This is a genomic window from Actinoplanes sp. NPDC049681 (assembly GCF_044465265.1).
In the GTDB taxonomy this organism is placed as follows: Bacteria; Actinomycetota; Actinomycetes; order Mycobacteriales; family Micromonosporaceae; genus Actinoplanes.
Genome location: NZ_JBITLP010000010.1, coordinates 1 through 56,856, shown reverse-complemented (window position 1 = coordinate 56,856; position 56,856 = coordinate 1). Strand labels below are relative to the sequence as shown.

General features: G+C 71.9%; 51 protein-coding genes and 2 pseudogenes (1 of these 53 only partly in view). 30 read left to right on the top strand and 23 right to left on the bottom strand.

Translation table 11 applies throughout. The features are described from left to right. The 3 genes from ACIBO8_RS32505 to crcB form a co-directional block, all read left to right on the top strand. Window positions 1-655 carry the 3' portion of an ABC transporter permease gene (locus tag ACIBO8_RS32505; protein ID WP_396119241.1) on the top strand. 149 nt of this gene lie to the left of the window's left edge, so the window shows 655 of its 804 coding nt (coding positions 150-804); its start codon lies off the left edge, out of view; the stop codon is at window positions 653-655. A gap of 261 nt (window positions 656-916) precedes the next feature. Continuing rightward, the gene (locus tag ACIBO8_RS32500; protein WP_396119569.1) at window positions 917-1,339 is read left to right on the top strand and encodes a fluoride efflux transporter FluC; all 423 of its coding nucleotides are present in this window, start codon (window positions 917-919) and stop codon (window positions 1,337-1,339) included. Then, window positions 1,336-1,695, top strand: coding sequence for a fluoride efflux transporter CrcB (gene crcB / locus ACIBO8_RS32495; RefSeq protein WP_396119240.1), 360 nt, complete (start codon window positions 1,336-1,338; stop codon window positions 1,693-1,695). The genes ACIBO8_RS32500 and crcB overlap by 4 nt, the downstream gene beginning before the upstream one ends. A gap of 87 nt (window positions 1,696-1,782) precedes the next feature. On the opposite strand, the gene ACIBO8_RS32490 is transcribed toward crcB, so the two are convergent. Beyond that, complete coding sequence (locus ACIBO8_RS32490) at window positions 1,783-4,026, bottom strand: putative bifunctional diguanylate cyclase/phosphodiesterase (protein WP_396119239.1); 2,244 nt, start codon at window positions 4,024-4,026, stop codon at window positions 1,783-1,785. A 341-nt stretch (window positions 4,027-4,367) separates the two neighbouring features. Between ACIBO8_RS32490 and ACIBO8_RS32485 the strand changes: the two genes are divergently transcribed. The 6 genes from ACIBO8_RS32485 (at window position 4,368) to ACIBO8_RS32460 (ending at window position 10,840) form a co-directional block, all read left to right on the top strand. Then, window positions 4,368-5,129, top strand: a complete 762-nt coding sequence (locus ACIBO8_RS32485; protein WP_396119238.1) for a DeoR/GlpR family DNA-binding transcription regulator — start codon at window positions 4,368-4,370, stop codon at window positions 5,127-5,129. 105 nt (window positions 5,130-5,234) lie between these two features. Beyond that, a complete protein-coding gene (locus tag ACIBO8_RS32480; protein ID WP_396119237.1) occupies window positions 5,235-6,566 on the top strand; it encodes an ABC transporter substrate-binding protein in 1,332 nt (443 codons plus the stop codon). Further along, window positions 6,567-7,508 carry a carbohydrate ABC transporter permease gene (locus tag ACIBO8_RS32475; RefSeq protein ID WP_396119236.1) on the top strand — a complete coding sequence of 314 codons (942 nt, stop codon included), beginning with the start codon at window positions 6,567-6,569 and terminating at the stop codon, window positions 7,506-7,508. Then, on the top strand, window positions 7,505-8,320 hold the full coding sequence (locus ACIBO8_RS32470; RefSeq protein WP_396119235.1) for a carbohydrate ABC transporter permease: 816 nt from the start codon (window positions 7,505-7,507) through the stop codon (window positions 8,318-8,320). The genes ACIBO8_RS32475 and ACIBO8_RS32470 overlap by 4 nt, the downstream gene beginning before the upstream one ends. After that, window positions 8,317-9,306 carry a zinc-dependent alcohol dehydrogenase family protein gene (locus tag ACIBO8_RS32465; protein WP_396119234.1) on the top strand — a complete coding sequence of 330 codons (990 nt, stop codon included), beginning with the start codon at window positions 8,317-8,319 and terminating at the stop codon, window positions 9,304-9,306. The genes ACIBO8_RS32470 and ACIBO8_RS32465 overlap by 4 nt, the downstream gene beginning before the upstream one ends. An 85-nt stretch (window positions 9,307-9,391) precedes the next feature. Continuing rightward, window positions 9,392-10,840: an APC family permease gene (locus tag ACIBO8_RS32460; RefSeq protein WP_396119233.1), complete on the top strand. Its 1,449-nt coding sequence runs from the start codon at window positions 9,392-9,394 to the stop codon at window positions 10,838-10,840. Here the strand turns inward: ACIBO8_RS32460 and ACIBO8_RS32455 are convergent. Together ACIBO8_RS32455 and ACIBO8_RS32450 are read right to left on the bottom strand one after the other, a co-directional pair. After that, complete coding sequence (locus ACIBO8_RS32455; RefSeq protein ID WP_396119232.1) at window positions 10,821-11,327, bottom strand: hypothetical protein; 507 nt, start codon at window positions 11,325-11,327, stop codon at window positions 10,821-10,823. The two genes, ACIBO8_RS32460 and ACIBO8_RS32455, sit on opposite strands and share 20 nt — an antisense overlap. Window positions 11,328-11,368: 41 nt before the next feature. Continuing rightward, window positions 11,369-12,031, bottom strand: coding sequence for a TetR/AcrR family transcriptional regulator (locus ACIBO8_RS32450; RefSeq protein ID WP_396119231.1), 663 nt, complete (start codon window positions 12,029-12,031; stop codon window positions 11,369-11,371). 77 nt (window positions 12,032-12,108) lie between these two features. Between ACIBO8_RS32450 and ACIBO8_RS32445 the strand changes: the two genes are divergently transcribed. The 5 genes from ACIBO8_RS32445 to ACIBO8_RS32425 all read left to right on the top strand — a co-directional run bounded on the left by ACIBO8_RS32445 (window position 12,109) and on the right by ACIBO8_RS32425 (window position 17,650). Beyond that, window positions 12,109-13,314 carry an MFS transporter gene (locus ACIBO8_RS32445; protein WP_396119230.1) on the top strand — a complete coding sequence of 402 codons (1,206 nt, stop codon included), beginning with the start codon at window positions 12,109-12,111 and terminating at the stop codon, window positions 13,312-13,314. Between the two features lie 100 nt (window positions 13,315-13,414). Continuing rightward, complete coding sequence (locus ACIBO8_RS32440; RefSeq protein ID WP_396119229.1) at window positions 13,415-15,028, top strand: alpha/beta hydrolase; 1,614 nt, start codon at window positions 13,415-13,417, stop codon at window positions 15,026-15,028. Window positions 15,029-15,308: 280 nt separating this feature from the next. Continuing rightward, window positions 15,309-15,896, top strand: coding sequence for a TMEM165/GDT1 family protein (locus tag ACIBO8_RS32435; RefSeq protein WP_396119228.1), 588 nt, complete (start codon window positions 15,309-15,311; stop codon window positions 15,894-15,896). A 14-nt stretch (window positions 15,897-15,910) separates the two neighbouring features. Continuing rightward, window positions 15,911-16,882: a cyclase family protein gene (locus ACIBO8_RS32430; protein WP_396119227.1), complete on the top strand. Its 972-nt coding sequence runs from the start codon at window positions 15,911-15,913 to the stop codon at window positions 16,880-16,882. A gap of 42 nt (window positions 16,883-16,924) precedes the next feature. Next, window positions 16,925-17,650: a tetratricopeptide repeat protein gene (locus tag ACIBO8_RS32425; protein ID WP_396119226.1), complete on the top strand. Its 726-nt coding sequence runs from the start codon at window positions 16,925-16,927 to the stop codon at window positions 17,648-17,650. Here ACIBO8_RS32425 and ACIBO8_RS32420 read toward each other — a convergent pair. From ACIBO8_RS32420 to ACIBO8_RS32410, 3 genes are read right to left on the bottom strand one after another with little or no spacing between them, the layout of a single operon-like run. Then, window positions 17,613-18,635 (bottom strand): YbhN family protein, encoded by a 1,023-nt coding sequence (locus ACIBO8_RS32420; protein ID WP_396119225.1) that lies wholly within the window; start codon window positions 18,633-18,635, stop codon window positions 17,613-17,615. The genes ACIBO8_RS32425 and ACIBO8_RS32420 overlap by 38 nt on opposite strands. 19 nt (window positions 18,636-18,654) lie before the next feature. Continuing rightward, window positions 18,655-19,797, bottom strand: coding sequence for a TolB family protein (locus ACIBO8_RS32415; RefSeq protein WP_396119224.1), 1,143 nt, complete (start codon window positions 19,795-19,797; stop codon window positions 18,655-18,657). After that, window positions 19,794-20,324: a SigE family RNA polymerase sigma factor gene (locus ACIBO8_RS32410; protein ID WP_396119223.1), complete on the bottom strand. Its 531-nt coding sequence runs from the start codon at window positions 20,322-20,324 to the stop codon at window positions 19,794-19,796. The genes ACIBO8_RS32415 and ACIBO8_RS32410 overlap by 4 nt, the downstream gene beginning before the upstream one ends. A gap of 420 nt (window positions 20,325-20,744) precedes the next feature. Between ACIBO8_RS32410 and ACIBO8_RS32405 the strand changes: the two genes are divergently transcribed. Genes ACIBO8_RS32405 through ptsP form a run of 6 tightly spaced genes read left to right on the top strand, consistent with a single transcriptional unit; the run spans window position 20,745 to window position 25,236 of the window. Next, the gene (locus ACIBO8_RS32405) at window positions 20,745-21,812 is read left to right on the top strand and encodes a PTS transporter subunit EIIC (RefSeq protein ID WP_396119222.1); all 1,068 of its coding nucleotides are present in this window, start codon (window positions 20,745-20,747) and stop codon (window positions 21,810-21,812) included. A 1-nt stretch (window position 21,813) separates the two neighbouring features. Then, complete coding sequence (locus ACIBO8_RS32400) at window positions 21,814-22,134, top strand: PTS lactose transporter subunit IIB (RefSeq protein ID WP_396119221.1); 321 nt, start codon at window positions 21,814-21,816, stop codon at window positions 22,132-22,134. Between the two features lie 13 nt (window positions 22,135-22,147). Then, window positions 22,148-22,900: a magnesium transporter MgtE N-terminal domain-containing protein gene (locus tag ACIBO8_RS32395; protein WP_396119220.1), complete on the top strand. Its 753-nt coding sequence runs from the start codon at window positions 22,148-22,150 to the stop codon at window positions 22,898-22,900. Next, on the top strand, window positions 22,897-23,349 hold the full coding sequence (locus ACIBO8_RS32390; protein WP_396119219.1) for a PTS sugar transporter subunit IIA: 453 nt from the start codon (window positions 22,897-22,899) through the stop codon (window positions 23,347-23,349). The genes ACIBO8_RS32395 and ACIBO8_RS32390 overlap by 4 nt, the downstream gene beginning before the upstream one ends. Next, a complete protein-coding gene (locus ACIBO8_RS32385) occupies window positions 23,346-23,618 on the top strand; it encodes an HPr family phosphocarrier protein (RefSeq protein WP_396119218.1) in 273 nt (90 codons plus the stop codon). The genes ACIBO8_RS32390 and ACIBO8_RS32385 overlap by 4 nt, the downstream gene beginning before the upstream one ends. Further along, complete coding sequence (gene ptsP, locus ACIBO8_RS32380) at window positions 23,611-25,236, top strand: phosphoenolpyruvate--protein phosphotransferase (RefSeq protein WP_396119217.1); 1,626 nt, start codon at window positions 23,611-23,613, stop codon at window positions 25,234-25,236. The genes ACIBO8_RS32385 and ptsP overlap by 8 nt, the downstream gene beginning before the upstream one ends. Here ptsP and ACIBO8_RS32375 read toward each other — a convergent pair. The 4 genes and pseudogenes from ACIBO8_RS32375 to ACIBO8_RS32360 all read right to left on the bottom strand — a co-directional run. Further along, complete coding sequence (locus ACIBO8_RS32375; RefSeq protein WP_396119216.1) at window positions 25,220-25,627, bottom strand: arsenate reductase ArsC; 408 nt, start codon at window positions 25,625-25,627, stop codon at window positions 25,220-25,222. The genes ptsP and ACIBO8_RS32375 overlap by 17 nt on opposite strands. Beyond that, window positions 25,624-26,361: an aquaporin gene (locus ACIBO8_RS32370; protein WP_396119215.1), complete on the bottom strand. Its 738-nt coding sequence runs from the start codon at window positions 26,359-26,361 to the stop codon at window positions 25,624-25,626. The genes ACIBO8_RS32375 and ACIBO8_RS32370 overlap by 4 nt, the downstream gene beginning before the upstream one ends. Beyond that, window positions 26,348-26,638 (bottom strand): ArsR/SmtB family transcription factor, encoded by a 291-nt coding sequence (locus ACIBO8_RS32365; protein ID WP_396119568.1) that lies wholly within the window; start codon window positions 26,636-26,638, stop codon window positions 26,348-26,350. Before ACIBO8_RS32365 ends, ACIBO8_RS32370 begins: the two co-directional genes overlap by 14 nt. A 63-nt stretch (window positions 26,639-26,701) precedes the next feature. Next, window positions 26,702-27,001 (bottom strand): annotated as a pseudogene (locus ACIBO8_RS32360) (ArsR/SmtB family transcription factor); the annotation flags it as partial. 115 nt (window positions 27,002-27,116) lie between these two features. Here ACIBO8_RS32360 and ACIBO8_RS32355 point away from each other — a divergent pair. The 3 genes and pseudogenes from ACIBO8_RS32355 to ACIBO8_RS32345 all read left to right on the top strand — a co-directional run. After that, window positions 27,117-28,475 (top strand): annotated as a pseudogene (locus ACIBO8_RS32355) (NAD(P)-binding domain-containing protein); the annotation flags it as partial. A gap of 257 nt (window positions 28,476-28,732) precedes the next feature. Further along, window positions 28,733-29,935, top strand: a complete 1,203-nt coding sequence (locus tag ACIBO8_RS32350; protein WP_396119214.1) for an MFS transporter — start codon at window positions 28,733-28,735, stop codon at window positions 29,933-29,935. Between the two features lie 653 nt (window positions 29,936-30,588). After that, window positions 30,589-31,863 carry a hemolysin family protein gene (locus tag ACIBO8_RS32345; RefSeq protein ID WP_396119213.1) on the top strand — a complete coding sequence of 425 codons (1,275 nt, stop codon included), beginning with the start codon at window positions 30,589-30,591 and terminating at the stop codon, window positions 31,861-31,863. Window positions 31,864-31,866: 3 nt separating this feature from the next. Here the strand turns inward: ACIBO8_RS32345 and ACIBO8_RS32340 are convergent, their stop codons facing one another. Then, on the bottom strand, window positions 31,867-33,669 hold the full coding sequence (locus tag ACIBO8_RS32340) for a glycoside hydrolase family 15 protein (protein ID WP_396119212.1): 1,803 nt from the start codon (window positions 33,667-33,669) through the stop codon (window positions 31,867-31,869). Between the two features lie 63 nt (window positions 33,670-33,732). Between ACIBO8_RS32340 and ACIBO8_RS32335 the strand changes: the two genes are divergently transcribed. Both ACIBO8_RS32335 and ACIBO8_RS32330 read left to right on the top strand, forming a co-directional pair. Continuing rightward, window positions 33,733-35,058 (top strand): NAD(P)/FAD-dependent oxidoreductase, encoded by a 1,326-nt coding sequence (locus ACIBO8_RS32335; protein WP_396119211.1) that lies wholly within the window; start codon window positions 33,733-33,735, stop codon window positions 35,056-35,058. Between the two features lie 43 nt (window positions 35,059-35,101). After that, the gene (locus tag ACIBO8_RS32330; protein WP_396119210.1) at window positions 35,102-35,884 is read left to right on the top strand and encodes a LamG-like jellyroll fold domain-containing protein; all 783 of its coding nucleotides are present in this window, start codon (window positions 35,102-35,104) and stop codon (window positions 35,882-35,884) included. On the opposite strand, the gene ACIBO8_RS32325 is transcribed toward ACIBO8_RS32330, so the two are convergent. Beyond that, on the bottom strand, window positions 35,881-37,077 hold the full coding sequence (locus tag ACIBO8_RS32325) for a glycoside hydrolase family 18 protein (protein WP_396119209.1): 1,197 nt from the start codon (window positions 37,075-37,077) through the stop codon (window positions 35,881-35,883). The two genes, ACIBO8_RS32330 and ACIBO8_RS32325, sit on opposite strands and share 4 nt — an antisense overlap. Window positions 37,078-37,111: 34 nt before the next feature. Further along, a complete protein-coding gene (locus ACIBO8_RS32320; RefSeq protein ID WP_396119208.1) occupies window positions 37,112-37,579 on the bottom strand; it encodes a DUF6174 domain-containing protein in 468 nt (155 codons plus the stop codon). 127 nt (window positions 37,580-37,706) lie between these two features. Between ACIBO8_RS32320 and ACIBO8_RS32315 the strand changes: the two genes are divergently transcribed. The 3 genes from ACIBO8_RS32315 to ACIBO8_RS32305 are packed head-to-tail and all read left to right on the top strand — an operon-like array spanning window position 37,707 to window position 44,153. Next, window positions 37,707-39,803 carry an alkaline phosphatase family protein gene (locus ACIBO8_RS32315; protein ID WP_396119207.1) on the top strand — a complete coding sequence of 699 codons (2,097 nt, stop codon included), beginning with the start codon at window positions 37,707-37,709 and terminating at the stop codon, window positions 39,801-39,803. Window positions 39,804-39,828: 25 nt separating this feature from the next. Further along, complete coding sequence (locus tag ACIBO8_RS32310; protein WP_396119206.1) at window positions 39,829-40,956, top strand: hypothetical protein; 1,128 nt, start codon at window positions 39,829-39,831, stop codon at window positions 40,954-40,956. Between the two features lie 44 nt (window positions 40,957-41,000). Next, window positions 41,001-44,153, top strand: a complete 3,153-nt coding sequence (locus ACIBO8_RS32305; RefSeq protein WP_396119205.1) for a BTAD domain-containing putative transcriptional regulator — start codon at window positions 41,001-41,003, stop codon at window positions 44,151-44,153. Window positions 44,154-44,168: 15 nt separating this feature from the next. Here ACIBO8_RS32305 and ACIBO8_RS32300 read toward each other — a convergent pair whose 3' ends face one another. From ACIBO8_RS32300 to ACIBO8_RS32285, 4 genes are all read right to left on the bottom strand, one after another. Then, window positions 44,169-44,753 (bottom strand): hypothetical protein, encoded by a 585-nt coding sequence (locus ACIBO8_RS32300; RefSeq protein ID WP_396119204.1) that lies wholly within the window; start codon window positions 44,751-44,753, stop codon window positions 44,169-44,171. 295 nt (window positions 44,754-45,048) lie between these two features. Continuing rightward, on the bottom strand, window positions 45,049-45,879 hold the full coding sequence (locus tag ACIBO8_RS32295; RefSeq protein WP_396119203.1) for an ABC transporter permease: 831 nt from the start codon (window positions 45,877-45,879) through the stop codon (window positions 45,049-45,051). Next, complete coding sequence (locus tag ACIBO8_RS32290; RefSeq protein WP_396119202.1) at window positions 45,876-46,823, bottom strand: ATP-binding cassette domain-containing protein; 948 nt, start codon at window positions 46,821-46,823, stop codon at window positions 45,876-45,878. Before ACIBO8_RS32290 ends, ACIBO8_RS32295 begins: the two co-directional genes overlap by 4 nt. Before the next feature lie 57 nt (window positions 46,824-46,880). After that, window positions 46,881-47,717, bottom strand: a complete 837-nt coding sequence (locus ACIBO8_RS32285) for an SDR family NAD(P)-dependent oxidoreductase (protein WP_396119201.1) — start codon at window positions 47,715-47,717, stop codon at window positions 46,881-46,883. A gap of 653 nt (window positions 47,718-48,370) precedes the next feature. Here ACIBO8_RS32285 and ACIBO8_RS32280 point away from each other — a divergent pair. Continuing rightward, window positions 48,371-48,991: a hypothetical protein gene (locus tag ACIBO8_RS32280; RefSeq protein WP_396119200.1), complete on the top strand. Its 621-nt coding sequence runs from the start codon at window positions 48,371-48,373 to the stop codon at window positions 48,989-48,991. A gap of 85 nt (window positions 48,992-49,076) precedes the next feature. On the opposite strand, the gene ACIBO8_RS32275 is transcribed toward ACIBO8_RS32280, so the two are convergent. From ACIBO8_RS32275 to ACIBO8_RS32265, 3 genes are all read right to left on the bottom strand, one after another. Beyond that, entirely contained in the window at window positions 49,077-49,523 is a 447-nt protein-coding gene (locus ACIBO8_RS32275; RefSeq protein ID WP_396119199.1) for a hypothetical protein, read from the bottom strand. 51 nt (window positions 49,524-49,574) lie between these two features. After that, window positions 49,575-50,240, bottom strand: a complete 666-nt coding sequence (locus ACIBO8_RS32270; RefSeq protein ID WP_396119198.1) for a DedA family protein — start codon at window positions 50,238-50,240, stop codon at window positions 49,575-49,577. A 143-nt stretch (window positions 50,241-50,383) separates the two neighbouring features. Next, window positions 50,384-53,242, bottom strand: coding sequence for a GH92 family glycosyl hydrolase (locus ACIBO8_RS32265; RefSeq protein ID WP_396119197.1), 2,859 nt, complete (start codon window positions 53,240-53,242; stop codon window positions 50,384-50,386). A gap of 156 nt (window positions 53,243-53,398) precedes the next feature. Here ACIBO8_RS32265 and ACIBO8_RS32260 point away from each other — a divergent pair, with 156 nt between their 5' ends. Continuing rightward, window positions 53,399-55,270, top strand: coding sequence for a sulfatase-like hydrolase/transferase (locus tag ACIBO8_RS32260; RefSeq protein WP_396119196.1), 1,872 nt, complete (start codon window positions 53,399-53,401; stop codon window positions 55,268-55,270). On the opposite strand, the gene ACIBO8_RS32255 is transcribed toward ACIBO8_RS32260, so the two are convergent. The 3 genes from ACIBO8_RS32255 to ACIBO8_RS32245 form a co-directional block, all read right to left on the bottom strand. Further along, complete coding sequence (locus ACIBO8_RS32255; protein WP_396119194.1) at window positions 55,267-56,508, bottom strand: alpha-amylase family protein; 1,242 nt, start codon at window positions 56,506-56,508, stop codon at window positions 55,267-55,269. The genes ACIBO8_RS32260 and ACIBO8_RS32255 overlap by 4 nt on opposite strands. 26 nt (window positions 56,509-56,534) lie before the next feature. Further along, window positions 56,535-56,687 (bottom strand): hypothetical protein, encoded by a 153-nt coding sequence (locus ACIBO8_RS32250; protein ID WP_396119193.1) that lies wholly within the window; start codon window positions 56,685-56,687, stop codon window positions 56,535-56,537. Window positions 56,688-56,736: 49 nt separating this feature from the next. Continuing rightward, on the bottom strand, window positions 56,737-56,856 hold a 120-nt coding region (locus ACIBO8_RS32245; protein ID WP_396119567.1), incomplete at its 5' end, for a sigma factor-like helix-turn-helix DNA-binding protein.

The window sequence follows — 56,856 nt, the reverse complement described above, 5'->3', positions numbered from 1 at the left end:
GATCCAGGTGCCGGGGGTCAACTACCGCGAGTTCCTCATGGCCGGCATCTTCGTCCAGACGGTGGTCTTCGGCGCCACCTGGACCGGTGCCAGCCTCGCCGAGGACCTCCAGAAGGGCATCATCGACCGTTTCCGCACGCTGCCGATGTCCGGCTCGGCGGTGCTCCTCGGCCGCACGGCCGCGGACGTGGGCATCAACCTCGTCACGTTCGTGGTCATGGCGGCGACGGGCCTGCTCGTCGGCTGGCGGATCCGCTCCTCGCCGGCCGAGGCGATCCTGGCGGTGCTCCTGCTGCTGACCTTCGCGTACGCCATCTCCTGGATCATGGCGGTAGTCGGCCTGTCGGTGCGCACCCCCGAGGTGGTGAACAACGCCAGCTTCATCGTGATCTTCCCACTGACGTTCATCGCCAACACGTTCGTGCCGACCGGCAACCTCCCGACCGTGGTCAAGGCGATCGCGGAGTGGAACCCGGTGTCGGCGGTGACCCAGGCCGCGCGCGAACTCTTCGGCAACACCAACCCGGCCGTCCCGGTTCCGGACACGTGGGCCCTCCGACATCCGGTGATCTACAGCCTCATCTGGAGCGGCGCGGCTCTGGCGGTCTTCATGCCGCTGGCCATCCATCAATACCGGCGCGCCGCCTCCCGGTGAACCTCGCCCGCGCGTCCGCGCACAGCCTCCCGGTGACCTTCGCGGGCGTCCGCGCCGCCTGCCCGGGGCCTTTCGCTGGGGGCGTCCGCGCCGCCTGCGCGGGCCCTTCGTCAGGGGCCTCCGCGTCGCCTGTCCTGGGGCCCATCGCGGGCCGTCCGCGCGCGGGCGGGCGGTGGCCTGAGCTAGCGTGATCGCGTGGATTCGGAAGCCGTCCTGCCTGCGGAAGCCGCCCCATCGCACGCCGCAGAGCCGGCGCGCGGCGTGGATTCGCCCGACGCCGAGGTTCCGGACACCGACGTCCCGGGCCATGGCCGGTGGCAGGTGCTCGCGGCGATCTCGGCCGGTGGCATGCTCGGTGCCCTGGCCCGCTACGGCATCTCCATCGCCTGGCCGCACGACCCGGCCGGATTCCCGTGGTCCACCTGGACGATCAACGTCAGCGGCTGTCTGCTCATCGGCATGCTCATGGTCCTGATCGGACACCTCGGGCTGCAGCACCGCCTGGTCCGCCCGTTCTGGGGCATCGGCTTCCTCGGCGGCTACACCACGTTCTCCACCGCAACCGTCGACGTGCTGCAGGCCGCGCCCGGCGTCGCGCTGGTCTACCTCGCTGCGACGCTGACCGGGGCGCTCACGGCGGTCTGGCTCGGCACCGCTCTCACCGAGGCCGTGGTGAGCCGGTGACCGTGCTGCTGGTCGCGCTCGGCGCGGCGATCGGTGCCCCGCTCCGCTACCTCACGGACCGGTACGTGCAGTCGAGGCACGAGTCCCGGTTCCCGTGGGGCACGCTGACCGTCAACGTGGCCGGCTCGGCGCTGCTCGGCTTCCTCGTCGGCCTCCCGGTGGCCCCCGCAGTGGCCGCGCTGCTGGGCACGGGCTTGTGCGGTGCGCTCACCACGTATTCGACGTTCGGCTACGAGACGCTAGGGCTCGCGCGCTCCGGGGAACGGTTCCACGCGCTCGCGTACGCGCTCGGCAGCGTGCTGGCCGGCCTCGGCGCGGCCTCGCTCGGCTTCCTGCTCGCCCGCGCGGTCGGGTGACCCGGGCGCCGCTGTCCGGAAAGCAGCGCGGCCCGTGTGACCTCGCGCCGCTGTCCGGGAAGCAGCGCGGCCGGCTGCCCGCCCGCCTTAGCGGGAGAGCAGCTCGCCCATCGCTGTCTCGTTGAGCGGCTCGGCGAAGTAGTAGCCCTGCCCCAGCTCGCAATTGCCGTCCGCGAGCTCGGACAGCTGCCCCGCGTCCTCGATGCCCTCGGCGATCGTCGACAGGCTGAGGGCCTGGCCGAGCTGGATGATCCCCAGCGTCAGCGCGGCCGCGGCCGGTACGTCGCCGACGTCGTCGACGAAGCTCTTGTCGATCTTGATGATGTCGACCGGGAAGCGGCGCAGGTACGCCAGCGACGAATAGCCCGTACCGAAGTCGTCGATCGCGAGCCGGATGCCCAGCTCCTTGATCCGCTCGAGCTGGCGCAGGGTCGTCGGCCGGTGGTCGACGAGCAGGGATTCGGTCAGTTCGATCACCAGGCAGGCCGCCGGGAGGCCGCTCTTCTCCAGGGCGGAGGCCACCACCTCGGGCAGCTCCGGCTGGTCGAGCTGAACCGCCGACATGTTGACGCTGACGCTCAGCGGGCGCTTGCCCTCGCGGTCGGCGTTCCACGCGGCGGCCTGGCGGCAGGCCTCCCGCAGCACCCATTCGCCGATCGGCACGATCATGCCGGTTTCCTCGGCGAGCGGAATGAAGTCCAGCGGCGGGATCAGCCCGCGCTCGGGGTGCTGCCAGCGGACCAGCGCCTCCAGGCCGGTGATCTCTCCGGTACGCAGGTGCACGATCGGCTGGTAGCGCAGCTCGAACTCGTGGCGCATGACCGCGCGGCGCAAGTCGGCCTCGAGCTGGAGGCCGGCCTGGAAGGAGGCCTGCATCGCGGGTTCGAACATCTCCAGGCGGTCCTTGCCCTGCTTCTTCGCCTGGTACATGGCGAGGTCGGCGCGGACCATCAGGTCGTGGGCGTCCTCCAGCTCGCCGGGAGCGCTGTACGCGATGCCGATGCTGCAGCTGACGAACGTCTCCTTGCCGGCCAGCACGAACGGCTCGCGAAGCGCCTCGAGGATGCGCTGGGCCACAGGTACGGCCTCCTCGGCGTCGTACGCCATCGGCAGCAACACCGCGAACTCGTCGCCGCCGAGGCGGGCCGCCGTGTCGCCCGGGCGCAGGCACGCGCGGATCCGTTCGGCGACCCCGACCAGCAGGACGTCGCCGGCGGCGTGGCCGAGGGAGTCGTTGACCACCTTGAAGCGGTCCAGGTCGACGAAGAGGACGCCGGTGCCCGTGCGCGCCTCGCCGGCGGCGGTGAACGCCCGTTCCATCCGGGTCAGGAACAGCGCCCGGCTGGCCAGGCCGGTCAGCGAGTCGTGGAACGCCTGGTTCATGGCCGCCAGCGTCTGCGCGTCGGTGAGGGCGAGGCTCACGTGCTCGGCGAAGGCCCGCAGGATCTCCTGCGACGACTTGTCCCACTTGCGCGGGCCGGTGTACGTGCCGACGGTGAGGCAGCCGACCACCTCGCCGTTCTCGTGCACCGGCACCGCCATGACGGCCTTGAGGGCGGACCGTATGGCCGGGATGGCGATCGGGCAGTTCTCGTAGTCCTCGACCATGACCATCTCGTCGGCCATGACCGCCAGGCCCGCGACGCCCGCCGAGGGCAGCGGGACGCGCTTCATCTTGGCCAGGATGGCTTCGCCGAAACCGACGTGGGACACCATGCTGCCGACCGACGGGTCGTCCTTCTCCAGCAGGTTGAGCGAGGCCATCTCCAGGCCCAGGAGCTCGGCCGCGGCCGAGGTGATCTGGTCGAGGATCTGCTGCAAAGGGGCGCGGCGGGCGATGAGCCGCTGGATGCCGCTGAGGTGTTCGAAGAGCCGCTGGCGTTCCTGCAGCGAGTCGACGAGGCGCCCGTTCTCCAGGGCCTGCCGGCGTTCCGCCTCGATGACGTGCAGGGCCTGCAGGCTCAGCTCGAGGACCCGCGCCATCCCGCGCAGCAGGCAGATCTCCTCGTCGGAGAACGATCCCTGGCGGCGGCCGAGGATGAGCAGGCCGCTCGGCGGGCCGGAGATGTGCGCGTGGGTGAGCGCGTACGGCAAGCCGGCGAGCTCGATGCTCTCGGCCCGCTCGGCCGCGGCCTCCTGGAGCGCGGTGAGCGGCACCTGCTCGGCGGGCAGCCCGACGGAGGCGACCACGCCGGAGTCGATGATCAGCACCGCGACGTCCGCCTCGAGGGCACGCGCGGCACACTCGACGGCCGCGTACTGTGCCGCCGGTCCGTCCGGCCGGTCGGCGACGGCGGAGAGGAACTCCGTGAGTTGCTGCGTTGCGAGCATGCCCATGACCTCGTCTGTCGGTTCGGGGCCGGGCGAGCTGAGCCTTTTCCCCGAGGTTTTGGCCGGCGGGCCCGGTGAGCGGGCCCGGTGCGGCTCCGCGCCCGAGCTCACACCCTCGGGCATGATCCGGGCAGCATCGCCGGGTAAACGGGCACGACGTTCGTCCCGATTCGTGGGCCGCTGGGCCGGTATCCGACGTGCCGAGGCGCTCGTCAAACGGGCAGAGACACACCGAATCCACCTGGCTTGTGATGGGGGCCACACGTTTCTCCGGTGTTACAAATGGTCCACGGTAAACGCGGTCACGGCGACCGCCTCGACGGGCGGCCGGAGGTGCGGAATTGAATGCGGAAGAGCGGCAGCATCAGATCGTCGCCCTCGCCCGGCGGCAAGGGGAGGTGGACGTCGCAAAACTGTCCGCCGAGCTGAGCGTTTCCGCGGAAACCATCCGGCGTGATCTGCGACTGCTGGAAAAGCACGGTCTGCTGCGGCGTACGCACGGCGGCGCGTACCCGGTGGAGACCGCGAAATTCGAGACCGACCTCGCGATGCGAACCACCCGCGGGGTCCCGGAGAAGCGCAGGATCGCCGCCGCGGCTGCCGGGCTCATCGGCGACGCGGAGACGATCTTCATCGACGAGGGCTTCACCCCCCAGCTCATCGCCGAGGCGCTGCCCGCCGACCGGCCCCTGACCGTCGTGACCGCCTCGCTGAACACCGCGGCCTGGCTGTCCACGAACTCGCCGGTCACCGTGCTCCTGCTCGGCGGCCGGGTGCGCGGCCGCACGCTGGCCACGGTCGACCACTGGGCCAGCGGCATGCTGGCCGGCTTCGTCATCGATCTCGCCTTCGTCGGCGCCAACGGCATCTCCCGTGAGGCGGGGCTGACCACTCCGGACCCCGCCGTGGCGGACGTGAAGGCGCACGCGGTGCGCGCGGCCCGCCGGCGGATATTCGCCGGCATACACACGAAATTCGGCGTACGCACGTTCTGCCGATTCGCCGAGATATCCGATTTCGAATCCCTGGTCACGGACACCGGACTGCCGGCGTCCGAGGCGCAGCGCTATTCCCGGCTCGGCCCTCAGGTCGTCCGCGTCTGAATCCCCTCGTCGCAGTTCTTCTCCGCCGGCGCCTGCCCGGCGCGGTGGTGCATGTCTTCAATCGGAGGATCCGTCGTGCACAGAACAGGAAAGAAATTCTCATTGTTGATTGCGGGTGCGACCGCCGGCGCGCTCGTCCTCTCCGGATGCTCCGGCGCCGGCTCGACCGGTGGGGGAGACTCCTCGGACAACACCATCACCGCGCTGATGGTGGGCAACCCGCAGATGGAGGACATCCAGAAGCTGACCGCCGACAACTTCACCAAGCAGACCGGCATCACGGTCAAGTTCACGATCCTCCCCGAGAACGAGCTGCGCGACAAGGTGACGCAGGACGTCGCCAACCAGGGCGGGCAGTACGACGTCGCCACCGTGGGCGCGTACGAGGTGCCCATCTGGGCGAAGAACGGCTGGCTGCACGAGGTGTCGAGCTACGCCGGCAGGGACAGCGCCTACGACCAGGCCGACCTCATCAAGCCGATGGTGCAGTCGCTGACCGGCGACGACGGCAAGATGTACGCGGCGCCGTTCTACGGCGAGTCCTCCTTCCTCATGTACAACAAGGAGATGTTCGAGGCCAAGGGCCTCACGATGCCGGAGAAGCCGACCTGGGCGCAGGTGGCGGACATGGCGCAGAAGCTCAACGACAAGCAGAAGGGTGTGGCCGGCATCTGCCTGCGCGGGCTGCCGGGATGGGGTGAGCTCTTCGCCCCGCTCACGACGGTCGTCAACACGTACGGCGGCACCTGGTTCGAGAAGGACTGGACCGCGAAGGTCAACTCGCCCGAGTTCACCGAGGCCACGAAGTTCTACGTCGACCTGCTCAAGAACTACGGCGAGTCCGGTGCGCCGCAGGCCGGGTTCACCGAGTGCCTCAACACCTTCGGCCAGGGCAAGGCCGCCATGTGGTACGACGCCACGTCGGCCGCCGGCACCCTGGAGGACCCGAAGGCCTCGAAGGTCGCGGGCAAGGTCGGCTACGCGTACGCCCCGGTGAACAAGACCCAGTACTCGGGCTGGCTGTGGACGTGGGCGTGGGCCATGCCGAAGACGACCAAGAAGGCCGATGCCGCCTGGAAGTTCATCTCCTGGGCCACCAGCAAGGACTACGAGCAGCTGGTGGGCAAGAACCTCGGCTGGTCGCGGGTGCCGTCCGGCAAGCGCACGTCGACGTACTCGATCCCGGAGTACAAGGAGTCCGCGAAGGCCTTCGCCGACATCACGCTCGGCTCCATCGAGAATGCCAACCCGCAGAACCCGGGCGTGCAGCCGCGGCCCGCGCTCGGCGTGCAGTTCGTCGGCATCCCCGAGTTCGCGGACCTCGGCACCAAGGTGTCGCAGGAGGTCAGCGCCGCCGTCGCCGGCAGCACCACGGTCGACAAGGCGTTGGCCGACGGCCAGAAGCTCGCCGAAGACGTCGCGAAGAAATACAAGTAGATGACCGACGTCATCGCCCGGGCGAAGCACAGGTCGGACACGCCTCCGCCGCGCACGCCCGCATCCACCAAGGGGGGCGCCCGCGAGCGCTGGGTCCGCCGCGCCCCCCTCCTGCCCGCCCTCGTCTTCGCGATCATCGTGACCCAGGTGCCGTTCCTGGTCACCATCTATTTGTCCACGCAGAGCTGGAACGCGCTGCGCCCGGGCGCCCGCGACTTCGTCGGCGTCGACAACTACGTCACCGTGCTGACCGACTCGCGCCTGCGGGCCGCGCTGGCCAACACCGTTCTGCTGACCGCGGGGGCGGTCATCTTCTCGATGATCCTGGGCCTGGCGCTCGCCGTCCTGCTGGACCGCAAGTTCGTCGGCCGGTCGGTGGTACGGACCCTGCTCATCACCCCGTTCCTGGTGATGCCGATCGCAGCGGCGCTGCTGTGGAAGCACGCGATCTACAACCCGGCGTACGGGCTCATCAACGGCCTGTTCGGTGGCTCGACGGACTGGATCTCGTCGTACCCGAAGGCGGCGGTCATCACCACGCTGGTCTGGCAGTGGACGCCGTTCATGATGCTCATCCTGCTGGCGGGCCTGCAGTCGCAGAGCGAGGAGGTGCTCGAGGCGGCACGCGTCGACGGCGCCAACGGGTGGCAGATCTTCACCCGGATGACGATCCCGCACCTGCGCCAGTACCTGGAGCTGGGTGCCTTGCTGGGCTCGATCTACCTGGTCAACACGTTCGACTCGGTCTTCAGCATCACGCAGGGAGGTCCCGGTACGGCGACCACGAACCTCCCGTACGAGATCTACCTGACCACGTTCCGCAAGTTCGAGTACGGCGAGGCATCGGCCGCCGGCGTCATCGTGGTGATCCTGACGATCATCGTGGCGACGTTCGCGCTGCGCGTCATCTCGAGCCTGTTCCGGATGGAGGAGGGCCGATGAGGACCCGGTGGAGCACCACCGTCTGGGGCACGGTCGCCTGGGTCGCCGGGATCGTCTTCGTCTTCCCGGTCATCTGGATGGTGCTGACCAGCTTCAAGCAGGAGCAGGCGGCGGCCAGCAACCCGCCGTCCTGGGTCTTCACGCCGACCCTCGACCAGTACGCGCAGGTCTTCGACCGCAACATCACGCCGTTCCTGCTGAACTCCCTGATGGCGAGCCTCTTCTCCACCCTGTTCGTGGTTCTGCTCGCCACGCCGGCCGCGTACGCGTTGTCGCTGCGCCCGGTGGCGAAGTGGACGGACGCGCTGTTCTTCTTCATCTCGACGAAGATGATGCCCGCGGTTGCCGCCCTGCTCCCGGTCTACCTGCTGGTCAAGAACCTCGGCATGCTCGACAACGTCTGGACGATGGTGGTTCTCTACACCTCGATGAACCTGCCGCTGGCGGTCTGGATGATGCGCTCGTTCCTGCTGGAAGTGCCGCGCGAGGTGCTCGAGGCGGGCGAGGTGGACGGGGCCGGCCTGCTCACGTCGATCCGGAAGATCATCCTGCCGATCGTCTCACCCGGCCTGGCCGCCACGGCGCTGATCTGCTTCATCTTCGCCTGGAACGAGTTCTTCCTCGCGGTGAACCTGACCGCGACGAACGCCGGCACGGCGCCGATCTTCCTGGTCGGCTTCATCTCCTCGGAGGGCCTGTTCCTCGCCCGGCTCTGCGCCGCGGCGACGCTGGTCTCGCTGCCGGTGCTGATCGCCGGCTGGCTGGCGCAGAACAAGCTGGTCCGCGGCCTGTCGATGGGAGCGGTCAAGTGAAGGCAGCGGTGGTCGTCACGCCCGGCACGATCGAGATCACGGAGGTGCCCGACCCGGCTCCCGGCCCCACCGACGTGGTGGTCCGGCCCGCCGCGGTCGGCATCTGCGGCACTGATCTGCACATCATGGACGGCGAGTTCGCGCCCGCCTTCCCGATCATCCCGGGGCACGAGTTCGCGGGGGAGATCGTCGAGATCGGCGACGCGGTCACCGGGTACGCGGTGGGCGACCAGGTGGCCGTCGACCCCTCGCTGTACTGCGGCCACTGCTACCAGTGCAAACGCGCACGAGGCAACCAGTGCGAGAACTGGAACGCGATCGGTGTCTCGAGGAGCGGAGCGGCGGCGGAGTTCGTGTCGGCGCCCATGGCCAACCTGTTCAAGCTGCCCCCGCATCTCGTCGCCCGGGACGCCGCACTGATCGAGCCGCTCTCCTGCGCGGTCCGCGGGTTCGACGTCCTGCCCCGGCGGATGGCGGACACCTTTCTCATCTACGGCTCGGGGACGATGGGCCTGATGATGCTGGAGCTCGCCAAGCGCGCGGGTGCGGCGAGCGTCTCCATGGTGGACCTCAATCCGGAGCGGCTCGAGACGGCGAAGCAGCTCGGTTGCTCGGCCGCGGTCACCGACGCCGCGGAGCTGGACGCACCGCGCGGCTGGGACGTGGTCGTCGACTGCACCGGGGCGGCCGCCGCGATCCGCGACGGGTTGCGGCGCGTCGGCCGGGGCGGGACGTTCCTGCAGTTCGGGGTCTCGGCGTACGACGCGCGGGTGGAGATCGAACCGTACGAGATCTACCGGCGCGAGATCACGATCACCGGCTCGATGGCCGTGCTGCACAGCTTCGACCGGGCCGGTGAGCTGATGGCCGCGGGCGTGCTCGACCCGCGGATCTTCGTCAGCCACCGGTTTCCGCTGGCCCGTTACGCCGAGGCGCTCGACCAGTTCCGCGCGGGCGTCGGCAGGAAGACCCTCATCGAGCCGTAGTGGCCGAGTGCCAATCTTCTCACTATCGGTTATTTGATGGTCACATCATGTTGTTCGACCGCCGCCGGGGGTCTCCAATGGAGCGGTGCCTTCGCCACCTACCCCGGCGGCGAGACGCCTCGGTGGCGCGTCCGTCGTCTTCCTCGCGCTGGCCGCGGCCACCCCGCTGACGGTCGTCACCGCCGTCGTGCCGGGGGCGTACGCCGACAGCGGCCTGCTCGCCCTCCCCGTGCTCTTCGCCGGCTTGGGCCTGCTCATGCTGGTGTTCACGGCGGGATACACCGGGATGATCCGTCGCGGGGCCGGGCCGGGCGCGCTGTACACGTTCATCGCGCGGGGACTGGGCCGCCCGGCCGGCGTCGGGGCGGCCTGGCTCGCCCTGCTGTCGTACAACGCCCTGCAGATCGGCCTGTACGGCGTCGTCGGGGCGGCCGCCGCGCCGCTGGCCGATGTGGAGTGGTGGGTGGCCGCCGGGGCGTGCTGGCTGGTCGTCGCGGTGTGCGGGATGCTCGGTCTGACGCGTACTGCCTGGTTGCCGGCGGTGCTGGTGGTCGCGGGACTCGGTGTGGCCGTGGCGTACGCCGTCGCGAACCTGCTCGATCCGGCCGGCGGGCGGCTCGCGTGGACGGCGCTGGACCCCGCCCGCCTCGCGGACGTCTCCCGGCCGGTGCTCGGCCTGCTGCTGCTGGTGGGCGCGTTCGCCTTCGTGGGCATCGAGACGACGGCCGCGTACGCCGAAGACGTCCACGCCCCCCGCCGCGCGACCTCCCGCGCGGCCGTCCTGTCCGTGCTGCTCCTGACCGTCCTGTACGCCGCCTCGAGCTGGGCGATGACGGTGGCCGCGGGGCCCGGCCGGATCGTCGCCGCGGCGACCGCCCGGGGGCCCGAACTCGCCTTCGACCTCGCGGCGGCCCGCCTCGCGCCGTGGGCGGTGAGCCTGGGCCGGGTGCTGGTCGTCGCCGGTCTGCTCGCCGCCATGATGGCGCTGCACCACACCATCGCCCGCTATGTCGTGGCGCTGGGCCGCGATCGGGTGCTCTCCGCCGGGCTGGCCGCGCCGCGCCCGGCCTCCTTCACCCAGAGCCTCGCCGCCGGCCTGGTGATCGGGGTGTGCGCCGCCTTCCGCCTGGACCCGGTCGAGTCGCTCGGGCGCCGACTCGCCGTCGGCGGCAGCCTGGGTGTCCTGCTCCTGCTGCTGGCCACGTCGCTGGCGGCGCTGCTGCTGCTCAACCGCAGGCCGGACGGCGAGGGGATCTGGCGGCGGTTCGTGGCCCCGTCGGTGTCGACCGTCGGCTTCGGCGCGCTGGCGTACCTTGCGTATCTGCAGTTTCCGGACCTCGTGACGGCCGCGCTGGCCACGGTGGTCCTCGGCGTGGTCTACGGGGTCGTGCTGCGGTTCGTGCGGCCGGTGATCTACGCGGGGATCGGCCTCGGTGGCAATGCGGTGGTGGTGGCGCCGTCCACGTTGACCCTGCCGCGGCCGCGGTCGCCGGGTGCGCACCGGCCGGAGCGGGTCAATCGCCTCGCCGGGTGACGGCGGGATCGTCGCCGAAGAACTCCTGGATCTGGGTGAGGGTCAGATAGCCCTGCTGTTCGATCTCGCCCGCGTCGGCCGGCAGCGGTTTGCGGGTGACCTCGGGTTCCTCCGGGTGCTCCGGGAGCTCGGGAAGGGGTGGGACGGGCGGCAGCTCGCCCAGCCCGATCGCCTCCCGGATCACCTCGAACATCCCCGTCACCTCGCGGACGGCCAGGGGAAAGAGGTCGGCCGGCCGCGGGCCCGCCGCGGCCGGCGCGGCGCAGGTGAAGTTGGCCCGGACCTTGCCGCGTACCTTGCGGATGTCGGCGCTCGGCCGCAGATGGTCGAGGTGGCCCTCGGCCACTATCCCCAGCTCGCATTCCGGTACGCCGGAAGCCCGCCACCAACGCCGCCACCCGGGATCGGCGTCCAGGGTCACGACGACGTGCTGGAGCGCCACCATGTACGCCTGGAAGGCGCGGCCGTCCACCGTGGTGGTCCCCATGTGTGGGTGCAGCCAGCACGGCTGCCCGCCGCATAACTCCATCACCGCATGGTGGCATCACCATCGCCGCGAGTCGGTGCATATGGGACTGGCGCGTCCGGGTGGTCCGCGAGCGCGGCGTCCAGCAGGGCCGCCGCGACGGCACGGGCGGTGACCGCGGCCGCCGGGGTGCGGTCCATCCGGGCGCCCACCGAGGTGCCGTCGTACAGGATGACCAGCCGGTCGGCGAGCGCGGCCGGATCCGGTGCGCCGGCCTCGCGGGCCAGGTCGGTGAAGAGGGTGCGGGTCCAAGCGCGGTTGGCGTCGCTGACCTCCTGGACGACGCCGCCCGGTGTCGACTCGGCGCTGGCGTTGTAGAACGCGCAGCCGCGGAACGTCGGCGCGGCGACCTGCTCGGCGAGTACGTCGAAGACGCCGAGCAGCCGTTCGCGGGGTGTCCCGAAGCGCTCGAGCTGGGTGAGAATGCGCTCCTGGCGACGCCGGTGCCGGCCTTCCAGGTAGGCCCGGATCAGGCCGTCCTTGCTGCCGAAGCAGCTGTAGAGCGACGCCTTGGCCACGCCGGCGTGCTCGATGACGCGATCGATGCCGACGGTGTGTACGCCCTCGGCGTAGAAGAGCTCGTCCGCGGCGGCGAGCAGCCGGTCACGCGCGGACGGCTTGCGTCCGGCGGCCCGGGGCCCGGCGGCGGGTGATGCGGCGGACATGCGATTGACGATAGCAGACAGACCTGTCTAGTGTCGGTGGCGCTAGACAGACCTGTCTGTTCACCGACTGGAGTGTCATGACCACCGCACCTGCCCTCGCTCGCGAACCCGGACGGCTGTCCCATCCGGTCGCCTTCGCGTCTGTCGCGGCGATCCTGGTGGCGTTCACCGCCGCCTCCAGCGCCCCCTCCCCGCTCTACGTCGTCTACCAGCAGCTCTGGTCCTTCTCCGCGGTCACCCTGACGGTCGTGTTCGCGGTGTACGTGGTGGGCCTGATCGGTGCCCTGCTCATGCTCGGTGCCCTCTCCGACCACGTGGGGCGGCGGCCGGTCCTCGTGGCCGCTATCGCGCTGGAGGCCGTGGCGCTCGCCCTCTTCCTCGTGGCGGGAGACGTCGGCGTCCTGCTGGCCGCCCGCTTCCTGCAGGGCATCGCGACCGGCGCGGCGCTCACCACGCTGGGCGCGACCCTCGTCGACCTGAACCCGCCGCACGCCCCCGGCCGCGCCGGCCTGATCAACAGCATCGTGCCGCCGGCCGGCCTGGCGCTCGGGTCGCTGGGCACCGGAGCTCTCGTGCAGTACGCCCCCGGACCGACCCACCTCGTGTACGCCCTCCTGCTCGCCGGCATGATCCTCGCGGGTGCCGCGGTGCTGCTGATGCCCGAGACCTCCGGCCGCCGGCCCGGTGGTGCCCGGTCGCTGGTGCCGCGGCTCGGCGTACCGGCCCGGCTGCGCGCCGACGTGCTGGCCCTCGTGCCGATCATCGTGGCGAGCTGGGCCCTGGGCGGGCTGTACCTCTCGCTCGGCCCCTCGGTGGCGGCCGGCGTCTTCGGCCTCGCCAGCCATCTGATCGGCGGCCTGGTGGTCACGCTGCTCTGCGGGACCGGCGCGGTGACGGCCTTCGCGTTACGCGGCCGCGCGACACCGTTGGTGCTGACGATCGCCGGTGTCCTGCTGACCGCCGGCACGGCCGTGACCCTGCTCGCCGTCCAGACGGGATCGGTCGTGCTCGCCGCGGCCGGAACCGTGCTGGCCGGCGTCGGCTTCGGTGCCTCGGCGCTGGCCTCCTTCAGCACGCTGGCGGTGCTCGCGGCTCCCTCGGAGCGTGGCGAGCTGCTCGCCGTGGCGCTGACCATCGCGTACCTGGCCTTCAGCGTGCCGGCGGTGGTGGCGGGGCTCGCGGCGACGTCCTTCGGGCTGCACGCGACCGCCCTGGCCTACGGCCTGGTCGTGGTGGCCCTCGGCGGCACGGCGGTGATCGCCCAGCGGACCCGTCGCGCCTGACCGGTCCGCCCGCTCTTTCGTGTCACCCCCCGGCGTGGACGGCTGCCATCGCGCCGTCCGCGCCGGAGCATATGGGGCTAATCCACACGAAAGGCAGGGCATGAGAAGACTTCTGGCGGTCGCCGCCTCGTTGGCTCTGGTGGTCGGCGGTGCCGCCGCGGCCGCCGGGGCGCCTGCTGCGGAGCCCTCCCGCGACCGGGCCGCTCACTCCGCGATCGGCTGGGGCAAGTGCGACAGCCCGGCCCTGCGTGAGCGCAAGGCCCAATGCGGTTTCGTCAGCGTGCCGCTCGACCGCGCGCACCCCTCCGGCAAGCAGATCAAGCTGGCCGTCTCGCGGATCAGGCACACCGTGCCGGACGACGAGTACGAGGGCGTCATGCTGGTCAACCCGGGCGGTCCCGGCGGCTCGGGCCTCATCCTCTCGGTGCTGGGCGAGTTCGTGCCGAACGGCGCGGGTGCCGCGTACGACTGGATCGGTTTCGACCCGCGTGGCGTCGGCGCCAGCGAACCGGCACTGGCCTGCGACGGCGACTACACGGGCTACAACCGGCCGCCGTACGTGCCCACCAGCGCGGCCATCGAGAAGGCGTGGCTGAAGCGTGCGAAGGGCTATGCCGCGGCCTGTGCACACAGCGGCGGCGAGCTGCTGAAGCATCTGCGGACGACCGATTCGGTCGAGGACATGGACAGCATCCGGGCGGCGCTCGGCGCCAAGAAGATCAACTACTACGGCTTCTCGTACGGCACCTACCTCGGCCAGGTCTACGCGACCCTCCACCCGGACCGCGTGGCCCGGATGGTCCTGGACGGCAACGTCGATCCCTCGCGGGTCTGGTACGACGCCAACCTGGACCAGGACATCGCGTTCGACCGCAACATGAAGATCTACTTCCGCTGGCTGGCGAAGTACCACCGCGTCTACCACCTCGGCCGTACCGGGAAAGAGGTGGAGAAGCTCTTCTACCGCGAGCAGCAGAAGCTGATCACGAAACCGGCCGCGGGCGTCATCGGCCCGGACGAGCTCACCGACGTGTTCCTCCAGGCGGGCTACTACGTCTTCGGCTGGGAGACTGTCGCATCGGCGTTCTCGGCGTGGGTCAACGACCGGGACGCGCAGCCGCTGAAGTCGCTGTTCGACGAGGGCAACCCGCAGCAGGACGGCGCCGACAACGGTTACGCGATCTACCTGGCGGTCCAGTGCACGGACGTACGGTGGCCGGCATCCTGGTCGACGTGGCGTGCGGACAACTGGCGCGTGCACCGCGAGGCGCCGTTCGAGACGTGGGGCAACGCCTGGTACAACGCTCCCTGCCTGAGCTGGGCGGCCAAGGCGGCCGACCCGGTCGCGGTGACTGGCAAGAACGCCCCGCCGATCCTGCTCATCAGCGAGACCCTGGACGCGGCGACCCCGTTCTCGGGCAGCCTCGAGGTGCGCAAGCGGTTCCCCCGCTCGGCCCTGGTCGAGGGCGTCGGCGGCACCACCCACGCGGGCTCGCTCTTCGGTAACGCCTGCGTCGACGACACGATCGCCGACTACCTCGCCTCCGGCAAGCTGCCGAAGCGGGTCAAGGCGAACACGTCCGACAAGCGCTGCAAGCCGCTCCCGCAGCCGACGCCCTCCGCGGCAGCCAGCAAAGCGGCGGTCAGCAAACGGCCCGAGAGCGCGAGCTCGGTCAGCCGGATGGACCTGCAGAAGCTGATCACCACGCGCTGATCGCGGTCCGGCCCCTGTCCCGCGTCCGGCGGGACAGGGGTCACACGGCCGTCGTCGCTCCGGCGGCGGCCGGGCCGGGTAGGATCGAGATCGCGAAGGGGAGTAGCTCCCAACGTCGTGGTCGACATACTGATCCGCCGGCTCGTTGCGGCGCATCCGGCCACGCGGCCTCGGTCCGCCGGGGCGAGCGAGACCTTCGACTTGGCCAGTTCCGATGGCCGGGTCGAGGTCGCCCTGCGTCCGAACCCCGGTCCGACACACGCACCGGGAGTTTCCTTCCATGGACGGTTTCCTCGTCGCGACGGCGCTCAGCTTCGCCGTCATCTTCGTCGCCGAGCTGGGCGACAAGTCGCAGCTCATGGCGCTCACCTTCGCCACCCGCTTCAAGCCGATGCCGGTGCTGATCGGCATCACGGTCGCCACCGCCGTCGTGCACCTCGTCTCGGTCGGCATCGGATACGGCCTCGGCGCCGCGCTGCCCACCGGCTGGATCTCCCTCGTGGCGGGCCTGGCCTTCCTCGCGTTCGGCGCGTGGACCCTGCGCGGCGACAAGCTGACCGAGGACGAGAAGGCCAAGGCCGAACGCTCGACCGGGTCCGCGATCCTCGCCGTCGGCGGCGCCTTCTTCCTGGCTGAGCTGGGCGACAAGACCATGCTCGCCACCATCACGCTGGCCACCCAGCACGGCTGGTTCGGCACCTGGCTCGGCTCGACCCTGGGCATGGTGGCCGCCGACGCCCTCGCCATCCTGGTGGGCCGCCTGCTGGGCCGGCACCTTCCCGAGAAGGTCATCAAGTACGGCGCCGCCGCCCTCTTCGCTATCTTCGGCATCTGGCTGCTCGTGGAGGCCGTGATCGAGCTGCGATAGGAAGCGGGGAGACCGTGCTGCAGTACCGCGCGCAATTCGACGCCGTCGTGACCTTCTCCAACGGCGGCGGGCTGCAGGCGCAGGGGTTCCGGGTCGACATCCCGCATGCCGACGTGACCGAGGCGGAGATCGCGTCGCTGTTCGTCACGGCCTGCCGGCTGCTGCTGGTCGACCGCGTCGAGCTGGCGAACATTCGCGTCTTCGCCGAGCCGCACCTGGGCACGCCGGGCGGCCCGTCGCAGCGGCAGCCGCGTACCAGATGGGTCGAGCTCAGCCACGTGATCAGCGCGGGCCTGATCACGTCACCGGGACAGCCGGCACCGGTGATCACGCCGCACCTGACCCGGGAGGCCTCCCGCGAGATCTATGTCGAGGGCACCGAGTTCGCCATCGACACGATCATGATGGTCGGCAACACCGGTACCTACCTGGACAGCCCGTTCCACCGGTACGCCGACGGCACCGACCTCGCCGGGCTCCCGCTCGAACGCCTCGCCGACCTGCCCGCCGTGGTGGTGCGTACGGCGGGCAGCGAGGTCCGCGGCGTCGGCGTGGACGCGCTCGAGAACCTGGCCGTCGCCGGCCGGGCGGTGCTGCTGCACACCGGCGGCGACGCGCACTGGGCGACCCCGGCGTACGCGGAGAACCCGCCCTTCCTGACCGGAGCCGGCGCGCAGTGGCTGGTCGACCACGGTGCCGCGCTCGTCGGCATCGACGCCCCCAACATCGACGACGCCTCGCCGAAGGCAGCGGGGGAGCGGCCCGCGCACACCCTGCTCCTCGGCGCGGGCATCCCCATCGTCGAGAACCTGACCGGCTTGGAGAACCTGCCGCCGGTGGGCGCCCGGTTCACCGCCGCGCCACCGCGGGTGGTGGCCTTCGGGACGTTCCCGGTCCGGGCGTACGCGGCGGTCCCGGAGCCCGAGCCGCACGACCGGGGCGTTTTCCCGGAAACGGCTCAAGGGCGTCGCCCATCCCGCCGATGATGACCGTGTGACCTTTACCTTCCCGCGGAGCCGGGCGCGCCGATGACCGATGTCGACGCCCGTACGGCGCCGCCGCAGCCGCAGAAGGCCGGGTCCGCCGGGTCCGGCACGCCGACCGAGATCGGGGTGGCCCGCGCCGCCGCGTACTTCGAGCGGATCGATCCGGCCACGGCGGCGCAGCACCTCGAGCCGGTCCTCGCCGCCGATCCCACCTCCGCGGCGGGCTGGATCCTGATGGCCCGGATCCGGCTCGTGCTCGACGAGGTCGACAGGGCGCTCGACGCGGCCAACCGCGGCATCGAGCTGGCCCCCGAGGACCCCCGGCCGCTGGCCATCGCCAGCCGCGCGCTGACCCTGCTCGGGCGGCACGAGGAGGCGGTCACGATGGCGTACCGGGCGGTCATCGCGGAGCCGAAGAATGCGCTCTGGCACGACCGGGTGGCCTGGTCGCTGCTCGCCGCCGAGCGGCAGTACGCGGACGCCGAGCAGGCCGCCCGTACCGCGGTGGGACTGGACCCGGACGAGGCGCACTACTACTTCACCCACGGCGTGACGCTGGACGCGCTGGGCCACGCCGACCAGGCCCGGCAGGCGTTCCTGCTGTCGCTCAAGCTCGAGCCGGAGAACCCGGTCGCGCAGCACCGCCTGGCCGTGCTCAACGGCGAGGCGGTCCGGGAGCCGGAGAAGAAGAAGCGGGGCTGGAAGCTGTTCGGCCGGCGCAGCGGGGACGTCAGTGGGCCGGTACGCCCCGAGGAGTTCTTGCCCTAGCCCGGGACCGCATCACCAGCCACACCAGCCAGCCGAGGCCGATGATGAAACCGAAGCTGATCAGCCGGTAGAGCACCACGCCGGCCACCGCGGAACTGCCGGTCAGGCCGCCGGCGACCAGGCCGAGGATGAGCGCGCCGTCGACCACGCCCAGACCGCCGGGCACGATCGGTACGCTCGCCGCGGCCATACCCGCGCAGTACGCGATGACGAGCTGCGCGGGCCGGATGTCGGGCGCACCCACGGCGATGCAGCACATCCACAGGCACAACGCGTCGAGCAGCCAGTTCGCGACCGCGAGCACCACCGCGTAGCCGAAGTCCAGGGGCCGTACGCGCACCGACCGCAGCTGGCGCAGGAACCCGGCCAGCCGGGCGTGGCCGGCGTCGGCCGGGCGCCGGCGGATCCGGTTGACGCCGCGGAGCAGCCGCCGGGCAGGAGCCATCAGCAACTCCGGGTGCTGCGCCACGACCCTGACGGCCAGCGCCACCAACAGGGCGCCGCCCGTGTAGCCGAGCAGGGTCTGCCAGCTGCCCGTACTGCGGGTCAGGATGCCGAAGACCGCGCCGATCACCACCAGCGCACCCGTGGACAGCACCCCGCTGAGCGCGATGCACCACGACGCGACGGCCGACGATGCCCCGAAGCGCCGCATGTGCTGGAAGTTGAAGGTGGTGGAGAACACCGGACCGCCGGGCAGCGTGGCGCTCAGCGAGTGCGCCGCGTACGCCAGCGCGACGTGCTTGCGGACCTGCACCTTGGTGCCGGCGCCGCGCAGCAGGGCCCGCTGCATGCGCGCGTAGGAGCCCATCGACGCGATCTCGGCGACGACTGCGCCGGCCACCCAGTTCCAGTGCGGCGTCCGCAGCTGCGCGATAGCCTCGACCAGCGGATTCCAGCCGACGATCAGCTCGGTGAGCAGGATCAGGCCCACCACCGCGACCACCACGGGTCCGCGGCGCCACCAGGGCGGGGTGTCGGCCATCGCCATGATCGTCGCATTCTCAGCGCGTGTAGGCGACCAGATCCAGGCCCTTCAGCTCGGCGGGCTCCCTGGTCTGCACGAGCAGGGCGAAGTCGCGGTCGAACAGGGACAGCCGGTTCGTGCCGTCGCGCACCCAGCGGACCAGCAGATTCCCCTCCGCGTCGAACACCGCTCCGATGATCTTTCCGGCCACCGGGAGGGCCACGAGCTCGCCGGTCCTCGTGTCCAGCACCGCGTCCGCCGTACCCGTGGCAGCGCCCTCGGTCTGCACGGTCACGAGATCTCCGGTGGTGTCCACGCTGACCGGCCGGCACGCCGCCGGGCCGTCCGCCGGATCCTGATCGGGTACGGGGGTGCCGCTCGAAGCGTCGACGCCCGCCACCTCGAGCCCGCAGGAGGGCGTGGCGTACACCAGCGTGGTGCCGTCGCCCGACCAGCGGTAGTGCTCGCCCTCGAGGCCGCTGGGCAGGGGATCGAGCCGGCCGGTCGCCACGTCGAGCAGGCCCGGGTCGGTGGCGTCGATGAGCAGTCGCGCGCCGTCGGGCGACCACGCCGGCGCCTGGTCCGCCGAGGCGGTGCCGGCGAAGACACGCTGGGGCTCGCCCCCCGCAGTGCCGACTACCAGGAGCTCCCCTCCGGACACGTACGCGATCCGGGTGCCGTCCGGCGACACGCCCAGAGTGGAGAAGGGGGCGGAGAGTACGGTCTCCGGATCGCCGTCGCGGGTCAGCCGGACCAGGTTGCCGGTGGTGCCCGCGCCGTCGTAGAAGGCCTTCCCCGGCAGGGCGGCCAGCGAGGTCGACCGCGGCTTCGCGACCGTGGCGGGCTTGGGTCGCGGGCGGCCCGGCCGACCCGGAGGTCTCGTCGGGGCCGGCGCGGTGGAGGCCGTCCCCGCGGCCGAGGGGGAGGCGGCCGGCGCCTCCACGGCCGGGCTCAGCGGCACCGCCGCGATGCCGCGGGCACTCTGGACGGACGCGTGCGGCAGCTGCCAGAGTCCACTGCCGAGCAGGCCGAGCGCGAGCACGGCGGCGCCCGTACCGATCGCGGCTTCGCGCCGGCCGATGCGGCGCGACCGGCGCAGCGAGCGTTCGTAGAGGTCGGCGGGCGCGACGGTGCCGGCCAGGTCGGTCAGCGACTCGCGCAGCGGATCGCGACCCGTCACCGTGGACCCTCGTGGACGTCGGCCAGCCCGCGCAGGTCGGGCACCAGGGCGCGGAGCCGGTCGAGGGCGCGGGCGCACTGGGTCTTGACGGTGCTCACCGACACGCCGAGCAGCCGGGCCGCCTCGACCTCGGTGTGGTCCTCGAAGAACCGCAGCACGATGACGGCGCGCTGCTTGGGGCTGAGCGCGAGCAGGGCCCGGCGCAGCGCGACCCGGTGGACCGCGGCCTCCGCCGGGTCGTCGGTGGTGCCACCCCGGGGCTCCAGGTCGTCGCCGGGAAGGACCTCGGCGACCTTCGGCCGCCGCCAGAGGGAGACCTGGGCGTGATACATGACCTTGCGGGCGTACGCCTCCGCGTTGCCCGGACACTCGAGTCGCGACCAGGCGCGGTGGGTGCGGGCCAGGGCCTCCTGCACGAGATCCTCGGCGAGGTGCTGGTCGCCGGTCAGCAGGAAGGCCGAGCGGAGCAGGGCGTGGGAACGGCCGCGAACGAATGCCGCGTAGGCAGCATCGCTGATGTCGTCCATTCCCCGCAATCCGATCGGCCCGGCAAAGGAGCCGTGAGCGTACCGGGGCCGGTCAATCACCGCCTCTGGGCTCACGAGGTTCCTCCCTCCTGCTGCCGCGCCGGGTTCGGTGTGAGGCCGGCACCCCCCGTTTTCGGTGCCGGCCTCACCCCGTACGCCACACAGGACGCGGATCCGGGCGCGGCCGGGTGACAGGCCGTTCGGCCGATTCTCCGTATGGGACGAACGGCCGGGACGTCCCGGAATGGTTGAAGGGCGCCACTATCCCGGCTTTGTGCGCATTGGCCGATCGAAAACCGATGGTGCGCGCACGTTCGCGCAGAGGCACCGAAATTTCCGGTACGGAGCCCGCGGAGCAATTGACACTAGGTGATCTCGTCGGTACAACAAAGCCACCTTCCCCCTTTGAGGAGCTCTCCCGTGGCAGAGCTGTACGCGCCCGCTGCCCAGGACACCGGCGTCAAGGCACGTGTGCAGCGCTTCGGTGGCTACCTCGCGGGGATGGTGATGCCCAACATCGCGGCGTTCATCGCCTGGGGACTGATCACCGCCCTGTTCTTCGAGAAGGGCTGGGTGCCGAACGACAAATTCGCCGCCCTCATCGACCCGGTGTCGCACGTCCTGTTACCGGTCCTCATCGGATACACCGGTGGCCGCATGGTGCACGCGCAGCGCGGCGCGGTCGTCGGCGCCGTCGCCACGATGGGCCTGGTGGTCGGCTCCGAGTCACCCATGTTCTTCGGCGCCATGATCATGGGACCGCTGGCGGCGTACGCCCTCAAGCTCGTCGACGGCCTCTTCGCCGGCCGCATCAGGCCCGGCTTCGAGATGCTGGTCGACAACTTCTCCGCGGGCATCGTCGCCGCCCTCGCGGCATTGGCGGGCGTCCTGGCCATCGGCCCCGTCATGCGCCTGTTCACCGCGGCGGCCGGTAACGGGGTCCGGTTCCTCGTCGAGCACCACCTGCTGCCCGGCGCCGCCGTCCTCATCGAACCGGCCAAGGTGCTCTTCCTCAACAACGCAATCAACCACGGCGTGCTGGGCCCGCTGGGCATCGCCGAGTCGTCGGACTCCGGCAAGTCGATCCTCTTCATGCTGGAGACCAATCCCGGGCCGGGGTTCGGCATTCTGCTCGCGTACCTGCTCTTCGGTCCGAAGGCCTTACGCCCCAGCGTGCCGGCCGCGATGGCCATCCAGTTCCTGGGCGGCATCCACGAGATCTACTTCCCGTACGTGCTGATGAAGCCGAGCATGGTGCTCGCGGCGATCTGCGGCGGCGCCGCCGGGATCATGACCTTCATGGTGACCGGTGCGGGACTGGTGGCCACGCCGTCGCCCGGCAGCATCTTCGCCTACCTCGCCGAGACCCCACGCGGTGGCTACTTCGGGGTCCTGGCCGGGGTGGTGGTGGCCGCCGCCGTGTCTTTCGTGGTCGGTTCCCTGCTGCTCGGCTTCGGACGGCTGGCCCGCGACGAGGAAGGCATCTGAGGTGAGCAGCATCGACGGCGCCAGCGTCCGCAAGCTGGTGGTGGCCTGCGACGCGGGCATGGGCAGCAGCGTCATGCTCGCCAGTCAGCTGCGCCGCGAGCTGCGCACGTGTCCGGTGACGATCGAGCATCACCCGGTGGCCGCCATCCCGGCCGACGCGGACATCGTCCTCTGCCAGGCGGCCCTCGCGGAACGCGCCCGGGTCGGCGCGCCGGGCGCGGTGGTGGTCGGCTTCCGCATGTTCCTCGGCGATCCCGAGGTGGCGCGGGTGGTGGCCGCCGTCAAGCAGGGCGGCGTCGTCGTCGGCACCACGGGAGGCTGACGTGCTCGGCGCCATGCCGACGGGACACGTCGTCACCATGCTCAACGCCTCGCCGCCGCAGCGCGCGGTCGGCGTCCTGCTCGCCATGCCGCGGGACCGGATCGACGCCCTGCTCGCCGCGATGGACGGGCGGCTCATCGCCAGGATGCTGATCGCCGCCGAACCGGAGCGACGGGCGGCGCTGCTCGGCCACCTCGACGACGCCCGCCTCGCCGCCGAGCTGGCCCTGCTCCCGCTGACCGAGGCGGCGGCGGTGCTGGCCGCGCTGCCGGCGACCCGGGCCCGGCCGCAGCTCGACCGGGTCACGTCGGAGAACCTGGCGATGCTGCTGGACGCGATGCCCGGGCCGCAGCGCCGGCGGCTGGTCGACGTCCTCGATCCGCTGCGCCTGGCCGATCTGCGCCGGGTCGCGTACGAGAAAAAGGTGATCGAATCGCTGCGCCGCACCGCCGCCGGCCTGCACTGGGTCCCCGACGACCCGGGCAGCAACCTGCTCGCCGGGGTGATGCACCGGTTGTTCGGCATCTCGCTGTGCTATGTGGACCGAGGATCGCTGCAGTCGGCCGCCGTGGCCGCCGCGCAGCGGGTCTTCGCCGACCAGCAGGTTCACGGCCTGCTGCTGGTGACCAACGCCGCCCCGAGCGTGCAGGCGACGGAGATGCTGACCGGCTCGGATCATGGTGGTACGCCCACCCTGGTGGTCACGTGGGATCCCGACGACAATGACGGCGTGCTGGGACGTGCGCTGGTGAGGCTCGCCGGATGACCATCGACCTGCGGCCGGTCCTCGACGCGGCCGCCGTCCGCGTGCACGAACGCGCCACGGACCGGGTGGCCGCGATCCACCGCTGTGCCGACGTGCTCGAGGAGATAGGCGCGGTGCACCGCTCGTACCGCGAGGCGATGCTCGACCGCGAGTGGGCCATGTCGACCTACCTCGCCGAGGGCGTCGCGATCCCGCACGGCCTCGACATGTCGCGCGCGCTGGTGCGCCGGGACTCGCTCGCCGTGCTGCGCTTCCCGGACGGCGTCGAGTGGGACGGCGCCACCGTCACCGTCTGCGTGGCCATCGCCGCCCGCGGGGACGGGCACGTGGCTCTGCTGTCCGCGCTCGCCCGGATGCTGGTCGACCCCGTACGCGCGCAGGCTCTCCGGGAGGCGGACGACCCGGAGACCATCGTCGGGATGTTCCATGCGGAGGACGACGAGCCATGATCCGTACGGTTCTCCTGGCCGGGCGCGCCGGCCTGCACATGCGGGCCGCCTCCCGGATCGCCGTGGCCGCGGCCCTGCTCCCGGTGCCGGTCACGGTCCGCACACCGGACCGGCCGCCGGTCCGGGCGGACAGCGTGCTCGCCCTGCTGACTCTGGGAGCGCTCTGCGGCACCGAGCTCATCCTGGAGGCGTACGGCGAGGGTGCCGCCGAGTCGCTCGACCGGCTGGCCGGACTGTTCGCCACCGACCTGGACGTGGCGGGTGCCTGAGCTGCTGCGCGGCCTCGGGGCGAGCGCCGGCACGGCCACCGGGCCCGCGTACCGGCTCGCCGACCCGCCCCGGCTGCCGCCGCCCCGCCCGGTCACGGACGCCGGCACCGAGGTGGACCGGGCGTACGCGGCCATCGAAGCCGTGTGCCATGACATCGGGCGGCGCGCGGCCGAGGCCGACGGCACCGCCGCGGAGATCCTGCGGGCGCAGGCCGCCCTCGCCACCGACCCCGCCCTGCGGGAGGGCGTCGCGAGCGCCGTCCACTCCGGCCTCGAGGCTCCGCACGCGGTCGCGGCCGTGCTCGCCGACCACCGATCCGCGCTCCTGGCCGCCGGTGGCCTGCTCGCGGCCCGCGCCGCCGACCTCGACGACCTGCGCGACCGCGTGGTGGCGCACTGCCTCGGCCTGCCGATGCCGACGCTGCCCGAGCCGGGCTGCCCGTTCGTCCTGGTAGCGGTGGACCTCGCACCCGCCGACGCCGCCCTGCTCGACGCGGCCCGGGTGCTGGCCGTGGTCACCTCGGCGGGCAGCTTCGTCAGCCACACCGCGATCCTGGCCCGCGCCCGCGGACTGCCGACCGTCGTGGCGTGCGGGGGAGCGCTCGACATCGCCGACGGCACGATCGTCACCGTGGACGGCACGGCCGGCCGGGTCACCCTCGGCCGCGCCGCCGAGGTCACCGAGGACCCGCCCGTCCCGGCTCGGGAGGAACCCGCCGACCTGCGCGGCCGCACGGCGGACGGCCACCCGATCGCCCTGCTCGCCAACATCGGCGGCGCCGCCGAGCTCGACGGCGTGGCGGTGGAGGGCGTCGGCCTGTTCCGCACCGAGCTGCTCTTCCAGCACCACATCGACCCGCCCACGCCCGAGGAACAGACCGCCGCGTACGCCGAGGTGTTCGCCGCGATGCCGGGCCGGCAGGTGGTCGTACGCACCCTCGACGCCGGCTCCGACAAGCCGCTTCCCTTCCTGCACGAGCACGACGAACCCAACCCCGCGCTCGGCATCCGCGGCCTGCGCATGGCCCGCCGCCGCGGCGACATCCTGCGCACCCAGATCGCCGCCATCGCCGCCGCCGCCCGCCACTGCACCGCCCGCGTTGCCGTGATGGCGCCGATGGTCACCACGGTCGCCGAGGCCGCCCAATTCGCCGCGCTGTGCCGCGACGCCGGCCTGCCGACGGTCGGCGTGATGGTCGAGGTGCCGGCCGCCGCGGTCCGGTCCGCGGAGATCCTCCAGGTGGTCGACTTCCTCAGTGTCGGCACCAACGACCTCAGCCAGTACGCGTTCGCCGCCGACCGCCGCAGCGGCGAGCTGGCCGACCTGCTGGACCCGTGGCAGCCGGCCCTGCTGTCCCTGATCGCTCTGTGCGCGGCGGCGGGCGCGGCGGTCGGCCGGCCGGTGGGGGTGTGTGGCGAGGCGGCCGCGGACCCGGCGTTCGCGGTGGTGCTGGCCGGGCTGGGGATCACCAGCCTCTCGATGTCACCGGCGGCGGTGCCGGGGGTGCGGGCGGCGCTGGCGGCGTACACGTCGGACGAATGCCGGGCAGCCGCCCAGCAGGCGCTCGCCGCAGCCGATCCGGGGGCCGCCCGTGCCGCGGTCAGGCTGCCGGGATGAGCTCGGCCAGCAGCTTCTCGACGCGGGCCTTGATCTCGTCGCGGATCGGGCGTACGGCGTCCACGCCCTTGCCGGCCGGGTCGTCGAGTCTCCAGTCCTCGTAGCGCTTGCCGGGGAAGACCGGGCAGGCGTCGCCGCAGCCCATGGTGATGATGACGTCGCTGCTTTCGGCGGTCTCCCGTTCGAGCTTCTGCGGCAGGCGCCCGGTGATGTCGATACCCACCTCGCGCATCGCTTCGACCGCGGCCGGGTTGATCCGGTCGGCGGGTGCCGAGCCGGCGGAGCGGACCTCGACCTTGTCCCCGGCGAGGTGCCGCAGCCAGCCCGCGGCCATCTGGGAGCGGCCGGCGTTGTGCACGCAGACGAACAGGACGGACGGTTTGGTGCTCACGGCTTCTCTCCCGGGAGTGAGCTGGGGACGACGACCTTGCCGGCGTCGGCGCCGGCGTGGGGGTAGAGCGCGGCGGTGAGTCCCAGGCCGACGAGCAGGCCGACGAGCTGTGCGCCGACGTACGCCGGCACCGAGCTCGGGGCGATGCCGGCGAAGGTGTCGGTGAAGGCTCGCCCGATGGTCACCGCGGGATTGGCGAAGCTGGTGGACGACGTGAACCAGTACGCCGCCCCGATGTACGCGCCGACGGCAGCGGGTGCCACGGCGGCACGGCCGGAGCGGACGAGCGCGAAGATCAGCAGGAGCAGGCCGGCCGTGGCGACGACCTCGCCGAGCCACAGGTGGGCGCCGGTGCGGACGGTGGTCGAGATGCTGACCGGGGCGCGGTCGAACATCGTGTTGGCCAGCACCGATCCCGCGATCGCGCCCAGGGTCTGTGCGGCGGCGTAGCGGGCGAGGTCCTTGCCGGTCAGGCCGGTCCCGTGCCGGCGTCCGAGCCACCAGTCCGCGGCCGACACCACCTGGTTGAAGTGGGCGCCGGAGATCGGGCCGAAGGTGAGGATGAGGGCGCCGAGGGCGAACGCGGTCGCGATCGAGTTCTGGAGCAGCTGCAGGCCGACGTTGCCGGGCGACAGGCTCGTGGCCATGATGCCGGAGCCGACGACCGCCGCGACCAGCATCGCCGTGCCGGCGAATTCGGCGAGCAGACGCCGCCAGGTCTCAACGCGATTCATGCGCTCGGAACCGGTCGGCGTTGGCGCGTGCTCGTGCGGCGAGGTCCGCCAGGTGAAGCGCGGCGCCCTGGAGGGCGGCCGGGTTGAGGCGGTAGTAGGTGAACCGGCCACGCGGCTCGGCGCTCACGACCCCGGTCTCGCGCAGCAGCTTGAGGTGCCCGGACACGTTGGGCTGCTTGGCGCCGGTGTCCGCGACCAGGTCCGAGGTGGTCGCCGGACCGTCAGCGAGGATCTGCACCAGCCGCGCCCGGAGGGGATCACCCAGCAAGCGGGTCACATCAGGCTGAGGTGATATCACTTCTCGCTGATCCGTGATGGCCGCCGGGTCGTCGGCGCCGGTCAGGACGCCGCCCAGCAGGTCCAGCGCGTCGCGCCGGGCCCGATAGTAGACCCAGACGCCGCGGCGCTCGCAGTCCACCAGTCCGGCTTCCCGCAGCACCCGCAGGTGATGCGAGATGGTCGCCCCGGTCACCTCGAAGCCGTCGGTCAGATCGCAGACACACACCTCGCTCGTCGACGCGATCAGGGACAGCAGCCGTAGCCGTACCGGGTCGCTCAGCGCCTTGAACAGCGGTGCGAGCCGGCCCGCGACCTGCGACGTCAGCGCCTGGGCCGACAGCGGTGGACAGCACGCCTCCATGGACGTGGCTTCGAGCACGGGAAGAACCGACACCCGAATAGCTTGACAGTCGTCTAATCGGAATGCAAGGTGGGATGGTCACTTCGACAACGATCAAGATGATGGGGGATAGGCCATGGGTCAGCACCAACCTGGTGGACCGTGCTGCGGGACTGCGGAGGCTGCCGCCGAGGCGAACGCCTGCTGTGCTCCCGAGGCGAAGGCCGAGGCGGTCGCCGCGGGAGCGTCGTGCTGCGGCGACACCACCGACGGATCAGCGCAGAATGATGAGTGGCCGGTCGTGGTCATCGGCGGCGGACCGGTCGGGCTGGCCGCGGCCGCGCATCTCGCCGAGCGAGGGCTGCCGTTCCTGGTGCTGGAGGCCGGGTCCTCGCCCGGAGCGGCGGTAGCCGAGTGGGCGCACGTACGGCTGTTCTCGCCGTGGCGCTACGACATCGACCATGCCGCCCGGCGACTGCTGCAGGCCGCGGGCTGGGCCGAGCCCGATCCGGAGGTGCTGCCCACGGGCGGCGAGCTGGTCGAGGCGTACCTGCAACCGCTGGCGAAGCTGCCGGCCCTCGCCCCGTACGTGCGATACGACGCCCGGGTGGTCGCGCTGGGCCGGGTCGGCCTGGACCGGGTCAAGACCGCCGGGCGGGAGCACGCGCCGTTCGTCGTACGCCTGGCGAGCGGGGAGGAGGTGCTCGCCTCCGCGGTCATCGATGCGTCCGGCACGTGGCGTACGCCGAACGTGCTCGGCGCGAACGGCCTGCCGGCCCGCGGTGAGCGCGAAGCCGCGGACCTCATCAGCGGGGCGCTGCCCGACGTGCTCGGCGCCGAGCGCGGCCTCTTCGCCGGCAGGCACACCGTCGTGGTCGGCGCCGGCCACTCGGCTGCCAACACTCTTCTCGCGCTCGCGGAATTGGCAGAGCAGGAACCTGGCACCCGGATCACGTGGGCCACCCGCGGCGGCAGCATCGACCGCGCCGTGGGAGGCGGGGACGCCGACGCCCTGCCCGCGCGCGGCGCGCTCGGCACCGGCATACGACTGCTCGTGCAGAACGGCCGCATCGAGCTGGTGACCGGTTTCGCCGTACAGGCCGTCACTGCCGTCGACGGGCGCGTCGAACTGACCGCGGTGGACGGCCGCACCGTGACCGCCGACCGCATCGTCGGCGCGACCGGTTTCCGGCCGGACCACGCCGTCGCCGAGGAACTGCGCCTCGACCTCGACCCCGCCCTGGGCTGTACGCGCGCGTTGGCGCCGCTGATCGACCCCAACGAGCACTCCTGCGGCACGGTCCGCCCGCACGGCGTCGACGAACTCACCCAGCCCGAGCCCGGCTACTACGCCGTCGGTATGAAGTCCTACGGCCGCGCACCTACGTTCCTGCTGGCCACCGGCTACGAGCAGGTGCGTTCCATCGCCGCTGCCCTGGCCGGGGACTGGACCGCCGCCCGGGACGTGCAACTGGACCTGCCCGAGACCGGCGTCTGCTCCGCGACCCTGGGCGCGAAGGCGATGCTCGACGACGCCGCCGCCCGATACGGCCTCGCCCCGGACATCCCGGGGCGGCTCGTGTCGATCGCGCTGCGGCACCTTCCGGAGAAGGGTTCGGTCGCCGGGGCCACCCACGCCGCGGCCGCCGAGCTGGGCCTCGACCCGGAGGTGGCGCTGCAGCTCGCCGCCCTCGCCGGCGACCAACTCGACGACCGGCCGGCGGCCGAGGTGAACGCGGGCGGCTGCTGCGGGTGATCCCCACCCGAAACGCCGCGGTCATCCACCGGCAGACCGGCCGGATGACCGTGGCGGCGCTCGCGATCAGCCAGACGATCGGCTACGGCACGCTCTCCTACGCGTTCGCCGTCCTGCTCGAACCGGTCGCCACCGACCTGCGCACCAGCACCACCGCGGTCACCGGCGCACTCACCGCCAACGTCCTCACCGCCGCGACGCTGGCGATCCCGGTCGGCCGCCTGCTCGACCGCCACGGCGGCCGCGCCCTGATGACCACCGGGTCCCTGCTCGGCGTGCTCATGCTGGTGGCGTTCAGCGGCATCCGGAACCTGTGGCAGCTCTATCTGGTGCAGATCGGCATCGGAGCCGCCGGTGCAGCCAGCCTCTACGAAGCCGCCTTCGCCGTGGTCATCGCCTGGTTCAGCGCCGAACGCCGCGCCGCCGCCCTGCTCTCGCTCACCGTCGTCGCGGGCTTCGCAAGCAGCATCTTTCTTCCCCTGACCGGCTGGCTCACCGATGCCCACGGCTGGCGCGCCACCCTGCTCGTCCTCGCCGCCATCCATACGGTGACTGTGCCGCTCCACGCCCTCACCGTTCCGCACCCGCACCGCCCACGGGCCGCGACAGCCGCGCCGCCCTCGACCGGCACCGTCCGGGCCGCGCTCGCCGACCCCGGATTCTGGTTGCTCGCCGCGGGCCTCACCGCGCACACCGCCGCCGTCAGCGCGCTCACCGTGCACCTGGTGGCGGCGCTCGTCTCCTGGGGGCACCCGCCGTCGACCGCCGCCACCATCGCCGGCCTGCTCGGCGTGCTGTCCGTGGCCGGCCGCCTTCTCACCACCGGCCTGCAACGCCGCTTCCGCACGGCGACCGTCACCGCCGTCGTCTTCGGCGTCCAGGCCGCCGCCGCGCTCGCCATGCCGGTCGTCGGCGCCACCACGGCGGGCGCGATCGGCGCCGTCATCGGGTTCGGCATCGGCTTCGGCGTCGCCACGATCGCCAAGCCCGCCCTGCTCGCCGAGCGGTACGACATCAGCCGCTACGCCACCCTCGCCGGCGCCCTGGTCGTCCCCACAACGCTCGCGAAGGCCACCGCACCGCTGGCGGCTGCCTGGCTTCACACCGCGACGGGCAGCTACACCGGTGTTCTCATCGCCGTGGCGGTCTGCTGCACGCTGGCCGCCGCCGGCATCGGTTCCCGCGCTGGTTCTCGATGAGAACGAGCAGGGTTTTTCAGCGAGCCGACCGGCGAGATGCTGGTGTCGGCGCCGGGGCAGATCCACGAGGCTTCCTGCGCGTCCACGCGTGCCTCTAATGGATGGCTGCCCGGATGCAGAGGGCACTCCGGCCATGACGCGGGATAGCCCTTCCCGGGAAGGGCTTCGACCAGCCCGTCGGCGATCTGGTCAGCGAGCTCGGCCAGCTCCTCGGCTGAGATTTCCCCGCATGGGACCAGAACTTCCAAGCTGGAGCTGTCGTCAGGTGTGATGCGAACCGCGACTTCGTTCCTGTGTCTCGATCCGACCGCCTCACAAGCGACCCGGAGCGGGTAGGTCGCACTCACATCCCGGAGGACGGCGGTCAACAGCTCCGGCAGCTGCGCAGTCACATTCGCGACCCTACTCCCGCCGATTCCGGCTTCGGCTGCCTCGCACTTTGAGTGCACTCAATGGCCTTCCGGCCTCGAGGCCGGCCGTCGTGGCGAAGTCGCCGCCGTCCTTCCGGAAGCGTGTCAGCGACGGCCCGTGATCGGAACGAACGACCGCAGCACCGGCCTCCGCCGCCCCGATAGCCAGGTCCCGGTCCGCCGTCGACATGCCGCCACCATAGATGGGCGTTCCGCGCACCGGATCGGGGTAAGGGTACGCGGATGGGTGGCTATGGCTGGCAGATCGCGCTCGTCGTGATTCTCGTCCTGCTCAACGCGGTCTTCGCCGGCAGCGAGATGGCGCTCGTCGCGTTGCGCGAGAGCCAGTTGCAACGCCTCGAACGCGAGTCCCGCACCGGTGCGACCCTGGCGCGGCTGGCACGCGACCCGAACCGCTTCCTGGCCACCATTCAGATCGGCATCACCCTCGCCGGGTTCCTCGCCTCGGCGGCCGCGGCCGTCTCCCTGGCGCAGCCGTTGATCGGGCCGCTGGGCTTTCTCGGCGGCGCCGCCGAGCCGGCCGCGATCATCGTGGTGACCGTCGTGCTGACGTTCTTCACGCTGGTGATCGGCGAGCTGGCGCCGAAGCGGATCGCCATGCAGCGGGCGGAGGGATGGGCGCTGGCCGTGGCGCGGCCGCTGGACGTCCTGGCCGCCCTCGCCCGGCCCGCGGTCTGGCTGCTGGGCAAGGCCGGTGACGCCGTCGTGCGGATCGCCGGGGGTGATCCGGACGCCGCGCGGGAGGAGGTGACCAGCGAGGAGATCCGCGACATCGTCGCCGGGCAGGAGAGCTTCTCCGCCGAGCAACGCTCGATCATCAGCGGCGCGTTCGAGATCGCTGACCGTACGCTGCGCGAGATTGTCGTTCCGCGGCGTGACGTGGTGACGCTGCCGGCGGTGTTGCGTGCCGAGGAGGCGCTGCGGCAGCTGGTGGCGGCCGGGCACTCGCGGGCTCCGGTCACCGGGCCGTTGGGGCTCGACGACGTGCTCGGGGTGGTGCACCTGCGGGATCTGGTCGAGATGGACGGTCCTGTCATCGCGTACGTCTTCGAACCGCTCTTTCTTCCCGAGACGCTGAAGGTCTCCGATGCGATGCACCAGATGCGCCTGCAGCGCCAGCAGTTCGCGCTCGTGGTGGACGAGCACGGCACCGCCGGCGGCATCGTCACGATGGAGGACCTGGTGGAGGAGGTGGTCGGCGAGATCTACGACGAGACCGACCGGGACGTGCGCGCGGTGGTGCACGAGGACGACGGGGCGATGCTGCTGCCCGGCACCTTCCCGATCCACGACCTGCCCGACATCGGCGTCGACGTGGAGGGTCTCGAGGGCGGCTACACGACCGTGGCGGGCCTGGTGCTGTCCCGGCTCGGGCACATCCCCAGCGGGCCGGGGGAGGTCATCGAGGTCGACGGGCACACCGCCGAGGTCACCGAGGTCACCGGCCGCGCGATCACGGGCGTACGCCTGCGGGTGCTGACCACGCAGCCGGAGTAGCCGTTACTTCAGGCCCTCGCGTACCCGGGCCTCGGTGGGCGCCATCGCGTCGGTGAGCGTACGGGCGGTGTCGATCAGCGGCACGTGGCTGAACGCCTGTGGGAAGTTGCCCACCAGCCGGCCCTCGGCGGGGTCGTATTCCTCGGAGAGCAGCCCGACGTCGTTGCGCAACGCGAGCAGGCGCTCGAACACCTCGCGCGCATCCTCGTGCCGTCCCATCAGCGCGTAGTTGTCGGCGAGCCAGAACGTGCAGGCAAGGAACGCGCCTTCGCCCGGCGGCAGGCCGTCGACGTCGGTGTCCGGATGCTGGGTGTAGCGCTGGACGAAGCCGTCCTGAAGCAGGTGCCGCTCGATCGCCTCGACCGTGCCGACCACCCGCTCGTCGGTGGCCGGCAGGAAACCCACCAGCGGCACCATGAGCAGGGCGGCGTCCAGCTCCTCGGAGCCGTAGAACTGGGTGAAGGTGCGGCGCTTCTTGTCGTACCCCTTCTCCAGGATGTCCGCGCGGATGGCCTCGCGCAGGGCCTCCCACCGTTCCACCGGCCCGTCCAGGTTGAACTCCTCGACCGCCTTGACCGCGCGGTCCGCGGCGACCCACGCCATGAGCTTGGAGTGCACGAAGTGCTTCGGTCCGCCGCGCACCTCCCAGATCCCCTCGTCGGGTTCGGTCCAGTGCTGCTCGACGAAGTCCATGAGCTTGACCTGCAGCCCCCAGGCCGGGTCCTCGGCCTTGAGGCCCGCGCGCCGGCCCTGGTGCAGAGCGTCCATCACCTCGCCGTAGACGTCGAGCTGGAACTGTTCGGCGGCGGCGTTCCCGATCCGGACCGGGTTGCCGTCGTAGCCGCTCAGCCAGTCGGCGATGTACTCGTCGAGGCGGCGCTCGCCGGCCACGCCGTACATGATCTGGAGCTCGGCCGGGTTGCCGGCGATGGCCCGGAGCAGCCACTTACGCCAGGCCAGCGCCTCGCTCTGGAATCCTGAATAGAGCAGGGACTGCAGGGTGATCGTGGCGTCGCGCAGCCAGCAGAACCGGTAGTCCCAGTTGCGGACCCCGCCGAGCTTCTCGGGCAGCGACGTGGTGGCCGCGGCGACGATGCCGCCGGTCGGCGCGTACGTGAGGGCCTTCAGCGTCAGCAGGGACCGGACGACGGCGTCGCGCCACTCGCCCTCGTACGTGCACGCGGACACCCAGCCCCGCCAGTAGCCCTCGGTGGCCCCCAGCTCGTGCGCGGGGTCGATCGGCTCCGGCGGCGGGAGGTGCGACGGGCGCCAGGTCAGGACGAAGGACGTACGGTCGCCGGCGCCCACGGTGAAGTCGGCGCGGGTGGCCATGTTCTCCCCGCGGGTCTCGACGGGCGTCCGCAGCCACACGGCGTCCGGCCCGGCGACGGCGACCAGGTCACCCCTCTCCCGGTAGACCCACGGCACCACCTTGCCGTAGTCGAAGCGCAGGCGCAGGCGCATGGTCATCGGCACCTCGCCGCGGACGCCCTCGACGATCCGCACCAGGTCGGGGGCCTCCCCGCGGGGCGGCATGAAGTCGATGAGCCGGACGACCCCGTCGGCGGTCTCGAACTCGGTCTCGAGCACCAGCGTCTCGGGCCGGTACCGGCGCCGGACGGCGGTCACCTCGCCGGCCGGAGCGACCGTCCAGTGGCCGTTCTCCTCGGTGCCGAGCAGCGCGGCGAAGATCGCGCCGGAGTCGAATCTCGGCACGCACAGCCAGTCGATGGACCCGTTCCGCCCCACCAGGGCCGCGGTCTGGGTGTCGGCGATGATCGCGTACTCCTCGATGGGCAGCGCCATGAACCGTCTACCTACCCGCAAGAAGCGCTGCTGTCACATTCCCCTCCGCGGTAGCGTCGCAGAATGGCCCGTCCTCGGATCGTCATCGTCGGTGCCGGCTTCGCCGGCTTCGAGACCGCCCGGACGCTCAGCCGGCTGTCCCGCGGCGCCGCCGACATCGTCATCATCAATCCCACCGACTACTTTCTCTACCTGCCGTTGCTGCCGGAGGTCGCGGCCGGGATCCTCGAGCCGCGCCGGGTGTCGGTGTCGCTCGCCGCGGCGCTACCCGGCGTACGGGTGATCCTCGGCGAGGCCGACGGCTTCGACTTCAGCGCGCGCACGGTCACCTACCGCGATCCCGACGGGGGCAAGGGCAGCGTGGGCTACCACCGTCTGGTCATCGCCGCCGGCAGCGTCAACAAGCTGCTGCCGGTGCCCGGGGTGACCGAGTACGCGCACGGCTTCCGCGGCATCCCGGAGGCGCTCTTCCTGCGCGACCACATCACCCGCCAGATCGAGATGGCGGACACCGCCGAGGATCCGGCCGAGCGCGAGGCCCGGTCGACCTTCGTCGTGGTCGGTGCCGGTTACACGGGTACGGAGGTAGCAGCGCAAGGTGTGCTGTTCACCGAGGCGCTGACGCGTCGCCGCCCCGGTCTGCGCGGCCGTCCCCGCTGGCTGCTGATCGACACGGCCGACCGCGTGCTGCCCTCGCTGGATCCACGCCTGGCCCGGGCCGCCGACGAGGTGCTGCGCGGGCGTGGCGTCGAGGTGCTGCTGCGGAGCTCGGTCAAGGAGGCGACGCCGGAGGGCGTGCACCTCAGCGACGGCGACTTCGTGCCCACCCGCTCGCTCATCTGGTGTGTGGGCGTACGCCCCGATCCTCTCGTGGCGGACCTGGGGCTGCAGACGAAGCAGGGTCGGCTGGTCGTCGACGAGTTCCTCAACGTCCCGGCCCGCCCGGACGTGTACGCCTGCGGCGACGCGGCGGCGGTGCCCGACCTCACCAGGCCCGGCGAGATCACGGGTATGACGGCGCAGCACGCCACCCGCCAGGGCAAGACCGTCGCGCACAACATCGCTGCCTCGTACGGGCGGGGCCGGCGGCGCGCGTACGAGCACCACGACCTGGGGTTCGTGGTCGACCTGGGCGGCCTGGATTCGGCGGCGAACCCGCTGGGCGTGCCGCTCACCGGCCTGCCCGCCAAGGTGGTCACGCGCGGCTATCACCTGCTCTCCATGCCGGGTAACCGGGTACGCGTGGCGGCGGACTGGCTGCTCGACGCCGTGCTGCCCCGCCAGGGAGTCCAGCTCGGACTGGTCCCGGCCGCGGCGGTGCCGTTGGACAGCGCCTTCCCGCAGGCGCTGCCCGACACGGGTGTGACCAGGGAGAAAGCCCGTTCCTGACGTTGGGCGCGCTCAAAATCGGTTCACAAGTAATAATTCGGGCATGGAATCTCGCCGTACCGCCTTCGCCCTGACCCTCGGGCTGCTCGCCGGCGCCGTCGCCGTCGCGCCCGGCGCGCAAGCCGCACCAGCCACCGCGCACGCCGCGGCGGTCCGTGTGGCGGCTGCCGTGACGGCGGCCGCCCGCGCCGTGAGCGGCACCGTGGTCGCCCGGTACGCCTTCGACGGCGGCCGGTCGAGCGGCATCCTCGACGACTCCGGCAACGGGCACACCCTGCGGCTGATCGCCGGCAACGGCGGTACGGTCCGCCCGGTCCCGCACCGCAGCGGCCAGGCGCTGCGGTTCCCGGCGAAGTGCACCGGCACGTGCCCGCGCGCCGCGCTGCAGAGCCCCAGCTCGGCGAACCTGAACCCGGGTACGCGGGCGATCTCGTACGGGGCGTCGGTGCTGCTCGCGCGCAGCCAGACGAGCAAGGGCCAGAACATCGTGCAGAAGGGCTACTCGACCACGAGCAGCCAGTGGAAGCTGCAGATCGACGGCGACGCGGGGCGCCCGAGCTGCGTACTCGTGGGCGCCCAGCCGGGCATCAAGATCGTGCGGAGCACCATCTCGGTCGCCGACGGCAGCTGGCACACCGTCGAGTGCCGCCGCGCCGGGACCACCCTGGACGTGCTGGTCGACGGCGTCGTCCGGGGCACCCGGACGATCTCGGCGAAGCTCTCCGTCGCCAACAGCCGGCCGCTCAGCATCGGCGGCAAGGGCGCCTACGCCGACAACGACCAGTTCCACGGCATCCTCGACGACGTCTGGGTCCGGATCGGCTAACCCGCCAGACCGTCCGCCATCGCGGTCACGAGCTGGGCGTCCGGGGTGTCGCCGGACAGTTCCCAGGCGAAGGCGCCCGCGAGACCGGTGCTGCGGGCGTACGCCATCTTGGTCTTGATCGTCTCCGGGGTGTCGTAGCTCCACCACTGACCGTGGCAGAGCGCGTAGGCGGTGCCGCCCGCGGTGCCGGTCGGCGGGCAGGCCGAGCGCAGGACGTCGTAGTCCTCGATGCCCTTCTCCCGGCTGCCCGCGGCCGCACCGCTCGCGCGGCCGCCCGGCGCCGCCGTCGTCACCCCGGACCACCCCCGGCCGTAGAAACCCACGCCGAGCAGGACCTTGTCGCGGGGAACACCCAGGCCGATCAGTTCGCGGATCGCTGCGTCGGTGGTCGCGGTCTCGCGCGGAATTCCCGGGTACGCCGTGAGCGGCGAATGGGGCGCGGTGGGGCCGGGCGTGTCGCCCGTACCGAAGAAGTCGTAGGTCATGGCGCTCAGCCAGGTCGCCGCCCGGGAGGCCGCCGCGTAGTCGGTGGCGGCGAGCTTGTCCCGGTCGGCCGGGACCGCGGCGGTGACCAGCGTGTCCGGTCCGAGCTCCGCGCGCAGTGCGGACAGCAGCCCGGTGAGCGCGTCCCGGCCGCTGTGGTCGCAGGTCAGGCCGCAGGCGTTGGGGTATTCCCAGTCCACGTCGATGCCGTCGAACAGCCCCGCCCAGCGGGGATCGCGCAGCAGGGCGGCGCACGAGCGGGCGAAGGCGGCGGGATCCTTCGCCGCCTCGGTGAAATCGCCGGAGCCGGTCCAGCCGCCGAACGACCACAGCACGCGCAGCTGCGGGTGCCGCTGCTTGAGCTTGCGCAGCTGGCCGAAGTTGCCGAGCAGCCCCTGCCCCGGCGTGTCCGCGGCACCGTCCACACTGTCGGCGGCCGTGATCGGCTTCTGGAAGTCGGCCCAGGCGTCGCCGGGCGTGCAACCACCGCCGCTGACCTTGCCGAAGGCGTACACGAGGTGGGTGAGCCGCCCCGCCGCGCCACTGGTGTCGACCTTTCGCACCGGAAAGTCGCCCCAGTCGGTGAAGTACGCCACCACTCGCGGCTCCGGCGCGGCCACCTTGGGCGACGCCTTCGGCGCGGGTGCCTCGGGCGCCGAGCAGCCGGCGAGCAGCATGATCATGGCGACAAGAACGGGTACGACCCGCACGCGGGCCTCCCCATCCCTCGCAGGTCCGGCGAACCTACCTCGACGGCGTCGCCGACGGCTCGGCCGCTAACCCGATCGTGTAGTCCTGGATCGTGTAGCACTCCTCGTCGTCGGCCGCCGCGGACGACCGGTCGATCATGACCCGGGTGGGATGGGCGTCCGACGGTTCCCGCTCGACCTCGACCACGTCGGCGCCGTCCTTCCTGGCCGCCTCGGCCTGCGCCTCCAGCTGGTGCAGCGTGGGCACGAGGTTGGCCAGGCGCAGCATCAGCGCCCGCCGCGCCGCGTCGTCCAGCCCCTCGGCGCGGGTCACCCGGTCGCCCACGACGGTGACCCGGAACCTGCCGAGCAGTGCCCGCTCGCCGCACTCGGACGTGAGGGTGAACGCGTACTTGTCGGGGACGGTCCAGGTCGCCGGCGCTGCCGCGACGGCGCTCGGCTCGGGGTGGGCGCAACCGCCCAGCAGGACGGCGAACACGGCACACGGGACGAGACGACGCACAGGGCCCTCCACGGGGATCGACGCTAGCGGTCCGACGGGTACGGGCACAGCTCGGTTCCGCCGCGCGGGTGAGTGTCCTTCGTGACGCGGGCAGCACTGTCCGCCCCGGCTGTGCGATCGTTTTCCGGTGGCCGTAGAACCTGGGGGAACACGCGGCGCCGAGCTGCGCGCGCTCTTCGCCTGGCCGCGCGTCCTCGATCGGATGAAGGCCGTCGTCCGCAACGGCGTGACGACCTTCGTGGTGCTGACCTTCACGTTGTGGCTGATGCCGGGCGTGCGAGCCACCGACGTCATCGACACCATGGGTCTCGTCGTCCTCGTGGCGGGGGTCGGCGCGGTGCTGCGCCCGCTCCTGCTGGCCGGGGTCACGGCGCTCGGCGGCTGGGGGGCGATGCTGCTCGGCGTGGCAGCCCAGATCATCGTGATGGTGGTGGCGCTGGAGCTGGATCCGTCCAAGCGGCTCAGCGGCTGGCCGACCGTCGGGGTGGCCGCCCTGCTCGCGGTGGTCTGCGCCGCGATCTTCGACTGGATGGTGGACAGCGGCACCGAGGGCTCGTTCCTCAAGGAGGCGCGGCGGCTGATGCGCGCGATCCGGCGGCGGCAGGACCGGCAGGGCGGCGGCCGCATGTTCAGCCTGCGCCGCCCGGTGCCGGGCACCGAGCCGGGGCTGCTCGTGGTGCAGCTCGACGGGGTCAGCGAGCCGGTGCTGCGCTGGGCCGTGCGGGCCGGCAACCTGCCCACGATCGGCCGCTGGCTGCGTACGGGGACCCACGCCATGCGCGGCTGGCACACCGGGCTGCCGTCGACGACGCCGGCCGCCCAGGCCGGCATCCTGCACGGCGCCTCGCGCGAGATCCCCGGCTTCCGGTGGTACGAGAAGGACACCGGCAAGCTGATGGTCTCCAACCGGCCCCGGGACGCCGCGGTGATCGAGCCGCGCCTCTCCGACGGCCGGGGCCTGCTGCGCGACGGCGGCGTCAGCATCGGCAACGCCTTCTCCGGCGACGCGGTGACCAACCTGCTGACGGTGAGCCACGCGGCGCTGCCCGGCCGCTCCGCGCGGGGCTGGGCGGCGTTCATGGCCAGCCCGTTCGGCTTCACCCGGGCGCTGGTCCTCGGGGTCGGCGAGGTCTTCACCGAGCTGCACCAGGCCCGCCTGCAGCGGCGGCGCAACCTGCAGCCGCGGGTCAGCCGGTCCGGCGTCTTCCTGGCCCTGCGGCCCGCGTCGGTGCTGCTGCGCGACGTCAACGTGTCGCTGGTCGCCGAGCAGATGGCCCGCGGCGCCCCGGTCATCTACTGCGACCTGGTGGACTACGACGAGGTGGCGCACCACGCCGGCCCGGCCCGCCCCGAGTCGATGCGCCAGCTGGAGAGCCTCGACCGGATGCTCGGCGTGCTCGAGCGGCTGCGGCCGGAGGCGGCGCGGGCATACCGGATCGTCGTGCTCTCCGACCACGGCCAGAGCCAGGGCACCACCTTCCGCCAGCGGTACGGCGAGACGCTCGACGAGGCGGTCGCCCGGTTCTCCGCGCCCGATCCCGCGGACGCCCCCTCCGCGCCGGCCGAGCAGGAGGCGACCCGGGAGCCGGACTTCCCGAGCCGGCCGGTCGCGCCGGTGCTGGTGGTGTCGTCCGGCAATCTCGCGCTGATCTACCTCACCCGTTATCCCGGGCGGCTGGACCGGGAGCACATCGACGCCGACTATCCGCAGCTGGTCAGCGGCCTGGCCGGGCACCCCGGCATCGGCCTGGTGGTGGTGCGGGAGAGCGACGGGCCGGTCGCGTACGGCGCCGCCGGGTCCCAGCGGCTGGTGGACGGCACCGTGCAGGGGCAGGACCCGCTGCTGCCGTACGGCCCGCACGCCCGCGCGGATCTGCTGCGCCACCAGGAGTCCCGGCACGTCGGTGACCTCGTGCTGATCAGCGCCGTCGACCCGGTCACCGACGAGGTCTGCGCCTTCGAGGAGCTGGTCGGCTCGCACGGCGGGCTGGGCGGCTGGCAGACCGAGGGAATGCTGGTGCACCCGGCCGAGTGGCAGATCACCCAGGGCGACCTCGCCGGCCCGGACGCGGTGCACCGGCAGCTGGTGGAGTGGCTGGCGCTGCTGGGTCTGCGTACGCCCGAGCCGCGGCAGCAGGAACTGACCGCGGAGAAGCCTTTCGTGGCGTTCGCGGAAGACGGTGACGGCGCGGCGGCGCGACTTTCGCACAGCCGGGATGGTTGATTGAAATGTGCGTTTCCTCCACTTTTTGCGACGAGCTCTGCTGACGACCGTCGCCGCCACCACCGTCGTGTCCGCCGCCGGCGCCGCCCCGGCCCTGGCCATCAGCGCGAGCCCCGACAAGGCCCCGCTGTTCAACGGGTCCGTGTATGCGATCGCGTACCGCGGCAGCACGGTCTACGTCGGCGGCTCCTTCACCAGCGTCGCGTGGGGCGGCCGCAACTACAGCCGGTCCCGGCTCGCCGCGTTCGACGCCCGCTCGGGAACCCTGCTGTCCTGGTCGCCCGCCGCCAACAGCACGGTGATGGCCCTCGCCGTCAGCGGCTCCTCGGTGTACGCCGGCGGCGCCTTCACCCGCATCTCCGGTGTGGGCCGCGACAACCTCGCCCGCATCGACGCCGCCTCCGGATCCGTCGGCTCCTTCTCCCACCGGGTGAGCGGTGCGCCGTACGCCCTGGCGGTCGGTAACGGCCGGCTCTACGCGGGCGGGAGCTTCACCGCGGTGGACGGGAGCACCCGGCGCAACGCCGCCGCCTTCTCGCTGTCCAGCGGTGCCCTCGACGGCGGCTGGCGGCCCAGCGCCGACGACTCGGTGCACGCCCTCGCGGTGACCAGCTCCCGGATCTACCTGGGTGGCGCGTTCCACCAGGTCAACGGGGTCAGCCGGACGCTGCGGATCGCCGCGGTGAGCCCGTCCGGCGGCACGGTCGACCGCGGCTTCCTGCCCACGGCGCCGGCCCAGGTCAACGGGGTCACCACCGACTCCGCGGGCGTGTACGTGGCCACCGGTGGCCAGGGCGGCCGGGCCATCGCGTACAGCGGCGGCGGGGCGATGCGCTGGCAGCGCGTGTTCGACGGCGACGCGGTCGCGGTCGCCTCGCTGGGCGGCACGATCTACGTCGGCGGCCACTTCGACCGGGCCTGCACCACCGTCAACAACGGCGCGCACGGCACCTGCACCGACGGCTCGGTGTCGCGGGTCAAGCTCGCCGCGATCACCGGCGGCGGGGCGCTGACCGGCTGGGCGCCGCAGGCGAACGGGGTCATCGGGGTTCGTACGCTGGTCGTGGACCGCAACCGCGGCGCGCTCGGTGCGGGCGGCGACTTCACCACCATCGGCGGCCAGAACCGCAAGCGGTACGCGTCCTTCAACTGACCGCGGGGCCCCGGGGCCTCGCCCCTCCCGGCTATAACTGACCAGTGCGGATCACGACGCTCGGCCCGCTGGCCGTGGACGGGCAACCGGTTCGGGGCGAGCGCCTGGCCGCCGTGATCCGCGAGCTGGTCGGGGCGCGCGGGCGGGCCGTCTCGCCGGCCGGGCTCATCGACGCCGTCTGGCGGGGCGACCCGCCGGACGACGCGGGCGGTGCCGTGCAGGCACTGATCTCCCGCGTACGCCGGCTCGGCGTGCCCGTCCTGGCCGGGCCGGGCGGCTATCGGGTGCCGGCCGACCAGGTCGAGACCGACGTCGTCGCCGCTCGTGGGCTCGCGGACCGGGCCCGGGCCGCACTCGAGGCCGGCGACCCGCAGCGCGCGCGGACCGACGCGGATGCCGCCCGGAAGCTCTTCCCGGAGCTGCCCGAGTTGGTGGACCCCGAGGCCGCCCGGCTGTTCGGCGACGTCGCCGCCGTGCGGGCCGAGGCGGCGCTCGCCGGTGCCGGGGCGTACGACGAGGCCGACCTGCGGCTGCTGGTCGCCCGTACCCCGCCCGACGAGCCGGCCGCGGCGTTGCTGGTGCGCGTGCTGGCCGCGCAGGGCCGCGACGCCGAGGCGCTGGATGTGGTGGAACGACTCCGTGCCGAGCTGGCCGACCGGTACGGGACCGACCCCTCGCCGGTCATCGCGGCCGTGCACCTGGCCCTGCTGCGTGGGGAGCTGACCCGCGGATCGCGGCCTCGCCGGGCAGCCCGGGTGACGATGCCCGGCTCCTGGCGGCGGCCCGGCACCGCGCTAGTCGGTCGCGAGGCGGACGTGGCGGCGCTGACCCGCGAGCTGACCGAGACGTCGCTGGTGACCCTCGTCGCGACCGGCGGCGCGGGCAAGACCCGGCTGGCCGCGGAGGTGGCCCGGCGGGCGTCCGGCGCCGTCCGGGTGGTCGAGCTCGCCGGTGTGCGTACGCCCGACGAGGTGCTGCCCGTGGTCCTCGCGGCGCTGGGCGGGGCGGAGACCGCCGGCGGAGCCACCGGCCTGGGCGTCGAAAGGCGGGTGCTGACCCCGCAGGAGCGGCTCCGGGCCGTCGCGGGCGAGGTCGACGGCCTGGTCGTGCTCGACAACTGCGAACACGTCCTGGACGCCGCGGCCGCAGTGGTCGCCGATCTGCTCACGGCTGCGCAGGACGACCTCGCGGTCTTGGCCACCAGCCGCGCTCCGCTCGGGCTGGCGGGGGAGCTGGTGCACCGGCTGCCGACCCTGCCCGACGCCGAGGCGCTGGATCTGCTGGAGACTCGGGCCCGGGCCGGCGGTGCCCCGCCCACCTGGGACGAGGACCGGGCGCTGGACCTCTGCCAGCGGCTCGACAACCTTCCGCTCGCGCTGGAGCTGGCCGCCGCCCGGCTGCGGCACATGCCGATCGACGACGTCCTGGCCGGCCTCAGCGACCGCTTCGCGCTGCTCGACGACGCGCTGCGCGGGCTCCCCGAGCGGCACGCCAGCCTGTGGGCCATGGTGGACTGGAGCCGGGAACTGCTCGCGCCGGCCGAACGCGACCTGCTCCAGCGGCTGTCGGTGATCCCGGCACCCTTCACCGCCGAGGCGGCCGCCGCGGTGGCCGGCACGCCGGACGTGCGCCGCGGCCTCGCCGTCCTGGTCGAGCAGTCGCTGCTGACCCTCGAGGAGGGTGAGGGCGGGCCGCCGCGCTACCGGATGCTGGAGACGGTCCGCGAGTACGGCGAGGCACGCCTCGGCGACCGTACGGACGCGATGACCGGGCTGGTGTCATGGGCGCGCTCCCGCGCCGTCGGGCTCGCCGCCGACCACATCGGACCGCGGCAGCTGGAGGCCCTCGCCGCGACCGCCCGCGAACAGGAGAACCTGGTCGCCGCGCTGCGCTGGGCCCTGGACCACGAGGACGAGCCGGCCGCGGTCGATCTGGCCGGGGCGGTGTTCCGGCTCTGGGCCGTCCGCGGGCTGCACCTGGAGGTCTCCGCGTGGAGCCGGCTGCTGCTGCGGGTGGACGATCCGACGGCACGCAGCCGCTCGGCGATCGCTCACGGGCTGCGCGCCGGGCAGCCCCTGCCGGACGCGGACCGCCTCGCCCAGGTCCTCATCCTCACCGGCATCAACGGTGGTATCACCGGCCCGGTCCGGCTGACCGTGCTGGCCCGGCGCGCGCTGCGCCTGCTGATGGCGGAACGGTTCGCCGAGGTCTCACCGCGGTATGCGGCGTCTGCCGAGGCGCTGCCCGCGTTCGACCGGATCCAGCCGGAGGAGAGCCTGCGCGGCGCGGAGAAGCTGATCGGCCACCCCGACCCGTACGTACGCGCGCTCGGCTACTTCACGCGGGCCGTGATGCGGGAGAACGGCGGGATGCCCGATGCCTCGGTGGCCGACGCGGAGAGTGCGTACGCGCTCTTCGAGACGGCGGGGGACCACTGGGGCATGGCGATGTCCGCGCAGGCCGTCGGCCACTCGTACACGTCGCAGCGCGACAACGCGGTCACCTGGCTGGCGCGCAGTGCACACCACATGGAGCTGGTCGGCGCGGCGCAGGACGCCCGGTCGATCCGCGTGGTGCTCGACGCCCGGCTGGCGGTGGACGGTGACGCGGAGGCCGAGCGGCGCCTGCACGAGACGGCGATGTCCCCGCAGGCCGAGATGGGCGATGCGGCACAGGCGTACCTCGGGCTGGCACATCTGGCGTGGCACCGGCGCGACATCGCCGGGACGCTCGCGAACGCCGACGCGCTGATGCGGATGACCGGCGAGCTGTCGGCCCCGATGCCGCACCCCCGGGTCATGTTCCGGGTGGCCGCCGTAGTGCTGTTGATGACAGTTGCCGCGGAGCACCCGGTGGAGCACGCCGATGCGTCTGCGGCCACGCTCCTGGCGCAGTGCCGTGAGGAGACGCTGTCCGCCAAGGACATCCCGCTGTCCGGTTCCTGGGGTCTCGGCGGTGCCGCGCTCGCCGCATATCGCGGGGACGAGGCGGGCGCCCGCGAGCTGTGGGCGCTGTCCATCCGGGTCGGCGCCACGGTGATCGCCCTGATCCCGCCGGGGTTCGGCGGCCGGTTGGCGGCGGCCCTCGGGGACGAGGACCGCCGCCGTGCCTTGCTCGACGGGCTCGGCGAGGAGCCCATCGCCGTCACTGTCGGCCGGATCCACGAGCTGATGGACCGGTTGCTGGCCGACGGCTGACCGATCGTCCGGCGGTCACAGCGAGAGAATCGCCAGGACCTGGTTGAGCAGGTTCGCGATCAGCGCCAGCGGCAGGGGCAGGCCGCCGTCGAGCAGGCCGACGATCGCGCAGAGCAGGTTGCCGAGCAGATTGCCCGGGCCGGACACCGCGGTGATGTCGAGCACGACCCGGTTCAGGTGGACCTGCAGGCCGAGCAGATCGAGGTCCAGCGGGCCGAGCACCAGATCGAGGATCGGGCACACGGCCTGCGCGCCCACGCCGCCGCTGGGCAGTTGCACGGGCAAGGTGACGGTGCTGTCCGTCGCGCCGACGGCGGTGCCGGCGGAATCGGTCAGAACGCTGTGCAACGTGCCGGTCGCGAGCAGCCGCTCGCCCTGGGCCACGAAGCGGGTGGGGGTGAACGTGCCGGTCACCGCGCCCGTACCGCCGAGGGCATCGGTGAAGGTGCCGGAGACCTGAGAGGTCATCGTGCCTGCCGCGGAGCGGGGTGCCGCGGGTGCCTGGGCCGGTGCGGCGGTGGCGGAGGCGCCGGTCGCCACCACTACGCCGAGCGCGAGGGCCCCGGCGAGCAGGGCCCGGGTGAGCTTGTTCGGTCGCATGTCCCATCCTTCCATCGACGATCGTCTGTCGGCGGCCCTTCTTGCCCACCGACCCCAGGCCCAATCCGCAGATTCAACGATGGAAACTCATTTAATGCGATGTTGACGTTGATGGGTATGAAATGGCTTTTGACCGCAAAAGTCCGCGCGGCCGTCGAGGACGGTCGCGTCCGGCGCGGAGGGCCGCAGGAGGCCCCGGATGCCGCGGATCCCACTAACCGGTCAGCCGGGCATCAAACGGGTACAGGTTCCACCTGCGGCCCATAACTGTCAAGAACCCGCCAAATTATGGGAGTCAGACCTTTTTCCGGTACGCCCCCAGCGCCATCGGCATGAACACCACCACGAATCCCGCGCACCATGCGAGCGTCCACCACACGTGACCACCGAGCGGGGTACCGAGGAACAGGCCCCGTACCGCGCCGACGAGATGGGTCAGGGGATTGACCTTCACGAACTCCTGCATCCAGCCCGGCAGGGTGCTCGCATCGACGAAGACGTTGGACGCGAAGCTCAACGGCATGATCAGGGCGAACATCAGGCCCTGTACGGCGCCGGGCGTACGGACCTTCATCGCCACGAAGACCGGCAGCCAGCTCAGGCAGAGAGCGAACAGGATCGCCAGCAACCCGCCGGCGAGCGCGCGCAACGGATCGGTGGTGATCCGGAAACCCATGACGTACCCGAAGCCGACCGTCACGACCGTGACGATCGCGTACCGCACGATGTCGCCCAGTACCGCGCCGAGCAGCGGCGCCGAGCGGGGCACCGGCAGCGAGCGGAACCTGTCGAAGATGCCCTTGGCCAGGTCGGTGTTGAGGTTGACGCCGATCGCGATGCAGCCCGTGGCGATCGTCTGCGCGAGGATGCCGGGCAGGAGGAACTGCAGATAGTCGTGGGTCGAGCCGGCGACCGCGCCGCCGAAGACGTACACGAAGATGACCAGGAACAGGACCGGCTGCAGGGACACGTCGATGAGCGCCTCGGGCGTACGCCAGGTCTTGATCAGGCTGCGCTTGGTGAGCGCGAGCGAATGCCGCAGCAGCCGCAACGGGCGTGGATGGGGTCTCGCCGCCACGGGCTGCGCCGATGCGGAATTGCGGGGTTCCCGAACGAGCGTGGTCATGCCGCCACCTCTTCCTTCGCGGTCAGGGTGAAGAACACCTCGTCGAGGCTCGGCAGGTGCAGGGAGAGTTCGGTGACCGGGATCCCGGCCGCGGCCAGGCGGGCGACGGCCCGGGTCATCGCGGCGTCATCCGTGACCGGTACGGCGAGCACCCCGTTGCGGATCTCGTCGGCCACCGCACCCGACGACACCTCGGAGAGGATGGCGGCCGTGCGGTCGCGGTCGGCCGGATCCGCCGGGCGTACCTCGAGGGTCTGGCCGCCCACCACCCGCTTGAGGCCGTCCGGGGTGTCGTGGGCGATGACGCGGCCGTGGTCGATCACGGTGATCGCGTCGGCGAGCGCGTCGGCCTCCTCCAGGTACTGCGTGGTGAGCAGCACGGTCGAACCGCCGGCGACGAGCGTGCGGACCACGTCCCACATGTCCTCGCGCTTGGCCGGGTCCAGGCCGGTGGTCGGCTCGTCCAGGAAGATCACGTCCGGCGAGCCGACCAGGCTCGCGGCCAGGTCGAGCCGGCGCCGCATGCCGCCGGAGTAGGTCTTGGCCATCCGGTCGGCCGCATCGGTCAGGTCGAACCACTCCAGCAGCTCCGCCGCGCGGTGCCGGGCACCCTTGCGGCCCAGGTCCAGCAGCGTGCCGAACAGCTCGAGGTTCTGCCGGCCGGTGAGGTCCTCGTCCACCGACGCGTACTGGCCGGTCAGGCCGATCGACTGGCGGACCCGCTCGGCGTCGCGGACGACGTCGAAGCCGCCGATCCGGGCACTGCCCGCGTCGGGCACGAGCAGGGTCGAGAGGATGCGGACGGCGGTGGTCTTGCCCGCGCCGTTGGGCCCGAGCACGCCGAGCACGGTCCCACGCGGCACGGCCAGGTCGACGCCCTGCAGCGCCCTGGTCTCGCCGAAGCGCTTCACGAGGCCCTCGGCCTCGATCACGAGATCTGTCATGCCGCCCAGCGTGCCCGGGCGCGCTGACACGGCGCCGACATGGGGCCGACACGGCCCTTACAGGCGGTCGCGCAGCCCGCGGGCGATGACGTCCCAGTAGCGGCCGGGCACGACCCGGGCCAGCAGGTCGGCCGCCTTCGCCGCCCGGGTGATCACGAGTCGTGGCTTGCGCGCCCGGATCGCCGCGATGATTTGCTTCGCCGCCTCCTCCGGCGGCAGCGTCAGCGCGCGCTCGGTGAACCGGCGGGCCTGCTCGGCCTGCTCACCGTCGAGATCCGGGCCGCTGATCCGGGCGTTCACCGCGATATTGGTACGGACACCGCCGGGGTGCACCACCGTGACCCCGACCCGCCCGGCCAGCTCGTGCCGCAGCGCCTCCGAGAAGCCCCGGACGCCGTACTTGCTGGTGGCGTACGCGACCTGGGCCGGCGGCGCGATGAGCCCGAAGAGGCTGGAGATCGAGACGATGTGCGAGCCCGGGCGCTCGAGCAGCTGCGGGAGGAACGCCTTGGTCATCCGCACCACGGCATGCAGGTTGATCTCCATCAGCCAGTCGAAGTCCTTGATGCTGACCTGCTCGAACGTGCCGCTCAACGCCACCCCGGCATTGTTGATCAGTAGATCCGTGCCGCCGTGCCGCTCAGCGACCTCGGCGGCCAGGTCAAGCCGGTCGCCGCCGTCGGAGAGATCCACCACGTACGTACTGACGTCCATGGCACCGACGTCCCGGGCGAGCGCGGCGACCCGGGCCAGCCCGTCGGCGTCCTTGTCCACCAGCGCGAGCACCGCCCGCCGCCGGGCCAGGTCGAGGGTCAGCGCGGCACCGATACCGCTCGCCGCCCCGGTGATCACGCACGTACGCCCGGCGAATGCGAACCGCTCCATCGTGGTCATACGCCGATTATGGTCGCCCGGACCCGGCGGTCATACCCACCGCCTGGCAAACGCACAGGCCTCGCACAGACCGCCCGGCCAGGCTCGTCGGTAGCTGAATCCGCCGACCGAGGAGACCCGCACCGATGTCCGTTCACGACCGTCCGACCGACGCCTCCCGCCCCGTCGGCGCCGCCTCGCCCCCGCCGGAGCCGGCGGAAGAGCCCACGGTGATCGACGCCCATCCGATGCCGCCCGAATGGCATCCGCCCGCCGCCGGCCCGCCCGCCAGTAGCCCGCTCGCCTGGGGCCCGCCCGCCTGGGGGCCGGCCCGTTCGGAGGCCGCCGGGTCGGCGCCGGCTGCATGGGGGGCGGCCGGTTCGGAGGCCGCCGGGTCGGCGCCGGCTGCATGGGGGGCGGCCGGTTCGGAGGCCGCCGGGTCAGTGCCGGCTGCGTGGAGGGTGGCCGCGTCAGGGCCGGCCGGTTCGGTGGCCGCCGGGTCAGTGCCGGCTGCACTGGGGGTGGCCGCGTCAGGGCCGGCCCGTTCGGAGGCCGCCGGGTCAGCGCCGGCTGCATTGGGGGCCGGGTCGGGGACGGCCTGGTCCGGGGCCAAGTCGGGGGCGGCCGGGTCCGGGGCGCCCGGGGGACCGGCGGGTGCGAAGGGGAAGCTCGCCGTGGCCGGGGCGGTCGTGGCCGCGGTGGTTGCCACGGCCGGGGTGACCGCCGCGGTGGTGGGTTCGGGCGGCGGCAACGGTGCTCCTGCTGCCGCCGCACCGGGTGGCAACGGTGCCGCTGTCCCGGGCGGCGGAGAGGGCATGCCCGGTGGGGTGCCGGACGGCAGGGACCGGGGGCAGTTCCCCGGAGCCGGCCGTGGCGGCGGGATGGCCGGTGCCCTGCACGGCACCTACGTCGTCTCGGACGGCAGCGGCGGGTACGTGACGCAGGAGACCCAGTCCGGCACGGTGTCGAAGGTCGGCGCCACGTCCCTCACCGTGAAGAGCGCCGACGGCTACAGCAGGACGTACGTGGTCGGCAGCGCGACGGTGGTCGACAACGGCGCTGACAAGATTGCTGATGTGGCGGCCGGGCACACGGTTCGCGTGGTGGCGACGACGTCGGGGGACACGGCGACCGCTACGACGATCGTGGACTCGGAGCCGGCGGCGGGGACGACCGCGCAGGGCGGTGACCAGCAGGGTGGCTTCCCGGGCGGCCCCGGTGGCGGGCTGCCGGGCGGCAACGGCCAGGGCGGCACGCAGGGTGGCAGTCAGGGCGGGACCGCGACCGGGACCTGAGCCCGGCAGCGGCCGGCGCCGGCCGTGAGGTGCGGGCGCCGGTGCTGCGGTTGGCGAGCGACGGCGCCCGTACTTGAAAAGGGAGTCAGGATTGCGCGGTCTTGCGCGCCGCAGTTCCGCGGGCGATCGATGTGGCCGCGTTCTCCTGCTCCGGTGGTGGATCGGTGTGCGGGGCCGACCGGGTCCGGTCACGTTCCTTCTCGCGACGGACCATGTCGGCGAGCAGTTCCTTGTCGTACTTCGCTTCTGCCGCGCGGGCTCGCTCCCGTGCCTTCTCGGCGCGGGCGACGGCCTTCTTGCGCTGCTTCTCCAGCTCGACTCGGCGCTTGCCGGCCGCCTTCAGCGAGCGCTTGAGCCGCGCCGCCTCGTCGGTGGCCCGCCGCAGGGAGCTCTGCTGCTCCACGGTGAGCCCGGCGATGGTTTTGAGCTGGTGGTCGAGGTCGGTCACGGCTGCCCGGGCCTTGTCGGCGGCGGCCCCGGCGGCGCTCGCCTTGTCCCGGCGGCGGTCAAGTGGCTTGGCCGTTGTAGTCACGACTATCACTCCCATCGGGTCATACCTCAGACCTACCCGGAAGGGGGACGGTCAAGCCTGTGACTCCTCCTTGACCGTCTCGGCGTCGCGCGCCCGGCGCTTGCGGATGTGGCGCAGGTGCAGGTAGGCGTACGCGCCGACGGCCACGACGACCGCCGCGATCGCCCACCATTTGTAGCGGTGCGCGTGGTCGATGATCTCGACAAGGTGGGTGCCGAGCAGGTAGGCGATGGTCGTCCACCAGCCGACCCAGAGCGCCGCGCCGATCGCGTTGTAGATCAGGAAGGTTCGCCAGGGCATCGCCGTGAGGCCGGCGATCACGCCGTTGAGCTGGCGCAGCCCGTCGATGAAGCGGGCCACGACGACGATCCGGTTGCCGCGGCGGGCGAAGAACCGCTCCGCGCGCTCCAGCCGCTCGGGCGTGATGAAGATGTACTTGCCGAAGCGGTGCACGGCCTTGCGGCCGCCGCGGACGCCGATCCAGTAGCCGACGTTGTCGCCGAGGACCGCCGCCACGAAGCAGATCGCGGCGACCACGAAGATGTTCAGCCGCCCCCAGCTCGAGTAGATCGCCGCGGCCACCATGATCGTCTGCCCGGGCGCCGGAACCCCGAAGCTCTCCACCCCGATGACCCCGGCCACCGCCAGGTAGCCCCATCGGTCCAGGATCGGGGCTACTCCGTGGAGGAAACTCGGCAGATCGTCGGGCGGCGGCATGGGCTCGAGGGGCTCCCGTCGTCGGTTTCGGGCGGGCGGCTCTGACGTCACACCGTATCCGCCGGTGGGACGTGCAAACACGGGTGTGCCCCGACGATCCCTCGCCGGGGCACCACTTGTCCCGCTTCCGCGGGGAATGCAACCTAATTCTGCGGAGGTACGTCGCCCGTACCGCTGCCCCAGGTGAGGCTCGGCGTGGGGGCGAGGGTGTAGGCGAGTTTCCCGCCCGCGGTGACGGCCGACGCCGGCAGCCACCCCTTGGTCGTGGACCTGCCGTCGACCGTCAGTTTCTGCACGTAGATCGCTTTGGCGTCGGTCCGCGGCGCCTCGATCACCAGCTCCTTGCCGCTGCCCAGGTGAACCACCGCCCGGGGGAAGAGCGGGCTGGTCAGGACCAGCTCGGCGCGGGTCGGGACGGTGGGGTAGAGGCCCAGGGCGGAGAAGACGTACCAGGCGCTCATCGTGCCGGCGTCGTCGTTGCCCGGGATGCCGCCGGTGCCGTTGCTCCACTTGCCGTCGATGATCGCCCGGACCGTCTCCTGGGTCTTGTACGCGGCCCCGAAGTAGTTGTAGAGGTACGGCGTCTGGATGTCCGGCTCGTTGGTGGCGTCGAACCTCGTGCTCTTGGTGGCGCTCAGGTCGAACGTGCCGTCCGGGTTGCGGAAGAACGCGTCCAGCCGCTCGACGGCGGTCTTGTTGCCGCCCATCTTCTGCGCCAGCGTCACCACGTCGGAGTAGACCATCCAGGTGTACTGCGCACTGCTGCCCTCGACGAAGCCGGTGCCGGTCGACGGGCTGAAGCCTTCGGCCCAGGTGCCGTCGCTGTAGCGGTCCCGCATCCAGCCGACCGCCGAGCCGTCCGCCGGTACCGGGGTCGGTACGGCCGGGTCGGCCAGCTCCAGCTCGGCGAGCTGCACGATCGGCGCGCCCCCGTTGGCGGTGACGTTCAGCCGGTAGTACGCGTACGGCTTCGGGTCGGTGACCTCGTACTCCTTCGTCTGGCCGCGCTTGTCGAAGCTCTGGTCCGCCCGGCTGTCGACGGTCGTCCAGGTGGTGCCGTCGGCCGAGCCTTGCAGCTCCCAGTTCTTCGGATCGCGCTCGGGTACGTCGTTGGCGGAGGTGAGGGCGTACCGGTCGACGGCCAGCGGGGTGCTGAGCTTCGCCTGGATCCAGCCGGTGGTGGCGAAGGTGAGCCACTTGGTGCCCTTGTCGCCGTCGAAGGCCTGCGCCTTGCCCTCCCAGGGGGCGTTCTCGCCGCTCGCCTGGATCTCGGTGATTCGCTCGCGGACGTTGTGCTCGAGTCCGGGGTCGGCCTTGGCGTCCTCGTCGAAGACGTTGCGCCAGTTGTGCGATCGCCGCAGGAATTCGGCGTGGTCGTCCTCCTTGCCGAGGCCCTCGGCGAGCTGGGCGATGCCGTAGTCGGCCGCGGCGTCCTCGAGCGTCTCGGCCGCGCCGCCCCAGCAGTGGCAGTCGTCCGCGGGGACGTAACCGAGCCGCAGATACTTGTCCAGCGACGGGCGCTGGCCCACGCACTCGACGTTGCAGCCCTGGTCGCTGGAGTCGTTGGCCGTGGGCACCGTCGCCGCGTGGACCAGGGAGTCGTACGCGCCCCGCACGTCGAAGTCGCGGGCGCCGAACGCGTACATGCCCGCCACCGCCGCGGCCGCCGGGTCGCCGGACATGACCGCGGTCTTGCCGTGCTCGAGCAGCCAGCGGTCCCACTCGCCGCCGCGCTGGGTGGCGTAGTTGAACAGGCTCTGGGCGTAGTCGCTCGCCATCTTGGGGTCGAGCAGGGCGAGCAGCTGCACCTGAGCGCGGTACACGTCCCAGCCGGAGAACGTCCCGTATTGCGCCGTCTGTCCTGTGGACAACGTGTGGATTTCGTCGTCGGCGCCGTAGTAACTGCCGTCTACGTCGCTGGTCAGCGTCGGTTCGAGCATCGAGTGGTAGAGCGCCGTGTAGAACGTCGTCTTCTGGTCCTCGGTGCCACCGCCGATGCCGATCTTCTTCAGCCGGGCGGACCATGCGGCGCGGGCGCCGGCCTGGATCGCGCTGAAGCTCAGCCGCTCAGGGGACTCGGCCGCCAGGTTCTTCTCCGCGCCCGCGAGACTCACGTACGAGATCGCCACGCGCATGGTCACGCTCGTGGTGCCGGGGGCGAAGGTGACGTAGCCGCCGGAGCCCTTGTTGGCGTTGGGGCGTCCCGTGCTGCTGTATCCGCTGCCTCCCTGCGCGTCGGTGCCGCCCGGGTTCAGCGTCGTGTCCGTCCACGTGCCGGTGGTCGCGAACGGCTGATCGAGCTTCGCGGTGAAGTGCAGCGTGTAGTAGGCGTGCGAGTTGTCGGTGCTCTGCGGCCCGCAGAAGTTGCCGGCGCTCACCGAGCCGGTGACCGTGCGTGTGGCCGGGTCGATGTGGACGGTGGCGTTCTCGCTGCCCGTCTCCGACAACGAGGTGCGGAAGAGCAGGCTGGCCGCCTTGCCGGTGGGGAACGTGAACCTGCCGATACCGGTACGCGGCGTGGCCGTCAGCTCGGCGCCGGCGCCGCTGTCGAGCCCGACCTTGTAGTAGCCCGGCTTGGCGACCTCGTTGGCGTGCGAGAACGTGCTGGCGTACACGGCGTCGGTCGCGTCGGCCGTCGGCGAGGTGGTCACCTCTCCAACCTGCGGCATGATCGGGATGTCACCGTTCGCCCCGGAACATCCCACCCCGCTGAGGTGGGTCAGGCTGAGGCCGCGGATCCGGGTGGCCGCGTACTGGTAGCCGCCCGGTGCCGGGGTGGAGAGCTGGTTGCCGCGCGACGTCTGCGGGCTCCACGCCAGCATGCCGAACGGGGTGACCGCCCCCGGGTAGGTGTTGCCCAGGTTCGTGGTGCCGATGAGCGGGTTGACGTACGTCGCCGGCTCCGCGACCAGGGGCGGCAGGGCCGCGGCCTGCGCGGCGACGGAGATCGGCACGGTCAGGACCGCTCCGGCGAGGGCGGCGACGGTACGGCGTCCGAGCATGCGAGTCTCCCTGATGACATCGATGTCAGGCCTATGTCGAGGCTCAGCTTGTATCGACCCCGTCCGATGTGTCAACCCGATCTCCCCGGACGCGTTGAACTGCTTCCGCCTGAGATCCGTTCCTCACTCGGGAACGTCCTGGAGGAGGACCACGTCTTGTCTGTTTCCATCCGCGAAGCGCTCGCCGCCCGCTTCCGCCGCTCCGCCCCTGAGGCGGGGCCGGCGGCCGAGCCCTCGCAGACCGGAACCACGGAGGTGTCCTCCGAACCGGCCGGAACCACGGAGGTGTCTTCCGAGCCGGCCGGAACCGTGGAGGTTTCCGTCGAGAAAGCCGACGCGGAGGAAGCCGACGCGGAGGAGGCGGCCGCGCCGCCTTCCCGCCTGCGCCGGATCGCCGGCCGGGCGTTGACCACGGGCGCGATCGTGCTGGTCTTCGCCGCGCTGATCCTGCCGAACGTGCTGACCCGATTCGCGAAGCCGGGCACCTACTTCCGCGTACCCATCGAGGGATTCGTCGCGGTGGGGCTGCTGCTCCTGCTGCGCGGCCGGTGGCGGCGGACCGTGGCCGGCGTGCTCGGGGCGGGGCTCGGGTTGCTCACCGTCGAGAAGTGCCTCGACATGGGCTTCTACGCGGTCCTGGTCCGCCCGTTCGACCCGGTGCTCGACTGGGTGCTCCTCGACGACGCCCGCGAATTCCTCAAGGGCTCGGTCGGCGGCGCCGGTGCGACCGGTGCGCTGATCGGCGTGATCGTCCTGGCCCTGGCCGTGGTGGCGCTGATGACGCTCGCGGCGCTGCGGATCGCGAAGGTGGCGGCGCAGCACCGCCGGGCCACCGCTCGGACCGCGCTCGCCGGTACGGCCGTCTGGGTCGTCTGCATGGTGCTCGGCGTGCAGCTGTTCAACAACATCCCGGTGGCCGCCCGCAGCAGCGCCCTGTACGCCTGGGACCGGGCCCACTCGGTCAAGGCCGGCTTCAACGACGAGAAGAAGTTCGCCCGCGAGGTACGCGTCGACGCTTTCTCCGCCACCCCCGCCGACCAGCTGCTGACCGGGCTCCGCGGCAAGGACGTCATGGTCACCTTCGTGGAGAGCTACGGCCGCTCCGCCATCGAGGACCCGAAGCTGAACCCCGGCACGGTGAAGGTGCTGGACGAGGGGTCGGCGACCCTCGCCAAGGCGGGCTACGCGGCCAAGAGTGGCTGGCTCGGCTCGCCGACCTTCGGCGGTGGCAGCTGGCTGGCCCACTCGACGCTGCTCTCCGGGTTGTGGATCAACAATCAGAAGCGCTACCGCAACCTGACCTCCAGCGACCGGCTCACGCTGACCAGCCTCTTCAAGAAGGCCGGCTTCGACACCATGAGCGTGATGCCGGGCACCACCCGGGCCTGGCCCGAGGGCGACTTCTACGGCTACGACCGGGTGTACGACTCCCGGAACACCGGCTACGTCGGCCCGAACTTCGGCTGGGGGCCGCTGCCGGACCAGTACACGCTCTCCTGGTTCGAGAAGAACGTGCACGCCCCGGCGCACGCGCCCCTGTTCGTCGAGATGCCGCTGGTGTCGAGCCACACCCCCTGGGCGCCGATCCCGACCTTCATCGACTGGAAGGACGTCGGCGACGGTGCGGTCTACGACCAGATCAAGGCGGACGCCAAGAAGCCCGGATCGATCTGGAAGGACCCGGCGAAGGTCCAGCGCGAATACAGCCGCTCGATCCAGTACACGCTGACGACCATCATCTCGTACCTGGAGAAGTTCGGCGACGAGAACACCGTCATGGTGTTCCTCGGCGACCACCAGCCGGCACCGATCGTGGTCGGCGACGGCGCCACCCACGAGGTGCCGATCACCATCGTCGCCAAGGACAAGGCGGTGCTGGACCGGGTCGCCGGCTGGAACTGGACCGACGGGCTCAGGCCCGCGGCGGACGCCCCGGTCTGGCCGATGAACCAGTTCCGCGACAAGTTCCTCACCACGTTCGGCCCGAAGAACGGCGACGTCAGCCGCGCGCTTCCCGTGCCCCGCTAGGGCAGCACCGACCAGCTCTGCGGAGCGAGCTTCACGCTGCCGCCGGACGGGGCCGGCACCACGGCCGGCTCCTTGGCGGCGTTGAGGGCGATGACCAGGCTGTCGTCGCCCTCGTACGCCTGGTAGACGAACTGCTCGTTGGTCAGGTGCAGGGTGCGCGTACGGGCGCGGTGCAGCCAGGCGTTGCGCCGCCGCAGGGCGATGAGCTCCTGGTGGACGCGGAGCAGCGGCTGTCCGTACGGGGCGAGCTGCGCGGGTTCCGCCGGGAACGGCGGGCGCACCGCGTCGTCGCCGGCGACACGGTCCTCCTTCACGCCACGGAATCCCTGCTCGTCGCCGGAGTAGATGCTGGGCGTGCCGCCGACGGTCATGAGCACCGCCACGGCGAGCGGTACGAGCCGTTCGTCGCTGAGCCTGCTGGCCAGCCGGGTCACGTCGTGGTTGCCGACGAACGTCTGCGGCACGAACGAGTCGAGGAATCCGTTGTGTCGTTCCAGGGCCCAGCTGAGCTCGAAGAAGTTCGCCGACTCGAGCGAACTCCAGATCGCCTTCCACAGCTCGTACTGGGTCACCGAGTCCAGCGTGGACTGCGCCACGACGGCGGGGTAGTCACCGTGGATCACTTCGCCGAAGACGTAGGCCTCGGGAAACTGGGCCCGGACCCGGGGCAGCACCGTCGCCCAGAACGACGGCGGTACGGCGTACGCGGCGTCCAGCCGCCACCCGTCGGCACCGCGCCGCAGCCAGTGCGTCATGACCTCGACGACGTAGTCGGCGACAGCCGGCTCCAGATGGTTGAGCGTGACCAGGGCGTCGTGCCCCTCGAAGGTCACGAAGTCGCCCGTGCTGCGCCGGCGGAACCAGCGTGCGGACGCGGCGGCGTCGCCGTGGGCCAGCACGTCCTGGAACGCGGGGTGCCCGCGTCCGACGTGGTTGAAGACCCCGTCCAGCACGACCCGCAGACCCCGTTCGTGGGAGGCCGCGATCAGCGTGTCGAAGTCGCTGTCGGCGCCGAGCCGCGGGTCGATCCGGAAATGGTCGACGGTGTCGTATCCGTGCGTCTCGGCGGCGAAGATCGGCCCGAGCAGCAGGCCGGAGGCGCCCAGCTCGATGACGTAGTCCAGCCAGGCGTCGAGCCGCCGGAGCCCCCCGTTGTCGTGCTCGGGGTACGCACCGGCGAAACCGAGCGGATACACCTGCCACCACACGGCGTGGCGCACCCATTCGGCCTCGATCATCCCGCCACTGTACGGCTGGTACGCGTTCAGCGCTTGGCGGGCTTCTTCGGTGCCTTCTTCGCCGAGCGCGCATCCACCTTGGTGACGGTCCGGCCGGTCGCGTTCTCGGAGGTGGCGGCCTTGCCGTCGAGGGTCACGGTGACATCGGCGCGACGATGGTTGCCGGCCTGCGGATGCACGAGAGCGCCGGCCCGAACCGGGCCGGCGCTCTCGCAGGTGGGTGAGCCGTCAGATGCTGTCCGCGGCGAGCTGTCCGCGGAGCTTGGTCAGGGCCTTGGTGAGCAGGCGGCTGACGTGCATCTGGGAGATGCCGACCTGGTCGGCGATCTGCGACTGGGTGAGGTTGCC

Bases quoted from the DNA above. Each gene is read 5' to 3' on its own strand.
- ACIBO8_RS32490 (WP_396119239.1), bottom strand. From the start codon at position 4,026: ATGCTCGCAACGCAGCAACTCACGGAGTTCCTCTCCGCCGTCGCCGAC.
- ACIBO8_RS32475 (WP_396119236.1), top strand. From the start codon at position 6,567: ATGACCGACGTCATCGCCCGGGCGAAGCACAGGTCGGACACGCCTCCG.
- ACIBO8_RS32470 (WP_396119235.1), top strand. From the start codon at position 7,505: ATGAGGACCCGGTGGAGCACCACCGTCTGGGGCACGGTCGCCTGGGTC.
- ACIBO8_RS32455 (WP_396119232.1), bottom strand. From the start codon at position 11,327: ATGGGGACCACCACGGTGGACGGCCGCGCCTTCCAGGCGTACATGGTG.
- ACIBO8_RS32450 (WP_396119231.1), bottom strand. From the start codon at position 12,031: ATGTCCGCCGCATCACCCGCCGCCGGGCCCCGGGCCGCCGGACGCAAG.
- ACIBO8_RS32445 (WP_396119230.1), top strand. From the start codon at position 12,109: ATGACCACCGCACCTGCCCTCGCTCGCGAACCCGGACGGCTGTCCCAT.
- ACIBO8_RS32440 (WP_396119229.1), top strand. From the start codon at position 13,415: ATGAGAAGACTTCTGGCGGTCGCCGCCTCGTTGGCTCTGGTGGTCGGC.
- ACIBO8_RS32435 (WP_396119228.1), top strand. From the start codon at position 15,309: ATGGACGGTTTCCTCGTCGCGACGGCGCTCAGCTTCGCCGTCATCTTC.
- ACIBO8_RS32425 (WP_396119226.1), top strand. From the start codon at position 16,925: ATGACCGATGTCGACGCCCGTACGGCGCCGCCGCAGCCGCAGAAGGCC.
- ACIBO8_RS32420 (WP_396119225.1), bottom strand. From the start codon at position 18,635: ATGGCCGACACCCCGCCCTGGTGGCGCCGCGGACCCGTGGTGGTCGCG.
- ACIBO8_RS32410 (WP_396119223.1), bottom strand. From the start codon at position 20,324: ATGGACGACATCAGCGATGCTGCCTACGCGGCATTCGTTCGCGGCCGT.
- ACIBO8_RS32395 (WP_396119220.1), top strand. From the start codon at position 22,148: ATGCCGACGGGACACGTCGTCACCATGCTCAACGCCTCGCCGCCGCAG.
- ACIBO8_RS32390 (WP_396119219.1), top strand. From the start codon at position 22,897: ATGACCATCGACCTGCGGCCGGTCCTCGACGCGGCCGCCGTCCGCGTG.
- ACIBO8_RS32385 (WP_396119218.1), top strand. From the start codon at position 23,346: ATGATCCGTACGGTTCTCCTGGCCGGGCGCGCCGGCCTGCACATGCGG.
- ACIBO8_RS32370 (WP_396119215.1), bottom strand. From the start codon at position 26,361: ATGAATCGCGTTGAGACCTGGCGGCGTCTGCTCGCCGAATTCGCCGGC.
- ACIBO8_RS32345 (WP_396119213.1), top strand. From the start codon at position 30,589: ATGGGTGGCTATGGCTGGCAGATCGCGCTCGTCGTGATTCTCGTCCTG.
- ACIBO8_RS32340 (WP_396119212.1), bottom strand. From the start codon at position 33,669: ATGGCGCTGCCCATCGAGGAGTACGCGATCATCGCCGACACCCAGACC.
- ACIBO8_RS32335 (WP_396119211.1), top strand. From the start codon at position 33,733: ATGGCCCGTCCTCGGATCGTCATCGTCGGTGCCGGCTTCGCCGGCTTC.
- ACIBO8_RS32330 (WP_396119210.1), top strand. From the start codon at position 35,102: ATGGAATCTCGCCGTACCGCCTTCGCCCTGACCCTCGGGCTGCTCGCC.
- ACIBO8_RS32300 (WP_396119204.1), bottom strand. From the start codon at position 44,753: ATGCGACCGAACAAGCTCACCCGGGCCCTGCTCGCCGGGGCCCTCGCG.
- ACIBO8_RS32295 (WP_396119203.1), bottom strand. From the start codon at position 45,879: ATGACCACGCTCGTTCGGGAACCCCGCAATTCCGCATCGGCGCAGCCC.
- ACIBO8_RS32290 (WP_396119202.1), bottom strand. From the start codon at position 46,823: ATGACAGATCTCGTGATCGAGGCCGAGGGCCTCGTGAAGCGCTTCGGC.
- ACIBO8_RS32285 (WP_396119201.1), bottom strand. From the start codon at position 47,717: ATGACCACGATGGAGCGGTTCGCATTCGCCGGGCGTACGTGCGTGATC.
- ACIBO8_RS32270 (WP_396119198.1), bottom strand. From the start codon at position 50,240: ATGCCGCCGCCCGACGATCTGCCGAGTTTCCTCCACGGAGTAGCCCCG.
- ACIBO8_RS32265 (WP_396119197.1), bottom strand. From the start codon at position 53,242: ATGCTCGGACGCCGTACCGTCGCCGCCCTCGCCGGAGCGGTCCTGACC.
- ACIBO8_RS32255 (WP_396119194.1), bottom strand. From the start codon at position 56,508: ATGATCGAGGCCGAATGGGTGCGCCACGCCGTGTGGTGGCAGGTGTAT.